The sequence below is a fragment of the Streptomyces sp. NPDC107575 genome (assembly GCF_055657265.1).
This window is the reverse complement of sequence record NZ_JBVKBG010000007.1, coordinates 112,507-167,687: the sequence shown is the minus strand read 5'-3', so window position 1 is coordinate 167,687 and position 55,181 is coordinate 112,507. Positions and strand designations below refer to the sequence as shown.

Annotated in this window: 53 protein-coding genes and 1 tRNA gene (2 of these 54 only partly in view); 26 read left to right on the top strand and 28 right to left on the bottom strand. The window is 71.6% G+C overall.

Going from position 1 to position 55,181, the window contains the following annotated elements:
* Nucleotides 1-518, top strand: partial view of a helix-hairpin-helix domain-containing protein gene (locus ACZ7L4_RS33175; RefSeq protein WP_472108411.1) — the end only. It extends 1,858 nt beyond the left edge of the window; 518 of the gene's 2,376 nt are visible here — the last part of the coding sequence; its start codon lies beyond the left edge, outside the window; its stop codon occupies nt 516-518.
* Nucleotides 519-882: 364 nt separating this feature from the next.
* On the opposite strand, the gene ACZ7L4_RS33170 is transcribed toward ACZ7L4_RS33175, so the two are convergent.
* The gene (locus tag ACZ7L4_RS33170; RefSeq protein WP_472108409.1) at nt 883-1,551 is read right to left on the bottom strand and encodes a hypothetical protein; all 669 of its coding nucleotides are present in this window, start codon (nt 1,549-1,551) and stop codon (nt 883-885) included.
* Between the two features lie 47 nt (nt 1,552-1,598).
* Here ACZ7L4_RS33170 and ACZ7L4_RS33165 point away from each other — a divergent pair, with 47 nt between their 5' ends.
* Nucleotides 1,599-1,787, top strand: a complete 189-nt coding sequence (locus ACZ7L4_RS33165) for a DUF5703 family protein (protein WP_018535088.1) — start codon at nt 1,599-1,601, stop codon at nt 1,785-1,787.
* A 72-nt stretch (nt 1,788-1,859) separates the two neighbouring features.
* Here the strand turns inward: ACZ7L4_RS33165 and ACZ7L4_RS33160 are convergent, their stop codons facing one another.
* From ACZ7L4_RS33160 to ACZ7L4_RS33150, 3 genes are all read right to left on the bottom strand, one after another.
* Entirely contained in the window at nt 1,860-2,582 is a 723-nt protein-coding gene (locus tag ACZ7L4_RS33160) for a chaplin family protein (RefSeq protein WP_472108407.1), read from the bottom strand.
* A gap of 124 nt (nt 2,583-2,706) precedes the next feature.
* Entirely contained in the window at nt 2,707-2,940 is a 234-nt protein-coding gene (gene chpH, locus ACZ7L4_RS33155; RefSeq protein ID WP_472108405.1) for a chaplin ChpH, read from the bottom strand.
* Between the two features lie 151 nt (nt 2,941-3,091).
* Nucleotides 3,092-4,417: a M20/M25/M40 family metallo-hydrolase gene (locus tag ACZ7L4_RS33150; RefSeq protein WP_472108403.1), complete on the bottom strand. Its 1,326-nt coding sequence runs from the start codon at nt 4,415-4,417 to the stop codon at nt 3,092-3,094.
* 196 nt (nt 4,418-4,613) lie between these two features.
* Between ACZ7L4_RS33150 and ACZ7L4_RS33145 the strand changes: the two genes are divergently transcribed.
* Nucleotides 4,614-4,698: transfer RNA gene (locus ACZ7L4_RS33145), tRNA-Leu, on the top strand.
* A gap of 118 nt (nt 4,699-4,816) precedes the next feature.
* Nucleotides 4,817-6,637, top strand: coding sequence for a serine/threonine protein kinase (locus ACZ7L4_RS33140; RefSeq protein ID WP_472108401.1), 1,821 nt, complete (start codon nt 4,817-4,819; stop codon nt 6,635-6,637).
* A gap of 54 nt (nt 6,638-6,691) precedes the next feature.
* Here ACZ7L4_RS33140 and gnd read toward each other — a convergent pair whose 3' ends face one another.
* The 6 genes from gnd to tkt are packed head-to-tail and all read right to left on the bottom strand — an operon-like array spanning nt 6,692 to nt 14,999.
* Nucleotides 6,692-7,567 (bottom strand): phosphogluconate dehydrogenase (NAD(+)-dependent, decarboxylating), encoded by an 876-nt coding sequence (gene gnd, locus ACZ7L4_RS33135; protein WP_472108399.1) that lies wholly within the window; start codon nt 7,565-7,567, stop codon nt 6,692-6,694.
* Nucleotides 7,568-7,607: 40 nt separating this feature from the next.
* Complete coding sequence (pgi, locus tag ACZ7L4_RS33130; RefSeq protein WP_472108397.1) at nt 7,608-9,272, bottom strand: glucose-6-phosphate isomerase; 1,665 nt, start codon at nt 9,270-9,272, stop codon at nt 7,608-7,610.
* A complete protein-coding gene (gene opcA / locus ACZ7L4_RS33125) occupies nt 9,265-10,212 on the bottom strand; it encodes a glucose-6-phosphate dehydrogenase assembly protein OpcA (RefSeq protein ID WP_472108395.1) in 948 nt (315 codons plus the stop codon). The genes pgi and opcA overlap by 8 nt, the downstream gene beginning before the upstream one ends.
* On the bottom strand, nt 10,209-11,741 hold the full coding sequence (gene zwf, locus ACZ7L4_RS33120; protein ID WP_472108393.1) for a glucose-6-phosphate dehydrogenase: 1,533 nt from the start codon (nt 11,739-11,741) through the stop codon (nt 10,209-10,211). The genes opcA and zwf overlap by 4 nt, the downstream gene beginning before the upstream one ends.
* The gene (tal, locus tag ACZ7L4_RS33115; RefSeq protein ID WP_472108392.1) at nt 11,738-12,859 is read right to left on the bottom strand and encodes a transaldolase; all 1,122 of its coding nucleotides are present in this window, start codon (nt 12,857-12,859) and stop codon (nt 11,738-11,740) included. The genes zwf and tal overlap by 4 nt, the downstream gene beginning before the upstream one ends.
* Before the next feature lie 43 nt (nt 12,860-12,902).
* Nucleotides 12,903-14,999, bottom strand: a complete 2,097-nt coding sequence (tkt, locus tag ACZ7L4_RS33110; protein ID WP_472108390.1) for a transketolase — start codon at nt 14,997-14,999, stop codon at nt 12,903-12,905.
* 184 nt (nt 15,000-15,183) lie between these two features.
* On the opposite strand from tkt, the gene ACZ7L4_RS33105 reads away from it, so the two are divergent.
* The gene (locus ACZ7L4_RS33105; RefSeq protein ID WP_472108388.1) at nt 15,184-16,110 is read left to right on the top strand and encodes a helix-turn-helix domain-containing protein; all 927 of its coding nucleotides are present in this window, start codon (nt 15,184-15,186) and stop codon (nt 16,108-16,110) included.
* Nucleotides 16,111-16,172: 62 nt separating this feature from the next.
* Entirely contained in the window at nt 16,173-16,553 is a 381-nt protein-coding gene (locus tag ACZ7L4_RS33100; protein WP_472108386.1) for a YchJ family protein, read from the top strand.
* Nucleotides 16,554-16,575: 22 nt separating this feature from the next.
* Here ACZ7L4_RS33100 and ACZ7L4_RS33095 read toward each other — a convergent pair whose 3' ends face one another.
* Nucleotides 16,576-17,277: a FadR/GntR family transcriptional regulator gene (locus ACZ7L4_RS33095; protein ID WP_450814345.1), complete on the bottom strand. Its 702-nt coding sequence runs from the start codon at nt 17,275-17,277 to the stop codon at nt 16,576-16,578.
* 130 nt (nt 17,278-17,407) lie between these two features.
* Between ACZ7L4_RS33095 and ACZ7L4_RS33090 the strand changes: the two genes are divergently transcribed.
* Nucleotides 17,408-17,932: a gluconokinase gene (locus tag ACZ7L4_RS33090; protein ID WP_472108385.1), complete on the top strand. Its 525-nt coding sequence runs from the start codon at nt 17,408-17,410 to the stop codon at nt 17,930-17,932.
* Nucleotides 17,933-17,991: 59 nt separating this feature from the next.
* Complete coding sequence (locus ACZ7L4_RS33085) at nt 17,992-19,398, top strand: GntT/GntP/DsdX family permease (protein ID WP_472108383.1); 1,407 nt, start codon at nt 17,992-17,994, stop codon at nt 19,396-19,398.
* A 76-nt stretch (nt 19,399-19,474) separates the two neighbouring features.
* On the opposite strand, the gene ACZ7L4_RS33080 is transcribed toward ACZ7L4_RS33085, so the two are convergent.
* The 4 genes from ACZ7L4_RS33080 to ACZ7L4_RS33065 form a co-directional block, all read right to left on the bottom strand.
* On the bottom strand, nt 19,475-20,092 hold the full coding sequence (locus ACZ7L4_RS33080) for a cytochrome b/b6 domain-containing protein (protein WP_472108381.1): 618 nt from the start codon (nt 20,090-20,092) through the stop codon (nt 19,475-19,477).
* Nucleotides 20,076-20,729, bottom strand: coding sequence for a molybdopterin-dependent oxidoreductase (locus ACZ7L4_RS33075; protein WP_472108818.1), 654 nt, complete (start codon nt 20,727-20,729; stop codon nt 20,076-20,078). The genes ACZ7L4_RS33080 and ACZ7L4_RS33075 overlap by 17 nt, the downstream gene beginning before the upstream one ends.
* A gap of 161 nt (nt 20,730-20,890) precedes the next feature.
* A complete protein-coding gene (locus tag ACZ7L4_RS33070; protein WP_472108379.1) occupies nt 20,891-22,432 on the bottom strand; it encodes an APC family permease in 1,542 nt (513 codons plus the stop codon).
* Between the two features lie 50 nt (nt 22,433-22,482).
* Nucleotides 22,483-23,460 (bottom strand): hypothetical protein, encoded by a 978-nt coding sequence (locus tag ACZ7L4_RS33065; RefSeq protein WP_472108377.1) that lies wholly within the window; start codon nt 23,458-23,460, stop codon nt 22,483-22,485.
* Between the two features lie 224 nt (nt 23,461-23,684).
* Here ACZ7L4_RS33065 and ACZ7L4_RS33060 point away from each other — a divergent pair, with 224 nt between their 5' ends.
* The 4 genes from ACZ7L4_RS33060 to ACZ7L4_RS33045 are packed head-to-tail and all read left to right on the top strand — an operon-like array spanning nt 23,685 to nt 25,874.
* Nucleotides 23,685-24,575, top strand: coding sequence for a DMT family transporter (locus ACZ7L4_RS33060; RefSeq protein WP_472108375.1), 891 nt, complete (start codon nt 23,685-23,687; stop codon nt 24,573-24,575).
* A 22-nt stretch (nt 24,576-24,597) separates the two neighbouring features.
* The gene (locus ACZ7L4_RS33055; protein WP_472108373.1) at nt 24,598-25,119 is read left to right on the top strand and encodes an NUDIX hydrolase; all 522 of its coding nucleotides are present in this window, start codon (nt 24,598-24,600) and stop codon (nt 25,117-25,119) included.
* Nucleotides 25,120-25,158: 39 nt separating this feature from the next.
* On the top strand, nt 25,159-25,551 hold the full coding sequence (locus ACZ7L4_RS33050) for a YidH family protein (RefSeq protein WP_399231407.1): 393 nt from the start codon (nt 25,159-25,161) through the stop codon (nt 25,549-25,551).
* On the top strand, nt 25,548-25,874 hold the full coding sequence (locus ACZ7L4_RS33045; protein ID WP_472108371.1) for a DUF202 domain-containing protein: 327 nt from the start codon (nt 25,548-25,550) through the stop codon (nt 25,872-25,874). The genes ACZ7L4_RS33050 and ACZ7L4_RS33045 overlap by 4 nt, the downstream gene beginning before the upstream one ends.
* Nucleotides 25,875-25,945: 71 nt before the next feature.
* Here ACZ7L4_RS33045 and ACZ7L4_RS33040 read toward each other — a convergent pair whose 3' ends face one another.
* The gene (locus tag ACZ7L4_RS33040; RefSeq protein ID WP_472108369.1) at nt 25,946-26,881 is read right to left on the bottom strand and encodes an NADP-dependent oxidoreductase; all 936 of its coding nucleotides are present in this window, start codon (nt 26,879-26,881) and stop codon (nt 25,946-25,948) included.
* A gap of 113 nt (nt 26,882-26,994) precedes the next feature.
* Here ACZ7L4_RS33040 and ACZ7L4_RS33035 point away from each other — a divergent pair, with 113 nt between their 5' ends.
* On the top strand, nt 26,995-27,291 hold the full coding sequence (locus ACZ7L4_RS33035; RefSeq protein ID WP_450814358.1) for a hypothetical protein: 297 nt from the start codon (nt 26,995-26,997) through the stop codon (nt 27,289-27,291).
* Between the two features lie 194 nt (nt 27,292-27,485).
* Complete coding sequence (locus ACZ7L4_RS33030) at nt 27,486-28,511, top strand: phosphotransferase family protein (RefSeq protein ID WP_472108367.1); 1,026 nt, start codon at nt 27,486-27,488, stop codon at nt 28,509-28,511.
* A gap of 354 nt (nt 28,512-28,865) precedes the next feature.
* Here the strand turns inward: ACZ7L4_RS33030 and ACZ7L4_RS33025 are convergent, their stop codons facing one another.
* Nucleotides 28,866-29,459 (bottom strand): TetR/AcrR family transcriptional regulator, encoded by a 594-nt coding sequence (locus tag ACZ7L4_RS33025; protein ID WP_450814361.1) that lies wholly within the window; start codon nt 29,457-29,459, stop codon nt 28,866-28,868.
* 26 nt (nt 29,460-29,485) lie between these two features.
* Nucleotides 29,486-31,174, bottom strand: a complete 1,689-nt coding sequence (locus ACZ7L4_RS33020; RefSeq protein WP_472108365.1) for a class I adenylate-forming enzyme family protein — start codon at nt 31,172-31,174, stop codon at nt 29,486-29,488.
* 163 nt (nt 31,175-31,337) lie between these two features.
* Here ACZ7L4_RS33020 and ACZ7L4_RS33015 point away from each other — a divergent pair, with 163 nt between their 5' ends.
* From ACZ7L4_RS33015 to ACZ7L4_RS33005, 3 genes are all read left to right on the top strand, one after another.
* Nucleotides 31,338-32,588, top strand: coding sequence for an exo-beta-N-acetylmuramidase NamZ family protein (locus ACZ7L4_RS33015; protein ID WP_472108363.1), 1,251 nt, complete (start codon nt 31,338-31,340; stop codon nt 32,586-32,588).
* 156 nt (nt 32,589-32,744) lie between these two features.
* Nucleotides 32,745-33,998, top strand: a complete 1,254-nt coding sequence (locus ACZ7L4_RS33010; protein ID WP_472108816.1) for an MFS transporter — start codon at nt 32,745-32,747, stop codon at nt 33,996-33,998.
* A gap of 101 nt (nt 33,999-34,099) precedes the next feature.
* Complete coding sequence (locus ACZ7L4_RS33005; protein ID WP_472108362.1) at nt 34,100-35,386, top strand: alpha/beta hydrolase family protein; 1,287 nt, start codon at nt 34,100-34,102, stop codon at nt 35,384-35,386.
* Nucleotides 35,387-35,415: 29 nt separating this feature from the next.
* On the opposite strand, the gene ACZ7L4_RS33000 is transcribed toward ACZ7L4_RS33005, so the two are convergent.
* Complete coding sequence (locus ACZ7L4_RS33000; protein WP_472108361.1) at nt 35,416-38,289, bottom strand: penicillin acylase family protein; 2,874 nt, start codon at nt 38,287-38,289, stop codon at nt 35,416-35,418.
* Between the two features lie 267 nt (nt 38,290-38,556).
* Between ACZ7L4_RS33000 and ACZ7L4_RS32995 the strand changes: the two genes are divergently transcribed.
* Nucleotides 38,557-39,159: a hypothetical protein gene (locus tag ACZ7L4_RS32995; protein WP_472108360.1), complete on the top strand. Its 603-nt coding sequence runs from the start codon at nt 38,557-38,559 to the stop codon at nt 39,157-39,159.
* Between the two features lie 71 nt (nt 39,160-39,230).
* Here the strand turns inward: ACZ7L4_RS32995 and ACZ7L4_RS32990 are convergent, their stop codons facing one another.
* From ACZ7L4_RS32990 to ACZ7L4_RS32980, 3 genes are all read right to left on the bottom strand, one after another.
* Complete coding sequence (locus ACZ7L4_RS32990; RefSeq protein WP_472108359.1) at nt 39,231-40,892, bottom strand: immunity 49 family protein; 1,662 nt, start codon at nt 40,890-40,892, stop codon at nt 39,231-39,233.
* Between the two features lie 83 nt (nt 40,893-40,975).
* Nucleotides 40,976-41,488 carry a hypothetical protein gene (locus tag ACZ7L4_RS32985; protein ID WP_472108357.1) on the bottom strand — a complete coding sequence of 171 codons (513 nt, stop codon included), beginning with the start codon at nt 41,486-41,488 and terminating at the stop codon, nt 40,976-40,978.
* A 77-nt stretch (nt 41,489-41,565) separates the two neighbouring features.
* Entirely contained in the window at nt 41,566-42,078 is a 513-nt protein-coding gene (locus ACZ7L4_RS32980) for a helix-turn-helix domain-containing protein (RefSeq protein ID WP_385759396.1), read from the bottom strand.
* A 127-nt stretch (nt 42,079-42,205) separates the two neighbouring features.
* Between ACZ7L4_RS32980 and ACZ7L4_RS32975 the strand changes: the two genes are divergently transcribed.
* Nucleotides 42,206-43,324, top strand: coding sequence for an arylsulfotransferase family protein (locus tag ACZ7L4_RS32975; protein WP_472108356.1), 1,119 nt, complete (start codon nt 42,206-42,208; stop codon nt 43,322-43,324).
* Nucleotides 43,309-44,652 (top strand): uracil-xanthine permease family protein, encoded by a 1,344-nt coding sequence (locus ACZ7L4_RS32970; protein WP_472108354.1) that lies wholly within the window; start codon nt 43,309-43,311, stop codon nt 44,650-44,652. Before ACZ7L4_RS32975 ends, ACZ7L4_RS32970 begins: the two co-directional genes overlap by 16 nt.
* Here ACZ7L4_RS32970 and soxR read toward each other — a convergent pair.
* Nucleotides 44,603-45,076 carry a redox-sensitive transcriptional activator SoxR gene (soxR, locus tag ACZ7L4_RS32965; RefSeq protein WP_472108353.1) on the bottom strand — a complete coding sequence of 158 codons (474 nt, stop codon included), beginning with the start codon at nt 45,074-45,076 and terminating at the stop codon, nt 44,603-44,605. The genes ACZ7L4_RS32970 and soxR overlap by 50 nt on opposite strands.
* Before the next feature lie 102 nt (nt 45,077-45,178).
* Here soxR and ACZ7L4_RS32960 point away from each other — a divergent pair, with 102 nt between their 5' ends.
* Nucleotides 45,179-45,640 carry a MaoC family dehydratase gene (locus tag ACZ7L4_RS32960; RefSeq protein WP_472108351.1) on the top strand — a complete coding sequence of 154 codons (462 nt, stop codon included), beginning with the start codon at nt 45,179-45,181 and terminating at the stop codon, nt 45,638-45,640.
* A gap of 15 nt (nt 45,641-45,655) precedes the next feature.
* Here the strand turns inward: ACZ7L4_RS32960 and ACZ7L4_RS32955 are convergent, their stop codons facing one another.
* From ACZ7L4_RS32955 to ACZ7L4_RS32945, 3 genes are all read right to left on the bottom strand, one after another.
* Entirely contained in the window at nt 45,656-46,291 is a 636-nt protein-coding gene (locus tag ACZ7L4_RS32955) for a TetR/AcrR family transcriptional regulator (RefSeq protein ID WP_472108349.1), read from the bottom strand.
* Nucleotides 46,292-46,386: 95 nt separating this feature from the next.
* Nucleotides 46,387-47,745 (bottom strand): pyridoxal phosphate-dependent decarboxylase family protein, encoded by a 1,359-nt coding sequence (locus ACZ7L4_RS32950; RefSeq protein WP_472108347.1) that lies wholly within the window; start codon nt 47,743-47,745, stop codon nt 46,387-46,389.
* Nucleotides 47,746-47,899: 154 nt separating this feature from the next.
* Nucleotides 47,900-48,703: a FadR/GntR family transcriptional regulator gene (locus tag ACZ7L4_RS32945; RefSeq protein WP_472108345.1), complete on the bottom strand. Its 804-nt coding sequence runs from the start codon at nt 48,701-48,703 to the stop codon at nt 47,900-47,902.
* 266 nt (nt 48,704-48,969) lie between these two features.
* Between ACZ7L4_RS32945 and ACZ7L4_RS32940 the strand changes: the two genes are divergently transcribed.
* A complete protein-coding gene (locus tag ACZ7L4_RS32940; RefSeq protein WP_472108343.1) occupies nt 48,970-50,346 on the top strand; it encodes an MFS transporter in 1,377 nt (458 codons plus the stop codon).
* Nucleotides 50,343-51,713 carry a M20 family metallopeptidase gene (locus ACZ7L4_RS32935; RefSeq protein WP_472108341.1) on the top strand — a complete coding sequence of 457 codons (1,371 nt, stop codon included), beginning with the start codon at nt 50,343-50,345 and terminating at the stop codon, nt 51,711-51,713. The genes ACZ7L4_RS32940 and ACZ7L4_RS32935 overlap by 4 nt, the downstream gene beginning before the upstream one ends.
* Here ACZ7L4_RS32935 and ACZ7L4_RS32930 read toward each other — a convergent pair.
* Together ACZ7L4_RS32930 and ACZ7L4_RS32925 are read right to left on the bottom strand one after the other, a co-directional pair.
* A complete protein-coding gene (locus ACZ7L4_RS32930; protein WP_385759380.1) occupies nt 51,697-51,990 on the bottom strand; it encodes a YiaA/YiaB family inner membrane protein in 294 nt (97 codons plus the stop codon). The two genes, ACZ7L4_RS32935 and ACZ7L4_RS32930, sit on opposite strands and share 17 nt — an antisense overlap.
* A 61-nt stretch (nt 51,991-52,051) precedes the next feature.
* On the bottom strand, nt 52,052-53,212 hold the full coding sequence (locus tag ACZ7L4_RS32925; RefSeq protein WP_472108339.1) for an acyl-CoA dehydrogenase family protein: 1,161 nt from the start codon (nt 53,210-53,212) through the stop codon (nt 52,052-52,054).
* 80 nt (nt 53,213-53,292) lie between these two features.
* Here ACZ7L4_RS32925 and ACZ7L4_RS32920 point away from each other — a divergent pair, with 80 nt between their 5' ends.
* From ACZ7L4_RS32920 to ACZ7L4_RS32910, 3 genes are all read left to right on the top strand, one after another.
* Nucleotides 53,293-53,943: a TetR/AcrR family transcriptional regulator gene (locus ACZ7L4_RS32920; RefSeq protein ID WP_472108337.1), complete on the top strand. Its 651-nt coding sequence runs from the start codon at nt 53,293-53,295 to the stop codon at nt 53,941-53,943.
* A 43-nt stretch (nt 53,944-53,986) separates the two neighbouring features.
* Nucleotides 53,987-54,703: an ArsR/SmtB family transcription factor gene (locus ACZ7L4_RS32915; RefSeq protein WP_472108335.1), complete on the top strand. Its 717-nt coding sequence runs from the start codon at nt 53,987-53,989 to the stop codon at nt 54,701-54,703.
* Between the two features lie 106 nt (nt 54,704-54,809).
* Nucleotides 54,810-55,181: the beginning of an urea transporter gene (locus ACZ7L4_RS32910; protein ID WP_472108334.1), read on the top strand. It continues 627 nt past the right edge of the window; only the first 372 of its 999 coding nucleotides appear in the window; the start codon lies at nt 54,810-54,812; its stop codon lies off the right edge, out of view.

Genomic DNA, 55,181 nt, shown 5'->3' with positions numbered 1-55,181 from the left:
CGGCCGAGCAGACGCAGGTCATCACGCCGGGGCACGGGGGTGCGGCGGGGACGCGGGCGTTGAACGTGGCGCTGAAGGAGCGGCTCAACCCGGGGCCCGGGCGGTTCGGCGGCTTCGATCCCGGGGACCGGGTGGTGTACGTGACCGGGCGCGGGCGGATCCGGCCCGGCGTGGTCGTCGGGGCGGATGCGGAGGGCCTGCGCCTCGAGTGCGACGGCGCCCCCGTCCTCGTGCCGAAGGAGCAGGTGGAGCAGGGTGCGGTGCGGCACGGGTGGGCCGTGACCGGGCATCAGGCCGTGGGGGTCCGGTGGCCCGCGGCGGTGGTGGTGCTGCCAGGCGACGCGGCGCAGGCCCTGAACCGTCCCTGGGTCTACACGGCCTTCGGCCGCGGCGAGCGCCACCTCTCGGTGGTCCACGGCGCGGATTCGGCCCTGCCACGCGCCGTCTCAGACCTCCCGGCAAAGCCCCGCACGACGCGGTTGCGGGGCCTGGTCCGGGCCCAGGTCCCGACCACGTAGCCGCGGCACCGCTTCTCGCCGCCGCGCCGGGGTCGGCCCCACCGTCCCCGTTGCGCGGCACCGGGGGCCGCCTTGCCCACCCTGCCGCCCAAGGCGGCAGATTGCCCAAGTCGGCGACGGCCCTGGTAGGGGGCAACGCCGGTGGCGGTATTTCAAGCCCCTGCGGCGATTGAGCAGCGGGGTCCGGGGCAGAGCCCCGAGGCCGCAACGCCGGTGCCGCAAAACCAGCCCCGCCCTGGGACGGGGGCAGAGCCCCGACATCCTCAAGCCTCGCCGGCGATTGAGGCGCGGGGTCCGGGGCGGAGCCCCGAGGCTGCAACGCCGGTGCGGCGGAACAGCCCCCGGCCCCCGCGGCAGCGGGGTGTCAGTGGTCCGCCTCCTCCAACGCCCCATCCCCCTCGGCGGAGCCGTCGTCGTCGAACTCGTCGTCGTCGAACACCGCGCTCACATCGAACCGGCACACCACCCGCTGCGGATCGACCTGCTCGAAGGGCGCCTCCAGCCACTCCCCGGCCTCCGTCGGCTCGTCCGACGCCGTGACCCAGAGCGTGGAGTCGCCCTCCTCCAGGCCGAACTCCTTGTGCCGGGACGCGATTTCGTCGGGCTCGAACTCCCCGAAGAGGACACCGAGCGCGGCATGCACACTGTTGCCCGCCCCGTTCGCCGCCTCCGCCACGTCCTCGTCCAGATCGGCCACCCGCCCGGCCTGCGCGAGCAGCCGCTGCGGCTCCACCACCGCGTAGTCGCGCCGGATCAGCACGCTCAGCGCGTTCGGCTCCTCCGGTCCCGCGTACGGCGGTAGCGAGTCCTCGCCGCCGGGGATCTCGAAGGGGGTGACCTCGTCGTAGCGGTCGTAGAGGAGTTCGTCGTACTCCTCGGCCGCGGCGGCCAGTTCGTTGAACGCTTCGTAGACGGCCGGATCGTCTTCTCCCGACCGGCGCTCGACCGCCGCCAAGTGGGCGTCGAGCGCAGCCTTGACCGCCTCGGCGGCGGCGCGTACCTCGGCAGCGGTGGGCTGCGCAGCATCAGACATAGTGCAGACGCTATCCGTACCGGGCCTCTGCCCGCACAATAGATGCGATGCCGGAATACGAATTTGTCGACGTGTACGTACCGCGCGGGGTCTCCCGCAAGGAGGCGACGCGTCTGCTGACGGACCATGCCGAGTACGGACACTGGGAGTTGGACCGCTTGAGCCTGCGCCGCGACGGCAGTCGCCGCGTGCGTCTGCGCCGACGGATCATCCGCCAGGTGCGGGCCACATGGTGACCTGAGGGCAAGGCGAGACAACGGAGCGGGCCCCGTCCGTGCGGGGCCCGCTCCGTTGTGTACCGCCTGATGTCACGCCGCCGCGTTCGCCCGCCGGTAGAGCAGCGCGCCCGCGAGCAGCGCTCCTCCGGCCAGCGGGACGGCCGCACCGAGCGGAACCGAGCTGCCGGTCTCCGCGAGGGTGCCGCCCGCCCGCGCCTCGGGGCTGCCGGTCTGCCCGAGCTGGGACTCGCCCTTGGGCATGTCGACGGTCTGTGTCCCCGGTGTGTTGGGGGTGTCGGAGCCGGTGCCGGGGTCACCGCCGCGCGAGGGCGGGGTGTTCGAGTCCGCCGGCGGCGTCGTGGTGCTGCTGCCGCCGCCGTCGTCGGAGCAGCCGTTGCCGGTCGTCCCGTTGCCGATCGAGCCGGCGCCGACGGAGTTCCCGCAGGCGTTGACCGGCACGTGCACCGGAACCGACACATGGTTGCCGGAGCCGACACCGGGTGAGTCGCTGGTATTGCCGCCGGCCTGCGCGCCGCTGTCCGAGGACTGGTCGCCGCCCTTGTCGCCGCCGCCCGAGCTGTCGCAGCCGTTGCCCGACGCCGGGTTGAGCAGTCCGACGACGTTGATCGTGTTGCCGCAGGCGTTCACGGGCACGTCCACGGGCGCCTCGACGGAGTTGCCGGACAAGACGCCCGGCGAGTCCGAGGAGCTTCCGTTCGCACCCGAGTCCGCGTGCGCGTAGCCACCTGTGACGGCGAGCACGCCGCCCGCGGCGGCCACGGTGATCAGGCCCTTCCGCATGACCTGTCGCATAGGTTTCCCTGCCTTGCCTTATCAGTCTTGCCCTGGAACCTTGTCCAACCCGTCGGCCCCGGAGTGCATGGCTCGCACTCCGGGGCCGTGGGCTCAAACCCTCAAAGGGTGAGGCACAACAACGTCAGTCGTTGGCGCAGGTGTTACCGAAGGCAGGGTTCAGCAGCCCGATCACGGAGATCGTGTTGCCGCACACGTTCACCGGCACGTGGATCGGGGCCTGGACGACGTTGCCCGAGAGAACTCCCGGGGACTTCACAGCAGCACCCTGAGCGCCGGAGTCGGCGACGGCCATGCCCGCACCCGCGAGAACCAGACCACCAGTGGCAGCCGCAGCGGCGACGACCTTCTTGAGCATTATTCCTCCTTGTTGGCAATGCAGTCCCAGCCGCGGACTGCACTCCCTGTAACGAGGAAGAACCGATGGGGCTACGAGCGCACGGCCCGTTTCACTCTTTCCGGTCCATTGCGCACGCGCGAACGATTTCCGACCCGGCGCCGGGTTGACGTCAGGACGCGTCGATGAAGCGGTCCAGGACCCGCACGCCGAACTTGAGGCCGTCCACCGGCACCCGCTCGTCGACGCCGTGGAACATCCCGGCGAAGTCCAGCTCGGGCGGGAGCTGCAGCGGAGCGAAGCCGAAGTTGCGGATGCCGAGCTCCACGAAGGACTTGGCGTCGGTGCCGCCGGAGAGCATGTACGGGATGGCCTTGCCGATCGGGTCCTCGGCCTCGATCGAGGTCTTCATGGCCTCGACGAGCGCCCCGTCGAAGGTGGTCTCGACGGCCTTGTCCGCGTGCACGTCCTCGCGCCTGACCTTCGGGCCGAGGATGCGGTCGAGGTCGGCGAGGAACTCGTCCTCGTGCCCGGGCAGGAAGCGCCCGTCGACGTTGGCGGTGGCCTCGCCGGGGATCACGTTGACCTTGTAACCGGCGCCCAGCTGCGTGGGGTTGGCGGTGTTGGAGAGCGTGGCGCCGATCAGCTTGGCGATGCCGCCGAGCTTGGCGATGGTCTCCTCCATGTTCTCCGGGTCGAGCTCGGTGCCGAGGGCGTCGCCCAGCTCGTCGAGGAAGGCGCGCGTCGTCTTGGTGACACGGACCGGGAACTCGTGGCGGCCGAGCCGGGCGACGGCCTCGGACAGCTCGGTGATCGCGTTGTCCCGGTGGATCATGGAGCCGTGCCCGGCGGTGCCGGCCACGGACAGCTTCATCCAGTGCATGCCCTTCTCGGCGGTCTGCACGAGGTAGAGCCTGCGCTGCTCGTTCACGGTGAAGGAGAAGCCGCCGACCTCGCTGATCGCCTCGGTGACGCCCTCGAACAGGTCGGGGTGGTTGCGCACCAGGTGGCGGGCGCCGAACACGCCGCCGGCCTCCTCGTCGGCGAGGAAGGCGAGGACGATGTCGCGCGGGGGCTTGCGCCCGGTGCGCAGCCGGTCGCGGACGACCGCGAGGGTCATCGCGTCCATGTCCTTCATGTCGACGGCGCCGCGGCCCCAGACACAGCCGTCGGCGACCTCGCCGGAGAACGGGTGGTGGGTCCAGTCCGCCGCGTTCGCCGGGACGACGTCGGTGTGGCCGTGGATGAGGAGGGCGGGCCGCGAGGGGTCCTCGCCCTCGATGCGGGCGACCGTGGAGGCGCGGCCGGGGTGGGACTCGAAGATCTTCGGCTCGAGGCCGACCTCGGCGAGCTTCTCCGCCGTCCACTCGGCGGCCTTGCGCTCGCCCGGGCCCGAGTGGTCGCCGTAGTTGCTGGTGTCGATCTGGATCAGTTCGCGGCAGAGGTCGACGACCTCGTCCTGCCCGGAGACCGCCCTGCCCGTGCTCGGCTCGCTCACGCTGCTTCCTCTCTTGCCGTGGATGCCTCTCATCCTCTCTCTCCCGGCCTCGGGACCCAAGGCCGGGCGCGTCTCGTCACGTGCCGTTCACAGGCGGGGCCGCCCGACCGGGGGGCTGATCGAGGCACTCCGAAACCCTGGTAATGTTCTCTGTGTCGCCGCGGGAAACGCCTCGCACACAGGCGGCAGACACCTTGTCCGGGTGGCGGAATGGCAGACGCGCTAGCTTGAGGTGCTAGTGCCCTTTATCGGGCGTGGGGGTTCAAGTCCCCCCTCGGACACAGAGAAAGACCCCAGATGACTCTGGGGTCTTTTGCGTTGTCGCGGCACCGACGGCGGGGTGCGTTACGTCACGTGATGCAATGGTCGGCCACGAGACGAACAGGGGTGGAGTGCGGCGTGTTGGCGAACGGTGGGCCCGATGCGGAGAATTTCCGGCCGCTGGACGACCGCGATCCACGGACGGCGGGCGGATACCGCCTGGTCGCGGGGCTCGGCTCCGGCGGCATGGGGCGCGTCTACCTGTCGCACACGCCGGGCGGCCGGGCCGTCGCGGTCAAGGTGATCAGACCCGAGCTGGCCGAGGACCCGGAGTTCCGGCGCAGGTTCCGCACGGAGGTCGCCGCCGCGAGCAAGGTGCACGGGCTCTACACGGCGCCGGTCGTCGACAGCGACACGGAGAGCGCGGTGCCGTGGTGCGCGACGGCGTACGTGCCGGGACCCTCGCTCGCCGAGGCGGTGCGCGAGCACGGGCCGCTGCCGGTGGACACGGTGCTGCGGATGACCGCCGGGATCGCGGAGGCGCTGCAGGCGGTGCACGACGCGGGGATCGTGCACCGCGACCTGAAGCCCTCGAACGTGCTGCTGGCCTCCGACGGCCCCCGCGTCATCGACTTCGGTGTGGCGCGGGCGGCGGACGCGACGTCCGTGACGCGCAGCGGGGCGGCCGTGGGCACGGTCGCGTACATGGCTCCTGAGCAGGTGCTCGGCGGCTCCGCGAGCGGTTCCGCCGATGTGTTCGCGCTCGGTCAGACCGCGGTGTTCGCCGCCACCGGGAGCACGGCGTACGGGGAGGGCGAGCCGCACGCGGTGCTCTACCGGGTCGTGCACGAGGAGCCGGATCTGTCCAAGGTCCCCGAGGCGCTGCGGGAGTTGATATCCGGGTGTCTCAGCAAGGAGGCGGAGGACCGGCCGACGGTGACGGAGGTCATCGAGACGGTCCAGACGATTCGTGAGGCGCAGCCCGGTGGTGCCGGGCCCGCGACGGACGCCTGGCTTCCCGGTGAGGTCGCGGAGGGGATCGCGGCGCGGGCGGAGGGCGCCCGGGTGACGGGGGCGGAGCCGACCGGGCTCGCGACGCCGCCGCGTGGTGCCACGAGTGAACCGGGTACGCCCGGGAGCCCCGCCCCCGCCGGGGAGTTCGGGCCGCCCGTCGCGTTCGCCCAGGAGCCGCCCGGCTCCCCCGCCGCACCCTCGGGTGCCGAGACCGCCGCTGTGAGCACCGGTCCCGAGCGGGGGCGCTCGCGTGCCTGGCTGCTGGCGGCCGCCGGGGTCGCGCTGGTCGCGTGCGGTGCGGCGGCGGCGCTGTACTTCGTGCCGGGCAACGGGCCCCGGGACGACCGGGCAGGTGGGCAGGCGGCCACGAGCGCGCCCGGGGCCACGGGGTCCGCGTCGAAGTCGGCCTCGCCCTCGAAGTCCGCCTCGCCGAGCGCGTCCGCGTCGCCGCGGAAGTCCGGGGGCGCCGCGCAGCCCGCGCCGTCGGGGGCGCCGGACGACGGTGCGACGGCCGCTTCCCCGTCCCCCGGCACGAGCGGGCCGGAGACCTCGGAGCCGCCGGCCCCGTCGACGTACAACGGCATCGTGATGACGGACGGCCAGGATCTGTTCCTCGCGGACGAGCCGGTGGCGGCCAAGGCGGACGACGGGCAGCCGAGCGAGGATCTGACCTACGACGTCTACGAGAACGGCGCCAAGCTGTCGCCCGGCACCGGCTCGGGAAGCACGCTCGCGGCGCTCCCCGCGGACCAGCCGGCCACTCCCGACGCGTGCCGCGCGGCGCAGGGCGCGCAGGAGTTCTTCTGGGTCTACAACCTGTCCGTGGGGCAGCGGCTCTGCCTGGTCAGCGGGTCTGGGGATGTCGGCCTTCTGACGCTCCAGGGCAAGACGGAGGGCAAGAACGTGACGCTGGACGCGAAGGTGTGGCGGGCCGCCGGCCAGTAGAGGCAGCAGAAAGCCCGCCGGACCGTGCGGTCCGGCGGGCTTCGTGTGTGGCGCTTACTTGGACTCGACGGCGTGGCCGCCGAACTGGTTGCGCAGCGCCGCGATCATCTTCATCTGCGGCGAGTCCTCCTGGCGCGAGGAGAAACGCGCGAACAGCGACGCGGTGATCGCGGGCAGCGGCACCGAGTTGTCGATCGCGGCCTCCACGGTCCAGCGGCCCTCGCCGGAGTCGGCGGCGTAACCGCGGAGCTTGTCGAGGTGGGTGTCCTCGTCGAGGGCGTTGACGGCGAGGTCGAGGAGCCAGGAGCGGATGACCGTGCCCTCCTGCCAGGAGCGGAAGACCTCGCGGACGTTGTCGACGGAGTCGACCTTCTCCAGGAGCTCCCAGCCCTCGGCGTAGGCCTGCATCATGGCGTACTCGATGCCGTTGTGGACCATCTTCGAGAAGTGCCCGGCGCCGACCTTGCCCGCGTGCACGTAGCCGAAGTCGCCCTCCGGCTTGAGCGCGTCGAAGACCGGCTTGACCTTCGCGACGTTCTCCTCGGAACCGCCGACCATCAGCGCGTAGCCGTTCTCCAGGCCCCACACGCCACCGGAGACGCCCGCGTCGACGAAGCCGATGCCCTTGGCGGCGAGCTCCTCCGCGTGCTTCTCGTCGTCCGTCCAGCGCGAATTGCCGCCGTCGACCACGATGTCGCCCTCGGAGAGCAGGCCGCCGAGCTCGTCGACGGTCGACTGGGTGGCGGCGCCGGCCGGCACCATCACCCAGACCACGCGCGGGCCTTCGAGCTTCTCGACGAGTTCGGCGAGGGAGGCGACGTCCGAGACCTCGGGGTTGCGGTCGTAGCCGATGACCTCGTGGCCGGCGCGGCGGATGCGCTCGCGCATGTTGCCGCCCATCTTGCCGAGACCGATGAGACCGAGCTGCATGTCAGTTCACTTACTTTCTGATCTGAAGGGTGCGGGTACGTCAGGAGGTGCGGCCGCGCAGGGCGCGGTACGTGCTGACCAGGGACTGCGTCGACGCGTCGAGGCCTGCGACCTCCGCGCCTTCGGTGAGGGCGGGTTCCACGCGCTTGGCGAGGACCTTGCCCAGCTCGACGCCCCACTGGTCGAAGGAGTCGATGTTCCAGACGGCGCCCTGGACGAAGACCTTCTGCTCGTAGAGGGCGATGAGCTGGCCGAGGACGGACGGGGTCAGCTCGCGCGCGAGGATCGTCGTCGTCGGGTGGTTGCCCTTGAAGGTCTTGTGCGGGACCAGGTCCTCCGCCACGCCCTCGGCGCGCACCTCGTCCGGCGTCTTGCCGAAGGCGAGCGCCTGGCCCTGCGCGAACAGGTTGGCCATCAGCAGGTCGTGCTGGCCCGCGAGGGTGTCGGACAGCTCGTCGACCGGCTTCGCGAAGCCGATGAGGTCCGCCGGGATCAGCTTCGTGCCCTGGTGGATGAGCTGGTAGTAGGCGTGCTGGCCGTTGGTGCCGGGGGTGCCCCAGACGACCGGGCCCGTCTGCCACTCGACGCCGCGGCCCTGGCGGTCCACGGACTTGCCGTTGGACTCCATGTCGAGCTGCTGGAGGTACGCCGTGAACTTGGAGAGGTAGTGGCTGTACGGGAGCACCGCGTGCGACTGCGCGCCGTGGAAGTTGCCGTACCAGATGCCGAGGAGGCCGAGCAGCAGCGGCGCGTTGGCCTCCGCGGGGGCCGTGCGGAAGTGGTCGTCGACCAGGCGGAAGCCGTCGAGCAGCTCGCGGAAGTGGTCCGGGCCGATCGCGATCATCAGCGAGAGGCCGATGGCCGAGTCGAAGGAGTAGCGGCCGCCGACCCAGTCCCAGAACGCGAACATGTTGGCGGTGTCGATGCCGAACTCGGCAACCTTCTCGCCGTTGGTCGACAAAGCGACGAAGTGCTTGGCGACGGCCTTGTCGTCGCCGCCGAGCCCGTCGAGGAGCCAGGAGCGGGCGGCCTTCGCGTTGGTGATCGTCTCGATCGTCGTGAAGGTCTTGGACGCGATGATGAACAGCGTCTCGGCCGGGTCGAGGTCGCGGACGGCCTCGTGCAGGTCGGCGCCGTCGACGTTCGACACGAAGCGGAACGTCAGGTCGCGGGCGGTGAACGGGCGCAGCGCCTCGTAGGCCATGGCCGGGCCGAGGTCCGAGCCGCCGATGCCGACGTTGACGACGTTCTTGATCCGCTTGCCGGTGTGTCCTGTCCACTCGCCCGTACGGATCCTGTCGGCGAAGACGGCCATCTGGTCGAGGACCTCGTGCACCTTCGGCACGACGTTCTCGCCGTCGACCTCGATCACGGCGTCGGCCGGGGCGCGCAGGGCCGTGTGCAGCACGGCGCGGTCCTCGGTCGTGTTGATCTTCTCGCCGCGGAACATGGCGTCGCGCTGCCCGAACACGTCGGTGGCGGTGGCCAGTTCCTGGAGGAGGGCGAGCGTCTCGTCCGTGATCAGGTGCTTGGAGTAGTCGATGTGCAGGTCACCGACGGCCACGGTGTAGCGCTCGGCGCGGGCCGGGTCCTTCGCGAACAGGTCGCGCAGGTGCGTGCCGTTGAACTTCGCGCGGTGGTCCTCCAGGGCCGTCCACTGCGGGCGGCGCGTGAGGAAGGGGCCTTGAGAGGCGGTGTCAGGCATGTTGAACGGACTCCTTGGTGACTTTGCCGTGGGGGGCTGCCTGCAGGGCCACGGCGTACATCTCGTCGGCGTCGAGGCGGCGGAGTTCCTCCGCGATCAGCTCGGCGGTGGAGCGGACCTTGAGGGCGAGGGTGCGCTCGGGCTGTCCTGGCAGGCTCAGCTTGGCGAGCGGCCCTTCGGGGCGGTCGATGCGGATCTCGCCGCTCGGGGTGCCGAGGCGGACCGCGGTGACGACCGGGCCCGCCGTCGTGACCCGCTCGACCGGGACGCCGAGCCGGGCGCCGAGCCAGCGCGCGAGCAGTTCGGCGCTGGGGTTGCCGGCCTCGGACTCGACGGCCGCGGAGACGACGTCGCTGCGGGCCTGGTCGAGCGCGGCGGCCAGCATGGAGCGCCACGGGGTGAGCCGGGTCCAGGCCAGGTCGGTGTCGCCCGGGGCGTAGTGCGCGGCGCGCCGGTCGAGGGCGGCGAGCGCCTCCTCGTCGGCGTACAGGTCGGTGATGCGGCGGGCGGCGAGCGCGCCGAGCGGGTCCTTGGAGGGCTCGTCGGGGGCGTCGACCGGCCACCACACGACGACCGGGGCGTCGGGCAGCAGCAGCGGCAGGACGACGGAGTCGGCGTGCTGTCCTGTCTCGCCGTACAGGCGCAGGATCACCGTCTCGCCGGTGCCGGCCTCGGAGCCGAGGCGGACCTCGGCGTCGAGCCGGTTGCCGTGCCGGTCGCGGGGCAGGCGCTTGGTGCGCCGGATGACGACGAGGGTGCGCGAGGGGTGCTCGCGGGACGCCTCCTGGGCGGCCTTCGTCGCGTCGTACGCGTTCTCCTCGTCCGTGACGATGACCATCGTCAGGACCATGCCCACGGCGGGCGTCCCGATGGCCCGGCGTCCTTCGACGAGCGCCTTGTTGACCTTGCTTGCCGTGGTGTCGGTCAGGTCGATCCTCATGGCCTTCGCCAGCTCCGTCCGTCTCGTGCGAGCATCTCGTCCGCTTCCTTCGGGCCCCAGCTGCCCGAGGCGTACTGGGCGGGCCTGCCGACCTTGTCCCAGTGCTCCTCGATGGGGTCCAGGATGCGCCAGGACTCCTCGACCTCCTCCGTGCGCGGGAAGAGGTTCGCGTCGCCCAGCAACACGTCCAGGATCAGCCGCTCGTACGCTTCCGGGCTGGACTCGGTGAACGACTCGCCGTAGGCGAAGTCCATGGACACGTCGCGGATCTCCATCGACGTACCCGGCACCTTGGATCCGAAGCGCACCGTCATGCCCTCGTCCGGCTGAACGCGGATGACGATCGCGTTCTGGCCGAGTTCCTCGGTGGCGGTGTGGTCGAACGGGGAGTGCGGGGCGCGCTGGAAGACGACCGCGATCTCGGTGACGCGGCGGCCGAGCCGCTTGCCGGTGCGCAGGTAGAACGGGACGCCCGCCCAGCGGCGGTTGTCGATGCCCAGCTTGACCGCGGCATACGTGTCCGTCTTCGACTTGCGGTCGATGCCGTCTTCCTGGAGGTAGCCGGGGACCTTCTCGCCGCCCTGCCAGCCGCCGGCGTACTGCGCGCGGACCGTGGACCCGTCCAGGTCGGCGGGGAGCCGCACGGACTTCAGGACCTTGAGCTTCTCGTTGACCAGCGACTCGGCGTCGAACGCGGCCGGCTCCTCCATCGCCGTGAGGGCGAGCAGCTGGAGCAGGTGGTTCTGGATGACGTCGCGGGCGGCACCGATGCCGTCGTAGTAGCCGGCGCGGCCGCCGATGCCGATGTCCTCGGCCATCGTGATCTGCACGTGATCGACGTACGACCGGTTCCAGATGGGTTCGTACATCTGGTTGGCGAAGCGGAGCGCCAGGATGTTCTGGACGGTCTCCTTGCCGAGGTAGTGGTCGATGCGGAAGACCTGGTCCGGCGAGAACACGTCGTGCACGATCGCGTTCAGCTCGCGCGCCGACTCCATGTCGTGGCCGAACGGCTTCTCGATGACGGCGCGCCGCCAGGAGCCCTCGGGGGCGTCCGCGAGGCCGTGCTTCTTGAGCTGCTGGACGACCTTGGGGAAGAACTTCGGCGGTACGGAGAGGTAGAACGCGTAGTTGCCGCTGGTGCCGCGCTTCTCGTCCAGCTCGTCGACGGCGCTGCGCAGTTGCGAGAACGCGGTGTCGTCGTCGAAGTCGCCGGGGATGAAGCGCATGCCCTCGGCGAGCTGCTGCCAGACCTCCTCGCGGAAGGGGGTGCGGGCGTGCTCCTTGACCGAGTCGTGGACGACCTGCGCGAAGTCCTGGTCCTCCCACTCGCGGCGGGCGAAGCCGAGGAGCGAGAAGCCCGGCGGCAGCAGGCCGCGGTTGGCGAGGTCGTAGACGGCCGGCATCAGCTTCTTGCGGGACAGGTCGCCCGTGACGCCGAAGATGACGAGCCCGGAGGGGCCCGCGACGCGCGGCAGACGGCGGTCGCGGGGGTCCCTCAGCGGGTTCTGCCAAGCGGTGGAGCTCACTTGGACTCAGCCTCCGTCAGGCGGGAGGAGACGGTGGAGAGCAGGTCGTTCCAGGCGATCTCGAACTTGGCGACGGCCTCGTCCTCGAGCTGCTGGGTGACCTCGTCGAGCGAGATGCCGAGCGCGTCGACGGCGGCGAGCTCGGCGCGGGCCTGCTCGTAGCGGCCGGTGATGGTGTCGCCGGTGATCTCGCCGTGGTCGGCGGTCGCCTTCAGGGTGCCCTCGGGCATGGTGTTGACGGTGCCGGGCGCGACCAGCTCGTCGACGTACAGGGTGTCCTTGTACGCGGGGTCCTTGACGCCGGTGGAGGCCCACAGCGGGCGCTGCTTGTTGGCGCCTGCGGCCTCCAGCTTGGTGGCGCGCTCGACGGCGAAGGCCTGCTCGAAGGCCTCGTAGGCGAGACGGGCGTTGGCGAGGGCGGCCTTGCCCTTCGCCGCGGCGGCCTCGTCCGTGCCGATCTTGTCGAGGCGCTTGTCGATCTCGGCGTCCACGCGGGACACGAAGAAGGAGGCGACCGAGTGGATCGAGGAGAGGTCGATGCCGCGCTCGTGGGCCTTCTCCAGGCCGGCCAGGTAGGCGTCCATGACGGCCTTGTAGCGGTCGAGGGAGAAGATCAGCGTGACGTTGACCGAGATGCCGAGGCCGATGACCTCGGTGATCGCCGGGAGGCCCGCGAGGGTCGCCGGGATCTTGATCATCACGTTGGGGCGGTCCACGAGCCAGGCCAGCTGCTTGGCCTCGGCGATGGTGGCCTCGGTGTTGTGGGCCAGGCGCGGGTCGACCTCGATGGAGACGCGGCCGTCACGGCCGTTCGTGGCGTCGTACACCGGGCGCAGGATGTCGGCGGCGGCGCGCACGTCCTGCGTGGTCATCATGCGGACGGCCTCGTCGACGGTGACCTTGCGGACGGCCAGGTCGGCGAGCTGCTCCTCGTAGCCCTCGCCCTTGCCGATGGCGGCCTGGAAGATCGAGGGGTTCGTGGTGACACCCACGACGTGCTGGTCCGCGATGAGCTCGGCGAGGTTGCCGGACTCGATGCGGGTGCGGGACAGGTCGTCCAGCCAGATGGAAACGCCTTCGTCGGAGAGCGACTTGAGGGGTGCGACGGCGTTGCTCATGTTCTGCGTCATCTTCTTTCGTACGTACTTGCTTACGTGGTGGTCAGGCGCGGGCGGCGGCGAGGGACTCGCGGGCCTTGTCGGCGACGTTCTCGGCGGTGAAGCCGAACTCGGCGAACAGCGTGCCCGCGTCGGCGGAGGCGCCGAAGTGCTCCAGGGAGACGATGCGTCCCGCGTCACCGACGTAGCGGTACCAGGTCAGGCCGATGCCGGCCTCGACCGCCACGCGGGCCTTCACCGACGGCGGCAGGACGGCGTCCTTGTACGCCTGCTCCTGCTCCTCGAACCACTCGACGGACGGCATCGAGACGACGCGGGTGGCGACGCCCTCGGCCTCCAACTGCTCGCGGGCGGCGACCGCGAGCTGGACCTCGGAGCCGGTCGCGATCAGGACGACGTCCGGGGTGGCCTTCGACGCCTCGACCAGGACGTAACCGCCCTTGGCCGCGTCGTCGTTGGCCTCGTACGTCGGCAGGCCCTGCCGGGAGAGCGCCAGGCCGTGCGGGGCCGGCTTCTCCGTGCCGCGCTTGAGGATCTCGCGCCAGGCGATGGCCGTCTCGTTGGCGTCTGCCGGGCGGACGATGTTCAGGCCGGGGATGGCGCGCAGCGCGGCGAGGTGCTCGACGGGCTGGTGGGTCGGGCCGTCCTCGCCGAGGCCGATGGAGTCGTGGGTCCACACGTAGGTGACCGGGAGCTGCATCAGGGCCGACATGCGGACGGCGTTGCGCATGTAGTCGGAGAACACGAGGAACGTGCCGCCGTAGATGCGGGTGTTGCCGTGCAGCGCGATGCCGTTCATCTCGGCGGCCATCGAGAACTCGCGGATGCCGAAGTGCACGGTGCGGCCGTACGGGTCGGCCTCCGGGAGCGGGTTGCCCTTCGGGAGGAAGGAGCTGGTCTTGTCGATCGTCGTGTTGTTCGAGCCGGCGAGGTCGGCGGAGCCGCCCCACAGCTCGGGGATGACACCGCCGAGCGCCTGGAGGGTCTTGCCGGACGCGGCGCGCGTGGCGACCTTGGTGCCGGTCTCGAAGGACGGCAGGGCGTCCTCCCAGCCCTCGGGGAGGCGGCCCGCGAGCACGCGGTCGAGGGTCGCGGAGCGCTCCGGGTTGGCGTTCCGCCACTCGGCGAGCTTCTTGTCCCAGGCGGCGTGCGCCTCGGCGCCGCGGTCGAGGGCGCCGCGGGTGTGGGCGATGACCTCGTCCTCGACGATGAAGGACTGCTCGGGGTCGAAGCCGAGGACCTTCTTCGTGGCGGCGATCTCCTCGGCGCCGAGCGCCGAGCCGTGGGAGGCCTCGGTGTTCTGCGCGGTCGGGGCCGGCCAGGCGATGATCGTGCGCATCGCGATGATCGAGGGCTTGTCGGTGACGGCCTTGGCGGCGGCCAGCGCCTCGTACAGGGCCTTCGGGTCGACGTCGCCGGTGGCGGTCGGCTCGATGCGCTGCACGTGCCAGCCGTACGACTCGTAGCGCTTCAGCACGTCCTCGGAGAACGCGGTCGCGGTGTCGCCCTCGATCGAGATGTGGTTGTCGTCGTAGACGAAGACGAGGTTGCCGAGCTTCTGGTGGCCCGCCAGCGAGCTGGCCTCGGCGGAGACACCCTCCTCCAGGTCGCCGTCGGAGACGATCGCCCAGATGGTGTGGTCGAAGGGGCTGGCGCCCTCGGCGGCCTCCGGGTCGAACAGGCCGCGCTCGTAGCGGGCCGCCATCGCCATGCCCACGGCGTTGGCGACGCCCTGGCCGAGCGGACCGGTCGTGGTCTCGACACCGGCGGTGTGGCCGTACTCGGGGTGGCCCGGCGTCTTCGATCCCTGCGTGCGGAACGCCTTCAGGTCGTCGAGCTCCAGCTCGTAGCCGGAGAGGAAGAGCTGGGTGTAGAGGGTGAGGCTGGTGTGGCCGGGCGACAGGACGAAGCGGTCGCGACCGGTCCACTCCGGGTCGGCCGGGTCGTGCCGCATGGCCTTCTGGAAGATCGTGTACGCGGCCGGGGCGAGGCTCATGGCGGTGCCGGGGTGACCGTTGCCGACCTTCTGCACGGCGTCCGCCGCGAGCAGGCGCGCGGTGTCGACGGCACGCTGGTCGCTTTCGGTCCACTCGAAGGGGGCCTCGAAGGGGTCGAGTCCGTCCGGTGTCTGCGTGCTCATCTGTACAGCTTCCTTCGCATCCGTTGTCCTGCCGAGGTGCCGAAAGGCACCGTCCGGCCGGGACCAAAGTCCCAGGTCGAACCACCTACGAATGTAAAGGTCATACTTTTGGCTCGACAGGTGCCCCCGTGCCAGCGTTCGGTGAAAATGGGACACGCACAGCGGCCCGAGCCAAGGACAGTGGATGACGGAGCAGGACCCCTCACAGACGAGCGCACATCTGGGACCGGGGGCGCACATCCGCACGTATCCGTTCGACCCGAGCGCGAGCCTCTCCGGCGTCGGGATCCAGGTCGGGCCGATGGGTTCGGAGGGTCCGTGGGCGGGCGGCGTCGGCCTCTCGCGGCGCGTGCACCGCATCGACTTCCACGTCCTGCTGTTCTTCCGCGAGGGCCCGGTCCGCCACATGATCGACTTCACCGAGTACGAGGTGGGGGCCGGGGACATCCTGTGGATCCGGCCGGGCCAGGTGCACGGGTTCTCGACGGACGACGCGTACGTCGGCACCGCGCTCACCATGCAGCCGGGGTTCCTGCCGCGGGCCATCGTCGAGGCGACCGGGCTCTACCGCTACGACCGGCCGCCGCTGCTGCACCCCGACCCGGACCAACTCGCCGCGATCGACGCCTCCTTGACCCAGCTGCGGCGCGAGTACCTCGACACGACGACGCTGCCGCTGAGCCTGCACACCTCGGTGCTGCGGCACGCGCTGACGGCGCTGATGCTGCGGGTGGCCCATGTGTCGGCGCAGGCCGCGGCGGAGGACGACGGGACGCCGCAGCAGGACACGACGTTCACCCGGTTCCGTACGGCGGTCGAGCAGGGCTTCACGTCCAACCACAGCGTGAGCGCGTACGCGGACGAGTTGGGGTACTCGCGGCGGACGCTCGTCCGGGCGGTGCGGGCCGCGACGGGGCTCACCCCGAAGGCGTTCATCGATCGGCGGGTGGTCCTGGAGGCGAAACGGATGCTGGCGCACACGGAGTTGCCCGTCGGGCGGATCGGGGTGGCGGTCGGATTCGCGGACTCGGCCAACTTCTCGAAGTTCTTCCAGCAACACGTGGGGGCTACGCCGGCCGGGTTTCGTGAGGGTGCGGTCGACCGTGGTTGACGACTCGGGGCTCCGCCCCGGACCTCGCCGCTCAATCGCCGCAGGGGCTTAAAGTACGCCCCATGTCACGCACCTCCCCCGCCTGCCCCTGCGGGCTGCCCTCCTCGTACGAAGACTGTTGCGGGCGCTATCACTCCGGCAGCGCCGCCGCTCCCTCCGCCGAAGCCCTGATGCGCTCCCGGTACGCCGCGTTCGTGCGGCGGGACGGGGCATATCTGATGCGGACCTGGCACCCGGACACCCGGCCGCCCGGCATCGACTTCGACGACGCCCCGCAGTGGACCGGCCTCGAGATCGTGGAGGCGGTCGACGGCTCCGCGTTCCATCAGCGCGGCACCGTCACCTTCCGCGCCCGCTACAAGGGCGGCGAGCTGCACGAGCGCAGCAGGTTCTCCCGGGTCGACGGCGCGTGGGTGTACGTCGACGGGGACTTCATCGAGTAACTCCCGGGCAGGACACGGGAGTTCAGGGCGCCAGGATGTCCAGCTCGTGGAGCGCGCCCACCGCGATCTCGCGCGTGAGCTCCTCCGCGCGCTGCGCGTTCCGCTCCCGTACCGCCTCGGCGACCTTGACGTGCAGGCTCACCGCGGCCGGGTCCGGGTCCTCGAACATGACCTGGTGGTGGGTGCGGCCCGCGAGGACCTCCGCCACCAGGTCACCCAGGTGGGCGAACATCTCGTTGCCCGATGCGTTGAGGACGATCCGGTGGAACTCGATGTCGTGGCCGAGGTACGCCTCCAGCTGCTGGCCGCGTGACGTCGCCACCATGCCGAGCGCGCACTCGGTCAGCGCCGCGCACTGCTCCGCGCTCGCGCTGCGCGCGGCCAGACCCGCGGCGACCGGCTCGACGGCCGAACGGAGCACCGTGAGCGAGCGCAGCTGGCGCGGGCGGTCGGCGCCCGCGAGGCGCCAGCGGATGACCTGCGGGTCGTAGACGTTCCACTCCTCGGCGGGCCGCACCGTGACGCCGACCCGCCGCCGCGAGGCCACGAGGTGCATCGACTCCAGGACGCGCACCGCCTCCCGCATGACCGAGCGGGACACCTCGAAGCGCTGGGCAAGTTCATCCGTGCGCAGCACGCTGCCGGCGGGGTACTCGCCCGCCGTGATCGCGGGACCGAGGCTTTCCAGTACGCGGGCATGCAGGCCCCGGCCCATGGTGGTCATGGGACAACCCTAGCCGTGACCTCAATGGTCTGACTTATATGTCACACCCTCTTGAATTCATCAGACCTATTGGGTTTCAGTGTGGTGTCACAGCGATGTCGACGAAGACAGCGAAACGAGGCAGTACCCGATGAGCACCCCCCACGTCGTCGTGGTCATGGGCGTCGCAGGAACCGGCAAGACAACGATCGGTCCCCTGCTCGCCGAACGGCTCGGCGTTCCGTACGCCGAGGGCGACGACTTCCACCCCGAGGCCAACATCGAGAAGATGTCGGCCGGCACGCCCCTGACGGACGAGGACCGCTGGCCCTGGCTCGATGCCATCGGCCGCTGGGCGCACGGCCGCGCGGGCCTTGGCGGGGTGGTCTCCAGCTCCGCCCTCAAGCGCAGCTACCGCGACCGCTTGCGGGCCGAGGCCCCCGACGCCGTCTTCGTCCACCTCACCGGCTCGCGCGAGCTGATCGAGGACCGCATGGGGCACCGGGAGGGGCACTTCATGCCCACCTCGCTGCTCGACTCGCAGTTCGCCACGCTCCAGCCGCTCGCGGCGGACGAGGCGGGCGTGGCCGTCGATGTCGCGGGATCGCCGGAGGAGATCGCGGACCGGGCCGTCGCGGCCCTGGCCGAGCTCGACTCCCCCGCCGCGACCGCGTAACCCCCCACACACCGGCAAGTTCTCTCCCCCGTCCCCCCACTCGTTCTAGGGATTAGACCGTGACCAGACTCAGCGTCGAGATGCTGGCAGCGGACACCGTCGAGCCGATCACGTCCGCGGGCCATGCCCAGCTCGGGATCGCCGTGCTCGCGGGCATCGCCGTCATCGTCCTGCTCATCACCAAGTTCAAGATGCACGCCTTCCTGGCGCTGACCATCGGCTCGCTCGCGCTCGGCGCGTTCGCCGGTGCGCCGCTGGACAAGGTGATCGAAAGCTTCAGCGGCGGGCTCGGCGACACCGTCGCCGGGGTCGGCGTGCTGATCGCGCTCGGCGCGATCCTCGGCAAGCTGCTCGCCGACTCCGGCGGCGCCGACCAGATCGTCGACACGATCCTCGCCAAGGCCGGCAAGTCCGGCGGCAGGGCCATGCCGTGGGCCATGGTGCTCATCGCGGCCGTGATCGGTCTGCCGCTCTTCTTCGAGGTCGGCATCGTCCTGCTGATCCCCGTCGTCCTGATGGTCGCCAAGCGCGGCAACTACTCGCTGATGCGGATCGGCATCCCGGCCCTCGCGGGTCTGTCCGTCATGCACGGCCTGATCCCGCCGCACCCCGGCCCGCTCGTCGCGATCGACGCGGTCGACGCCAACCTCGGCCTCACGCTCGCGCTCGGCATCCTCGTCGCCATCCCGACCGTGATCATCGCGGGCCCCGTCTTCTCGAAGTACGCGGCCAAGTGGGTCGACGTCCCGGCCCCCGAGAAGATGATCCCGTCGCGCGCCTCCGACGAGCTGGAGAAGCGTCCGAGCTTCGGCGCCGCCGTCTCGACCATCCTGCTGCCGGTCGTGATGATGCTGTCGAAGGCCCTCGTCGACGTCATCGTGGACAACCCGGACGCCACCGTCCAGCGCGTCTTCGACGTGGTCGGCAACCCGATGATCGCGCTGCTCGTCTCCGTCGTCGTCGGCATGTTCACCCTCGGCCGCCCGGCCGGCTTCACCAGGGGCAGGATCCTCTCCACCACCGAGAAGTCGCTCGGCCCGATCGCGGGCGTGCTGCTCATCGTGGGCGCGGGCGGTGGCTTCAAGGGCACCCTGGTCGACTCCGGCGTCGGCGAGATGATCATGGAGATCTCCAAGGACTGGGGGCTCCCGACGCTGCTGCTCGCCTGGCTCATCGCGGTCGTCATCCGCGTCGCCACGGGTTCGGCGACGGTCGCCACGGTCTCCGCCGCCGGTCTGGTCGCGCCCCTCGCGGCCAACATGAGCGACACGCACACGGCGCTGCTCGTCCTGGTCATCGGCGCGGGTTCGCTGTTCTTCAGCCACGTCAACGACGCCGGTTTCTGGCTGGTCAAGGAGTACTTCGGGCTCAGCGTCGGCCAGACCGTGAAGACCTGGTCGCTCATGGAGACGATCATCTCCGTGGTCGCCGGTGCGCTGGTGCTGCTGCTGTCCTTGGTGATCTAGCCGAGGTCCGACCGCCAGGCACGAGGAGGGCGCCCCGCCGATCGGCGGGGCGCCCTCCTCGTGTGTTCGCAGGCTCTCAGGGTGCGTCGAGCCACTCGCCGTGCTCGCGCGCGGCCCAGTCCCGGTCCACGAATCCCGTGCGCAGGCCGCGGCGCGCCTCCGGATCGCCGACCGCCATGCCGATGTGCCCGGCGAGCACGATGCCGAGGGCGAGCGCCAGCCAGTCGTGCACGAAGGTGCTGCCGGTGCGCACGGCGAGCGGGGCGAGGTGCGTGAACCACATGAGCAGGCCCGTGCCGAGCATCACCAGGACGGCGCCGGCGAGCCAGGCCGCCCACAGCTTCTGCCCGGCGTTGAACTTGCCCGCCGGGCGGTGGCCCGGGCGCCGTTGCAGGACGGCGCGCAGCCATTCCTTGTCGTGCGGGTCGAACCGGTTGAGGCGCCCCAGGTCCGCGCGGAAGGCACGGGAGACGAGGCCCAGCAGAAAGGGCACCGGCAGCAGCAGGCCCGACCATTCGTGGAGCGTGACCACGAGGGCGCGGCGGCCGACGAGTTCGGCGAGCTGCGGTACGTAGAGGCAGGCGGCCGTCGCGACGCAGGCGCCCATCAGGGCGGCGGTGGCGCGGTGCACCCAGCGTTCGGCTCGCGTGAAACGGCGGACGGCGGCCGTGAGTTGCTCAGTTCGTGGGCTCATCGTCGCGTCCGTTCGAGCGGCCGACCCAGGCGTCGATGTCGTAGCCGCGCTCCTCCCAGTACCCGGGCCGCACCTCGTCGGTGACGGTGATGCCGGAGAGCCACTTGGCCGACTTGTAGAAGTACATGGGGGCCGCGTAGAGGCGCACCGGGCCGCCGTGCGCGTGCGTGAGGTCCTTGTCCTGCATGCGCAGCGCCACCAGGACGTCGGCGCGGCGGGCCTGTTCGAGCGTGAGGCTCTCGCTGTACGTGCCGTCGAAGCAGGTCAGGCGTACGGCCCTGGCGGTGGGGCGCACCCCCGCAGCGTCCAGGATCCGCGAGAGCCGTACGCCTTCGAAGGGCGTGTGCGGGACCCGCCAGCCCGTGACGCACTGGACGTCACGGACGAGGCGGGTCTGCGGAAACGCCCTCAGTTCGGGGAGCGTGTACGTCGACGGGTGCGCGACCAGTCCGTCGACGGTGAGGCGGTAGGTCTCCGCGCTCTTGTGGGGAACGGAGGCGGCGACCGAGTAGTAGCGGAAGCCGCCGCCGTTCGGCAGCACGCCCGTGAGGCCGGTGGGGTCCTTCTGGGCGAGGCCTTCCAGGGCGTGCTGGAGGGTGGGGGCCGCGGCGACGGTCAGGGCGCCGGCGCCCAGCATTCCGAGGACCAGGCGGCGGCCCACCGGGGGGCCTTGGTTCGGTGTCACGTTTCTGATTGCAGCACCACGGGGGGCCGGGTTCCAGGGGTTCCGGCCCGCCGTCAGGGTTTCGTCACTTGTGGTTGCGGGCCTCAATCGCCGGCGGGACTTGATTTGCCCACCTAGCGTGCGTCGCCCGATTTTTGGTCCAGCTGGAAGGCCTCGTTGCCCAGGCCGATGCGGGCGTGGGACTGGGGGTCCCTGCGGTGGAGGAGTTGGCCGTGGACCGCGCCCGCCAGCGCGGCCAGGACGATGATGCCCGGGAGGATCCAGTTGAGCGCGGAGTCCGGGCCCGAGCCGACCAGGACGTCGAAGTCCTTGACCGTGTAGACGGCGATCACGAGGAGGGCGAGGCCCGCCACGCCGGACGCCACGAGCCGCCAGGCCTGCGCCGCCGCGGCCCCGCGGCGCGCGAAGAACACGATGACCGCGAGGGACGCCGTGGCCATGAGGACGATGACGCCGAGCGCGCCCACGTTGCCGCCCCAGGTGAACAGGTGCAGGACCGGCGCCGTCGGGTCGCCGAAGGGGCCGTCGTCGGCGATCGCGAAGCCGACGACCGCGATCAGCGCGATCACCGACTGCAGCACCGAGCCCTTGCCGGGCGCGCCGGTCGCCGTGTTCGTCCGTCCGAACCCGGCGGGCAGCAGCCCCTCGCGCCCCATCGCGAAGGCGTACCGCGCCACCACGTTGTGGAAGCTGAGCAGCGCCGCGAACATGCCCGTCACGAACAGCACATGGACGACATCGGTGAACGCGCCGCCGAGGCGGTCCTCCGTCAACCCGAAGAGGAGTCCCGCCGACTGCTTGCGGGCCGCGCCGACGATGCCGGAGGGCCCCGTCGCCACCGTCATCGCCCACGAGCTGAACGCGAAGAACAGGGCGACGCCGCCGACCGCGAGGAACATCACGCGCGGCACCAGGACGTGCGGCCTGCTGGTCTCCTCCGCGTACACCGGCGCCTGCTCGAAGCCGGTGAACGCCGCGATGCAGAAGCACAGCGCCGTGCCGAGCCCGACGCCCGAGAGGGTCTCCGGGTTGAAGGCGTGCAGGGACAGGCCCTGGGCGCCGGGGTCGCCGATGGCCGCGATGTCGAAGACGACCACGACGGCGACCTCGATGAGCAGCAGCACACCGAGGACCTTCGCGTTCACGTCGATCTTCAGCAGGCCGAGCGCGCCGACGGCGAGGACGGCCGCCAACGCCGGTATCCACCAGGCGAGTTCGAGGCTCAGATACTGCTCGGCGAGACCCGCCACCTCGTAGCCGAACAGGCCGAAGATGCCGACCTGCAGCGAGCTGTAGGCGACGAGCGCGACGAGGGCCGCCGCCGCGCCGGCCGTCGGACCGAGGCCCCGGGCGATGTACGCGTAGAAGGCACCCGCGTTGTGCACGTGCCGGCTCAACTCCGCGTAGCCGACGCTGAAGAGGGCGAGCACGACGCCGAGCACGAGGAAGAGCAGCGGCTGGCCGACCACCCCCATCACCGCGAACGTCGTCGGCATGACACCCGCGACGACGAGCAGCGGCCCGGTCGCGGCGAGCACGGAGAGCAGCAGCCCCGCCGTACCGAGCCGCCCTGCACGCAGCGCGCTCGTCTCGCCCAGGTACGTGTGAATCGCCGGATCCGCCGCGGCCTCGGGCGGCCGCTCGCTCGCGCTCATGAGGGGTGTCCCTTCCTTCGTGAAGAGTGGAGTGTGCTCTGCGCCGTGCCCTACACCGAGCCGAGCGCGGCGCCGCGCGCGACCCGGAACGCCTCGTACGGGTCCCGGTCCGGATACGACCAGGGGTACGGCGTGCTGTGCCGGCCGATCCGGTGGAACAGTGCGGCCGCCTCGGCGGGGCGGCCCTCGCAGTACTTCGCGTGTGCCAGGTAGTTGAGGTCGATGCGGCCGCGCGGGTGCGGCCTGCCGGGGCGCTCGCGCGCGGCGCCCCACTCCAGCCACCAGTCGAACGCGGCCTTCAGGACGAGCCGGGCGCGCCGCCCGGTCCAGTGCCCGGACGCCTTCGGGTCGTCGGCCAGCACGCCCGCGCGCGCGAGCACCCGGTAGCGCTCGGCGTGCGCGACGACCGGGAGCACCGCCAACGGCGAGTCGGGGGTGGCCTGTTCGCACGCCCAGGACGCGAAGTCGTACACCTCGTGCAGCGGGTCCTGCCCGACGTCGGCGCGCCGCTCGGCGAGCCGCGCGACCATCAGGTGGTGCGCGTGGTGGTGGCCCGGATGCCGCAGGCGCACCTCGTCGAAGAGCCGGACGACGTCCTCCTCGCTGCCCAACTCCCGTTCCAGGAGCAGCAGTGCGAGCAGCGGCGTCGGGTCCTCGGGCACGAGTTCCGCCGCCTGCGCGCAGGCGGCGCGCGCCTTCTCGGGGCGGCCGCGGCCCTCGACGGCGCGCAGTACGCCCGCGCAGGCGAGCAGCACGACGGCGTCGGTGGAGTCGGGTTCGGCGAGCAGCCAGTCGCGGGCCCAGACCTTGGCGGTGGGTTCGCCCGCGAGGCCGAGGACGCGGTGGCCGCGCAGGTCCCAGTCGGAGCCGGTGGCGCGAAGCAGGGATCTGACCTCGGTCCAGCGGCCGCGGGCGAGGGCGGAGCGCGCCGCGACGAGTTCGGTGTCGTCGAGCGCGGGGTCGCCGAAGGGAGTGGCGTGCGCGGGCTTCTTGCGGGAGCGCCCGAGCGGAGGCGGGGGTGGGGGCACCGCGGCGGGGGTCCTTACGACTGTTCAGATGTGGGTGAGATGGACGGCAAGACGATGATCAAGCACAGCAAACCGGTACGGAGGTGTCCGCGTCAAGGGTCGCCGGTGACGCACCTCACCAACTCGCCGAATCAGCAGGTGAGTTCGGGCCGGGATCGGCCAAGTGGAAGACGGCGCCCGTCGCTCGCGGGCGGGTGGCCGCGCGGGCCGCTATCGTCGACAGCGTGTCGGTTCTCGTCCTCGTCCTCGCCGTGAGCGCGGCGTTCTGTCTGGGCATCGGTTTCGTCCTCCAGCAGAACGCGGCGGTGAAGGCCCCGCTCGGCGACTTCCTCTCCCCGCGGCTGCTGCTCGACCTGATGCGCGTACCGCGCTGGCTCGGCGGGATCGGCCTGATGGTGTGCGGGATGGTGCTCGGCGCGCTGGCCCTCGGCCAGGGCGAGGTGACCCTCGTCGAGCCGCTGCTCGCCACGAACCTCCTCTTCGCGCTGCTGCTCTCCCGCCGCCAGACGAGACAGCCGCTCGGCCGGCAGGGCTGGGCGGGGCTGCTGCTGCTCGCGGGCGGCGTCACGGCGTTCATCGTCGCCGGGCAGCCGCGGGGCGGCAGCGCGGTCACCGATCCGCTGCGGCACTGGCTGATCGTCGGCGTGATGGTCGGCGGGGCGCTGGCGCTCGCGGCCCTCGCCAAGCGCTCCCGGCTGACCGCGGGACCCGCGCTGCTCGCGGTGGCGGCGGGGCTGCTGTACGGGGTGCAGGACGCGTTGACGCGGGTGAGCGGTCAGCGGTTCTCGGCGGGCGGCTGGGCGGAGCTGTTCACCGGCTGGCAGCCGTACGCCGTGCTCGTCCTCGGGGTCACGGGGCTCGTCCTGGTGCAGAGCGCGTTCGAGACGGCGCCGCTGCGGATGTCGCTGCCCGCGCTCACGGCGGCGCAGCCGCTGGCCGGGATCGCGTGCGGCGTGGGCTTCCTCGGCGACCGGCTGCGGATGGACACGGGGGCGCTCGCGTGGGAGGCGGTGGGCCTGGCGGGGATCGTGCTGGGCGTCGTCCTGCTCGGGCTGCACCCCGCGATGCCGGGCGCCGCCGCGACCGGCCGTGACCGGGTGGAGGCCCCGCTGTAGGCACGCGCCTAGCCTGCCGTTCATGAACCCCGCTGAAGTGAACCCCGCCGAGGAAATCCTCGACATCGTCGACGAACACGACCACGTCGTCCGCCAGGCGCCGCGCGGCGAGGCCTATGCCCAGCACCTGCGCCACCGCTGCGCCTTCATCCTCGCCAGGAACCCGGCCGGCGAGATCTTCGTGCACCGCCGCACCCCCACCAAGCTCGTCTTCCCCGCCCACTACGACATGTTCGTCGGCGGGGTCGTCGGCGCCGGCGAGACGTACGACGAGGCGGCGCTCCGCGAGGCGGAGGAGGAGCTGGGGGTGAGCGGACTGCCGCGGCCCACCCCGCTGTTCAAGTTCCTGTACGAGGGCGATGCCGGGCAGTCCTGGTGGTCGTACGTCTACGAGGTCATCTTCGACCTGCCCGTGGACCCGCAGGCCGAGGAGATCGACTGGCACGCGTTCCTGGGCCCCGACGAGCTGGAGCGGCGGATCGGCGAGTGGGACTGGACGCCCGACGGGCTCGCGGCGTACGAGCGGTGGAAGGCGCACAGGTGACCCGCGGGTCGCGGGAGACCCGCGGGTAATGTGCCGCGGGTGATCGAATTTGCACGCAGTATCCGGCTCTGGTTCGCCCCCGAGCGGATCAGGGACGAGGGCGACACTCCCGACTACCGCTTCTCGCTCGCCAACGAGCGCACCTTCCTGGCGTGGGTGCGCACGGCGCTCGCGCTGATCGGTGGCGGTTTCGCCGTGGACCAGTTCCTGCCGGACCTGCGCTGGGGCTGGCGCGTCGGGCTCGCGCTCGCGCTGCTCGGGGCGGGCGCGCTGTGTTCGCTGCGGGCCGTGGGGCACTGGGTGCGCTGCGAGCTGGCGATGCGGCGCGGCGAGGACCTGCCGGTGTCGAAGTTCCCCGCGGTGCTCGGCGTGGTCGTGGCGCTGGTCTCGGTGGCCATGGTCGTCATCGTGTTCGTCGGGTGGGAGGGGTGAGCGGGGCGGACGCGCCCGCGCGCGACCCCGGGCTCCAGCCCGCCCGGACGCGGCTCGCGTGGCGGCGCACGACGCTGTCGGGCACGGTCGCCGCGGTGCTCGCGGTGAAGGCGACGCTGAACAGCGGTGTCGGGCCCGTGCGGTTCGTGGCCACGGCGCTGTGCCTGCTGCTGTGGCTGGGCTTCGTGGCGGTCGCCCACCAGCGGATCACCGGGCTCGCCCGGAACGAGGCCGCGCCGCCCGTGATGACGCGGCGGCAGGCGGCGGCCGCCGCACTGTGCACGGTGGCGATCACGCTGTGCGCGGCGGTGCTCATCGCGTGAGGCGTGTGAGGCGTGTGAGGCGTGTGAGGCGTGTGAGGCGTACGAGAAACGCGGGGGCGTGAGGGCGCGGGTCACTCGTCCCAGTCGACCGTGACCACGATCTTCCCGCGCGTACGGCCCGTCTCGATCAGCTCGTGGGCGCGCGCCGCCTCCTGGAGCGGGAGCACCTCGTCGACGTTCACCGTCACCACGTCGGCCTCGGCGAGTTCGGTGAGGCGGGCGAGGTCGGCGGCGTCGGGGCGCACCCAGCAGTAGCGGCCGCCGAGCCCGACCACGTCGCCGTCGGCGATGGAGGCGAGCCGGCCGCCGGGGGCAAGCAGTTCCGCCGAGACCCGCAGCGTCTCGCCGCCCACCGTGTCGAACGCCGCGTCGACGCCCTCGGGGGCCAGGGCCCGGACCCGTTCGGCGAGGCCGTCCCCGTAGGTGACCGGCTCCCCGCCGAGTTCCCGCACGTAGTCGTGATTGCGCTCGCTCGCGGTGCCGATGACGCGGGCGCCGAAGTGCCGGGCGAGCTGCACGGCGAACGAGCCGACGCCACCGGCGGCAGCGTGCACCAGGACCACGTCGCCGTCCTGCACCTCGAGGCCGCGCGTCAGCACCTGGTACGCGGTGAGCCCGGCGAGCGGAAGGCCCGCCGCCTCCTCGAACGTGAGGTTGCGGGGCTTGCGGGCGAGGGTGCGCACGGGCGCGGCGACGTACTCGGCGAAGGTGCCGCGCGACAGGAAGTCCTCGCGTACGTAGCCGATGACCTCGTCGCCCGGCGCGAACTCGGTGACGGCGACGCCGGGCTGCACCACCACGCCGGACACGTCCCAGCCGGGGATCACCGGGAAGACGGGGTCGAGCAGCCCGTCCAGGTGCCCGGCGCGGCAGTGCCGGTCCACAGGGTTCACGGCGGCGGCGCGCACCTTCACCAGGACCGAGTCGGGGCCCACCTTGGGGTCGCGGACCTCGCCGTATTCGAGGACTTCGGGGCCGCCGTACGAGCGGTAGCTGATCGCCTTCATGGCCGGAGGCTCCCATAACCAAAGATAGGGGGCATTCCGGACTAGCCTGTGAGGGTCAGCCCAGGACGACCAGGGCGACCAGGACGCCAGTCACGTCACCGAAGGTGAGCGCCATGACCACCCTCCATCAGGAACACCCCGCCCACGAGCACACGCACGGCCCGTCCTGCGGTCACCAGGAGGTGCCGCACGGGGACCACGTCGACTACGCGCACGACGGGCATCTGCACGCCCAGCACGGTGGGCACTGGGACGAGTGCGAGCCGGCGGGGCACGTCGCGCACGAGGGGCACGAGCACCGGCACGGCGCGGACTGCGGCCACGAGTCGGTCGCGCACGGCGACCACGTCGACTATCTCCACGACGGGCACCGGCACGCCGAGCACGAGGGGCACTGGGACGACCACTGATCCCGCGCACCACCCAAAGGGCCCGGCGGTTCGCGCCGGGCCCTTTCCCCTGCCTTCGGGGCCCGGCACTGTCCGCCGTAAGAACGATCACGTTTCCGGGAGGCTCTGGACGCCATACCGACTGGTCGGCATGATGGCAGCCACTGTTGCCAGGACACGGCCCACATACTGCCCCGGATTCTCGGAGGACCGCGATGAGTCACCCCCAAGGCCTCGACCTCGACCGGTTGCGCGCCCACCTCGACCGGGAGCGCCCCGGCCTGGTCGCGGGTCCGCTGACCGGGCGGCTCATCGAGGGCGGGCGCTCGAACCTGACGTACCAGGTGAGCGACGGCACCACGAAGTGGGTGGTGCGCAGGCCGCCGCTGGGGCACGTGCTCGCGACCGCGCACGACATGAAGCGCGAGCACCGGGTGATCGCGGGGCTGCACCCGACGAACGTGCCGGTGCCGGAGCCGGTGCTGCTGTGCGAGGACGAGGAGGTGATCGGGGCGCCGTTCTACGTCATGGAGTTCGTCGACGGGACGCCGTACCGGACCTCCGACCAGCTCGCGCCGCTCGGCCCGGAGCGGACCCGCGCCGCCGTGCTGGGGCTCGTGGACACGCTGGTCGACCTGCACGCGGTGGACCCCGCGGCGGTCGGGCTCGGTGACTTCGGGCGGCCCGAGGGCTTCCTCGAGCGGCAGCTGCGGCGCTGGGGCAAGCAGCTGGACGCGTCCCGCAACCGGGACCTCGCGGGGATCGACGAGCTCCAGACGGCGCTCGGACGCGAACTGCCGACCTCGCCAGCGCCGACGATCGTGCACGGCGACTACCGGCTCGACAACGTCCTCGTACGCCAGGACCCGGACGGGGTCGACCGGATCAAGGCGATCCTCGACTGGGAGATGTCGACGCTCGGCGACCCGCTCACGGACGTCGGCCTGCTGGCCATGTACAGCGCCCGGCTCGACATGCCCGACTCCCCCATCTCGACGACGGCCTCGGCGCCCGGCCACCCGTCGCCGGCCGAGCTGATCGAGCGCTACGCCGAGCGCTCGGGCCGCGACGTCTCGGCGATCTCCTGGTACACGGCGTTCGCCTGGTTCAAGCTGGCCGTGATCCTGGAGGGCATCCACTACCGCTACACCCTCGGCCAAACCGTCGGCGCGGGCTTCGACCGCATCGGCGAACTGGTCCCGGTCTTCATCGACCACGGGCTGCGCACGCTGAAGGGGTGAGGTCGTTGCGGGGGCCGGGGCCCTGCCGGGGCGGCGCCGAGGGTGACGCTCCGGCGAGCCGGGGTCGACGCCCGACGCGCTCGGCACACCGGGAACGCTGCCGCGGCCCACACCGCCCCGGCCAGGCGCAGCCACCCCTGACCTGGCACCCCTTCGAGCCGAGGCCCCCGGAGGGGGCGGGTGGTGGGAGATGGGCGAGGCAACGGGAAAGGCGGACGTGGGCGCGTCCCGTACCGATGGCCGACCCCGTCGAACCACGGTCCCCTGGCCTCGGCCTTCCTCAGCCCTCCACCCGAGGCCCCGGGCGCCCCGCCCACCCGACGGACACTCTGAAGGACACCCTGAAGCCAGCCCCTACGGCCTGAGCGCCCGCAGCAGCAGGTCCGCCAGTTGGTCCGCCAGTTGCTGCGGCGTCAGTGGGCCGTCGGGGCGGTACCACGTGGACAGGTGGTGGATCGAGCCGAAGTGGTAGTCGACCACCAGGTCGGCCGGTGTCTCGGTGGTGAAGACGCCGGCCTTCTGGCCCTCTTCGATCAGCGCGCGGAAGCGCTCGTGGTAGCGGCGCCGCTCGGCCCGTACCTGCTTGTTCTTCTCGGGGCTGAGGTGGTGCATCGAGCGGAAGAAGATCGACGCGTCGTCGAGGTTGTCGATCGTCGTGACCACCACGTCCGCCGCGGCCTCCCGCAGCCGCTTCTCGACCGGCTCGTCCCGGTCGGCGAACGCGTCGAGCCGCTCCTGCTGGAGCCGCAGCACGCGCGCGTACACCTCGTGCAGCAGATCGTCCTTCGAACCGAAGTAGTGGTAGAGGGCGCCCTTCGTGACGCCCGCCGCCTCCACGATCTCCTGCACCGACGTGCGGTCGTAGCCACGGTCGGCGAACAGCCGGGTGGCGGCCGCGAGGAGTCGTTGCGGGACGGGCGCGCCGTCTCCGTCGGTCGTCCTGGGCACTGCCGCCACCTGCCTTTCCGTAGTTCTCAGCGCTGTCCTGACGGGGAACGCAGTTCCCGCCGGAGGATCTTCCCACTTGCCGTCTTCGGCAGCTCGGAAAGGACCTCCACCTCGCGCGGGTACTTGTAGGCCGCGAGGCGTTCCTTGCAGTACGCCGACAGGTCGTCGGGGCTCGCCTCCGCCCCCGGGCGCAGGCTCACATAGGCCTTCACGCTCTCACCGCGGTACGCGTCGGGGATCCCGACGACCGCCGCCTCGCGCACGGCGGGGTGGCCGTAGAGGACGTCCTCGACCTCGCGCGGCCACACCTTGAACCCGGACGCGTTGATCATGTCCTTCTTGCGGTCGACGACGTACAGCCAGCCGTCCGCGTCCATGAAGCCGATGTCGCCGGTGCGCAGCTCGCCGTCCGGGAAACCCTCGGCCGTGGCCTCGGGGCGGCGCCAGTACCCGGGCACGACCTGCGGGCCGCGCACCGCGATCTCGCCCTGCTCCCCGAAGGGGACGTCCGCGCCGTGGTCGTCGACGATCCGGACCACCGAGTCGGGCCCCGGCACGCCCACCGCGAGCGTCCCGGACGCCGGGTCGACCGGCGCCTCGACGCCCGGCGGCACGGACGCGCAGGGCGCCGTGCACTCGGTGAGCCCGTAGCCGTTGTGGATGTACGGGCCGAAGGACGCGCGGAACTTCTCCACTAGGGCCGGCGGCACCGGCGCGCCGCCCGAGGAGATCGAGTGGAACGACGCGAAGTGCTCGCGCGTCGCCTGCGGCTGCGCGCCGAGCGCCATGAAGGCGGTCGAGGGACCGACCGTGTACGCCGGCCGGTGCTCGGTGAACGCGTCGAGGACGACGCCCGGCTCGAACCGGTAGGCGAGCGCGAGCGTGCCCGCGTTGGCGAAGGACGCGACGAGTTCGCACACCATGCCGGTGATGTGGAAGAGCGGCGCGAGCGCGAAGTACACCGCGCCTTCGGGCAGGCCGAGGCCCGTACGCTGGCGTTCCGCGTTGAAGGTGATGTTGCGGTGCAGGTTGGTGGCGCCCTTCGGGGTGCCGCTGGTGCCCGACGTATAGCTGATCAACGCGATGTCGTCGCCGGTGAGTTCGCGTCCGGGCGGTGCCTTGTGGCCCGCGTGCGCGACCGTGACGAGGTTGTCCGCGTCTGTCGCCACCGGTTCGACCCGCTCGAAGTTCAGCACCCGCTCGTCGCCGCGTGTCTGGAGGTCCAGCTCGCAGGCGGTCAGCGCGATCCGTACGGGTGAGTCCGCCGCCGTCTCGCGCAGATACGACTCCCAGGCCCGGTCCGAGCAGACGATCCCGGTCACCTCGGCGTCGTGCAGCACGTGCCGCACCTCCCCCGCCTTGTACATCGGGTTCACCGGGACCACGACCGCGCCCGCCTTGAACGCGCCGAGCAGCGCGAGCACGAAGTGCGGCGAGTTCTGCAGCATGATCGCGACGCGCTCGCCGCGCTCCAGGCCGCGGGCGGCGAGGTGACCGGCCACGGAGTCGGAGAGCGCGTCCACGTCGGCGTACGAGAGACGGCCGTCGAAGTAGGCGAGGGCCGTGCGGTCCGGGGCGCGGCGCACGGCGTCGGCGAAGGCGTGCACGACGGTGGCGGCCGGGGTGATCGGGGCCTTCTGCGCCTCGTTGAGGACGCCGAGCCAGGGCCTGGCCGCGTAGATCGAACCGGTCTGTCCCTGCGAATCGTGCACCATCGGTCTCCTTCGAAAGCTCCCCGAAAGCTCCGGCCTGCCGGGCAGACTAACCAGTCGGTATGTCGCGGCGAAAGAGCTTCGTGGTGTCGGTTCGTTCCGCGGGGCGGATTCCGCGACTAGCGTGCGTGACCACGCCAGTCCCCAAGATCACGGAGGTTCACCCATGAACGTGTCGAGACGAGGGCTGCTCGCGGCGAGTGCGGGCGTCGCGGGTGGCCTGGGCGTCGGCGGCGGGGCGGCGAGCGCCGCACCCGGCATCGGCGGTCCCCGCCTTCGCACCGGCTTCGAGCGCCTGGTGGACAGCGGCTACGCGGTCCTCGCGGGCCAGAAGGTCGGCATGGTCACCAACCCGACCGGTGTCACCCGCGACGTACGGCACATCGTCGACGTGATGCACGCCGACGAACAGGTCGACCTGCGGGCGGTGTTCGGGCCCGAGCACGGCTTCCGCGGCACCGCGCAGGCCGGCGGATCGGAGGGCAAGACCGAGGACCCGGCGACCAAACTCCCGGTCTACGACACGTACTTGAAGAGCGGTCAGGCGCTCGCGGACATCTTCACGGAGTCCGGCGTCGACACGATCGTCTTCGACATCCAGGACGTGGGCGCCCGCTTCTACACGTACATCTGGACGCTCTACGACTGCATGGAGGCGGCCCAGCTCGCCGGGAAGCGGTTCGTGGTCCTCGACCGCCCGAACCCGGTCACCGGCCGGAACGCCTACGGGCCCATCCTGGACCGGAAGTTCGCGAGCTTCGTGGGCCGCCGCGAGATCGCGCAGGCGCACGGCATGACGGTCACGGAGCTGGCCCGCCTGTTCAACGGCGAGTACCTGGAGCACCCCGTCGAGCTGGAGACGGTGACCATGACGGGCTGGAAGCGTCGCGACTTCTACGACGCGTCCGGGCTGCCGTGGGTGCCGCCGAGCCCCAACATGCCGACGCCCGACACGGCCCTCGTCTACTCCGGCACCTGCATGTTCGAGGGCACGCTGCTCTCCGAGGGCCGCGGCACCACCCGCCCCTTCGAACTGCTCGGCGCGGAGGGCATCGACGCGCGGTGGGCGTCGGCCGCCAATGAACTCGGTCTGCCCGGCGTGCACTTCAGGGAGGCGTACTTCGCTCCGACGTTCTCCAAGTTCCAGGGCAAGACGATCGGCGGCGTGCAGATCCACGTCGACGACCGCGAGGCCTTCGAGCCCGTGCGCACCGGCATCGGCCTGCTGGTGACGGCGAAGAAGTCCTGGAAGGACTTCGGCTGGCGGCCCGACAACGCGATCGACCGGCTCACCGGCTCCACGCGCGTGCGCACGATGGTCGACGCGGGCGCCTCCACGGACGAGATCGTCGGGGCGTGGCAGGAGGAACTCGCCGCGTTCCGGGGCGTTCGGCGCAAGTACCTCGCCTATAAGTGACCGTCAAGTAGCCGTCGTCTCGGAATCCGGGACGGGCATTCCAGGATATTGACTGGACCGTACACGGACAACGACAGTCTGCTCGTGCTCAAAGACGAATCGACCAGGGAAGAGTCCGCCGAGGCGGAACCGGCGCAGGCCCCCGAACCGGAGAGCCTGCGCCGCGTGGCCGTGGCCAGCTTCATCGGCACGGCCATCGAGTTCTACGACTTCTACGTCTACGGAACGGCCGCCGCGCTCGTCCTCAACGCCGCGTTCTTCCCGAACCTCACCCCGATCAACGCCACCCTCGCCTCGTTCTCGACGTACGCCGTCGCGTTCGCGGCCCGCCCGATCGGCTCGCTGATCTTCGGTCACTTCGGCGACCGGATCGGCCGCAAGTCGGTCCTGGTGGCCTCGCTGCTCCTGATGGGCCTGTCGACGGCCTTCGTCGGCCTGCTGCCCGGGTACAGCACGCTCGGCCTGTGGGCGCCGATCCTGCTCGTACTGCTGCGCTTCCTCCAGGGCGTGGGCCTCGGCGGCGAGTGGGGCGGGGCCGCGCTGCTCGCGGTGGAGCACGCGCCGAAGGGCAAGCGCGGGCTGTTCGCCGCGTTCCCCCAACTCGGCCCGTCCGTCGGCTTCTTCGCCGCGACCGGCATCTTCTGGCTGCTCTCCGAGTCCCTCTCGGACGAGGCGTTCAAGTCGTGGGGCTGGCGCATCCCGTTCTTGTTGTCGTTCCTGCTCGTGGCGGTCGGCCTGTTCGTCCGGCTGAAGATCAGCGAGACGCCGGTCTTCGCGAAGGTGATGGCGGAGCAGGAGGCCAGCAGGGCACCGGCCCTTGAGGTCTTCAAGCGCCACCCGAAGGAGATCCTGCTCGGCGCCGGCGGCATGATCATCGCGTACGGGCTCTTCTACACGGCCACGACGTACTGCCTCGCCTACGGCACCACGACGCTCGGCGTCCCGCGCTCCACGATGCTCGCCGTGTCGCTCGTGGCCTGCCTGTTCCTCGCGGCCGGCACCTGGCTCGCGGCGACGCGCTCCGACGCGGGCGGCCGCCGCAAGATGGTGCTCATCGGGTCGAGCCTCGCGATCGTGTGGGGCCTGGCCCTGTTCCCGCTGATGGACACCGAGAAGCCGGTGCTCATCGCGCTCGCGCTCGGCGGCGCCCTGTTCTGCATGGGCGTGGTGTACGGGCCGATGGGCGCGTATCTGCCGGAGCTGTTCGGGGCGAAGGTGCGCTACTCCGGTGCGTCCTTCGCGTACAACCTGGGCGGCGTCCTCGGCGGCGCGGTCTCCCCGCTCATCGCGACGCGGCTGCAGAGCTCACTCGGTTCTTCGTCGGTGGGCTGGTACGTCAGCGCGATGGCGGTCGTGTCACTGCTGTGCGTGCTGGCCCTTCCGGAGACGCGGGATCGTCAACTCGCCTGAGCCGACCGTCAATTGACGGCGGAACATCTGGCCAACCCCCGGGTACGGCGGGACGATGCGCGGCACGCGTTGCCGCACGACGCCTACCACGGGGGTTCGCCATGTCCGCACCCAAGGCACGTCAAGCACCAGAAGTCCACGTACGGCCCTACTGGGAGCTGAGGTTCGACGCCGACGGCGATCCGGACCCGGGGCAGCTCGCCACGCTCCTGCGCCAGGCGCACCAAGTGCGCGATCTGGTGGTCTTCGCGCACGGCTGGAACAACGACCGCTCCATCGCGACCCGTCTGTACGACCGCTTCTTCGCGCCGTTCCCCGCCCTGGCGCCCCGAGCCTCGCTCGGCTACGTGGGGGTGTTGTGGCCGTCGATGCGTTTCACGGACGAGCAGATCCCGGATTTCGACCGCCCCGTGACGTCCGCGGCCCCGCGGACCACGCTCGACAAGGCCACCCGGCAGGGCCTCGTCGACGCCTTCCCGCGCAGCGAGCCCGTCGTGGACCTGCTGGCGCGGCGCCTGGAGGAGCAGGCCGAGAAGACGTCCGCGTTCGACGAGTTCGGCGGTCTGGTACGGCAGTTGGTCGGGGTCGGGCCCGCGGTGTCCGGCGCCGACACCTCGGAGGACGGAGGGCCGCACAGCACGCCCGCGATGCTCCACGAGGACACCAGGGCCATGTGCCTGGAGTTCGCGGCGGCCCTGGAGACGGCGGCGGGGCCTGCCGCCGCGGCGTCCTTCAAGCTGCCCGGCGGGCTCGCGAAGGCATGGAAGGGTGCGCACGAACTGCTGCGTCAGGCAACGTACTTCGCGATGAAGCGACGGGCAGGAAAGGTCGGCCAGGCAGGTCTCGGCCCGGCACTCGGACGCCTCGCGGAAGAGGCGCCCGGGGTGCGGGTGCACCTGGTGGGGCACAGCTTCGGCGCGCGCCTCGTCTCCTTCGCGCTCGCCGGCATGCCGAAATCGGCCCGCAACGTCAAGTCCGTGACGCTCCTTCAGGGCGCCTTCTCGCACTACGCGTTCGCCGGCCGGGGCGCGCTGAAGGGACGCCAGGCACGGGTGGACGGGCCGATGGTGGCGTGCTTCTCGCGGCACGACACCGCGCTGAGCGTGATGTACCCGCTGGCCTCGCGCCTCGCGGGCGACGACAGGTCACTGGTCGACCTCGGCGAACGCTGGGGCGCCCTCGGCCACGACGGCTTCCAGGACGTCGACGGCGCGGTCCGCTTCACCCTGGCGGACGTGCTGCGGGCCGGGGTGCCGGGCGCGGGCTGCGTGAGCGTGGACGCGGCCCAGGTGGTGCGCAACGGGCCCCCGCCCTCGGGGGCCCACAGCGACATCTGCCACGCGGAGCTGGCGCGGGTGGTGCTGGGTGCGGGGCGGGTCACCACGTAGGCGACCCGCCCCTGAGCCCTACCTGTGCCCTACCTGTGCGCCGGGAACTCCACGACCTGCTGGTACGTGGGGCGGTTCTGCCACTGGATGGTGCGGTGGGTGATGCCGCCGACGGCGCGGTGGCCGATGCTGTCGGCGCACCACTGGTCGCCCGCCTTGCAGGTGTCGTCGCCGGGGTACACCTCGGTGGCGGGCTTGGCGGCCGCCTCGGCCAGGGTGGCGAGGAGGACGTCCCGGCAGGCCGAGAGGTCGCCGGAGCCGCAGTAGGTGGCGCCGAGCTTCCCCTTCACCGGTTCGCCGAGCACGGAGCGCAGGTCCTTGTCGGCGTAGCCCCACCAGCCGTACTGGAAGGCCGATCCGGCGTGCGAGCCGGTCGGCCCGTGGCCTGCGGACGGCGCTTCGTCGACGGTCAGTTGTGAGGTCAGGGACTTGTAGAGGTCCTCGCCGAGGCCCGGCTTGAACTCGGCCTCGACCATCAGCGGCCACCAGGCGTCCATGATCCGTACGGCGTCGGGGTGGGCGTAGGTCTTGGACCCGGCGGACGTCTGGTTGCGCTGGGCGCCCGCCTTCTCCCAGGCCTCCAGCTGCTGCACGGCCTTGGTCAGTTGCGGGTTGTCGAGGTCGCCCAGCGGTTCGCTGCGGATGACCTTGAGCATCTCCGGCAGCACCTGCTCGCCGCGCAGGTCGGTGACGGCGGCCTCCTCCATGGCCCGGGTGAGCGAGGCGCGGGTGACGCCGCCGCGCTCGGTGAGCTTCTTCACCCGGTCGTTCAGCAGGTCGGCCCGGTGGACCGCGCCCATGCTGAAGTTGGGGGCCGAGAAGCCCTTGGCCTGCTTGTTGTTCCAGGAGACGTAGTAGTCCTGGTCGACCGAGTTCGGGTGCTGGGAAGGCGGCGTCTCGGCGGACGTGTTGTCGGCCGGGTCGAAGTCCTTCCACTCATAGGCCTGTTCGCCCCGCACCGGCAGCGACATGTCGACGTCCTTGGCGCGCACCGGGTTGGTGCCGCTGTTGTAGTACGCGATGTCGCGCGAGTCGGCGTAGAACCAGTTGAACGCGTAGTTGATGTGCTGCGCGGCCTTCTGGAACGTCGCGGCGTCCTTGACGTACGTCGGGTCGTTCAGCATCTGGAAGCCGAGGATCGAGTCGGCCTCGTGGCGGTACGTGGAGCGAAGTGCCGTGTAGGCGACGGGTTTTCCGTCGACGGTGGCGCGGTGGCTGACGACGCCGTACTTCGTCCGGAAGACCTGCATCCGGTAGGAGCCGGCGGCCGTGGAGTCCGCGATCGTCGGCTTCCAGGCGTTCTTCTTCTCCAGCTTGTCCATGGGCGTGCAGGTGCCCCGGTACATGTACGAGGTCGACTGCCTGGTCGGCTTGGAGCCGTCGGCCTCGCACAGCGGGACCGCGTACGTGTCGGTGATGTCCTGGGTCGCGGAGGTCGCGGACCAAGCGTAGTCCTGGCCGCGGCCGAGCTGGACGTACATGCCGACGCCCGCGAAGGAGACGCCGCGCGCGCTGATGCCGGGCCCCTGGAGCTCCTGCATCATCAGCAGCTGTGGCGCGAAGTAGCCGGTCTGCGGGCCGAACACGGCGACCGGGTTGCCGGAAGCGGTGTGCTTGCCGGAGACGAGAAGGGCGTTGGACATGCCCTTCTTGGACGCCGAGCGCGTGAACAGGTCGGAGGGCAGCACCCCGTCGTCGTTCATGCCCTGGAGCGGCTTGAGCTTGTCGGGCGCCTTGACGGGGTCTTTCTTGACCTCCGTCGACTTCGTCGCGGCCGAGCCCTCCCGGTCGTAGACGAGGGGCTCCTTCTCGACCGATCCCTTGTCGGGGAGCGCCTGCCCGCGCGCGTTCTCGGGCTTCTCGCCGTACGGGAAGCGGGTGCCGTCGTGGATCGTGGTGACGGTCTCCGGGTCGTCCCGGCCGCGGAAGGACTCCCAGACCTCGGTACCCTTCTCGACGCCGTACTTCTCCTGCGACTTGAGCAGCGAGAGGGCCGCGTCGACCTCTCCGCCGCCGCCGTTGCCGAAGAGCCCGCCGACCACGGAGGCCAGCGCGATCATGTCGGTCACCTTGAACGGCTGGATCTCGCCCACGTTCGTGATCGCGTCGACCTTGCCGGTGAGCACGTACTCGCCGGGGAAGTAGCGGCCCTTCTTCGACTTCTCGCGATAGGCGTTGAGGCCGTCGATATAGGCCTGCGCGTCGTCCATGGCCTGCTTGCCGCGGGCTCCGCCGGTCCTCTTGATGGAGTCGACCTGCTGTTCGAGGTCCTTTTCGGTGTACGGGGCCTGCGGCCAGAACTCCTGCTCGAGTCCCTGGTTCGCGAGGGCGCCGCCCGCGAACGAGGTCAATTCGCCGCGGCCTATGTGCCGGAACAGGTCGATCAGCCAGAGGCGGTCCTGACCTGCGGCGAAGCCGGCCCCGAATTCTGTTCCGTAGCGCGAGGAACCTTTGATGTGGGGTACGCCGTTCTTCTTGTCACGGGTGATCGTGACGTCCTCGCGGGGGCGGGTGACCGAACCGACCTGATCATCCTTGACGCCGAAGGAGGAATCGTTGAAGAAGTTCGTGAGTGTGTCGTCGGTGAGAGACGGATACCCGGACGACAGCGCGTCATAAGGACCGAGTTGATCGTCGGCGTGCGGAGGCTGGGTGCCCAGCAATTTGTTGCCGAGGATCTGGGCGAGTGTGGCGCTGCCGTTCGCACCGGGCGGCAGGATGTCCGCGCACTGGCCCTTGCAGTAGTCGGCGGCCGGGGTCGGTTCCTCGGCGGCGGTCGCGGTCGAGGCGCCCGCGGTCGAGACGGGAGAGAGCAGTCCGGCGGTGAGCACGAGCGCCGCGACGGCCGTAACTCTCTTCGTAAGGCTTCTGTACAGGGTGGTGCGTGGAATGCGTCGTCGCATGCCTGATCCTCCCGACGATGGTGAGCCGGAGGTTACCGACGGTTAGCCGCGGACAGAAGATGAACATGCGTCACGTTTTCGGAATCAGCACAGGGATCACTCAGGTACTCCCCGGCCTCAGAAGGTGACGGTGATGGGGCCCATCGGAAATCGGATGGGACTCGGTGGCCTTCGAGGGGATCCGAATCGCGTGTCGATACGTCTACTCGGCGACGTCGCTTCATGGCTGCGGCGACGCCGACGTACGTGTGACGGAGGTGCAGGGCGATGGCCGGATTCCGAAGTCTGGCGAGACAGGTGCGCGATCCGCTGAGCGATCTGGCACTGCGGCGCTATTCACTGCGCAAGTGCCTTGAGAGATTTGCCCCTTACGGGCACCGAGCGACCTGGGACCACCTCTGCTCCCGGGCGGGGTTCGACCCCGAGGACCGCTCCCCCGACCCGGCCCGACTGGTCGCGGCGCTGGAGGAGCTGGAGGAGGCGCGGGCCGTCTGGCTCGCGTACGAAGTCGCCTTCGCGGAGCGCAGGCGCAAGGAGAAGCACGACGGGCTGCGCCGCCCGGGCAGCGTGGACGACTGGCACCGGCTGACCTGGGGCGGCTTCGGAGTCGCCTGGTGCGACGACCCGTCCGTGCATCCCGCGGAGCCGCTGGCCGAAGTGCTGCGCAGACTCATCACCGCACTTGAGCGCGACCCCGGCGCGTGCTGCCCCGTGTGCACGGGCACCCGCCTGGTCTGGCAGCACGATCTGGCGCACGAACCCTCGTCGGGTCCCGTGTGCACCAGCTGCGGCATCGTCGTGCCGCGGCCCGTCCTCACACCCATGGCACTGGCGGAGGCCAGGCTGGCGCGGCTGCTTGTCTCCGCGTAGGCCGGCCCCTCGGCACCAGGTGACGTACAGCGCGACGGGGGTGCGGCCCCGACTCCGGCGCACCCCCTGATCTAGCTCGACGTGCCTTCCAGGCGCTGCCGGTTGAGCAGGTACCTGGGCAGGTACGGCAGGTCGGTGCGGACCGGGAAGTCCATGTCGTACGCGAGGCACGCGAGCGCGAGCGGGCCGAGCGCCACACGGGCGCGCGGCGCGGCCGACTCGCCCCAGTAACCGGCGTGCTGCACAAGGGATTCCGCGAGCGCCTCGCCGAAGGCCTCGTGGTCGTGCGTGAGCAGCCGGTGGAACAGCGCGACGGGCTGGTAGTCGACGAGGTTGAGGAAGTCCTTCGGCGCGAGGGTCGCCGTGTCGGGGTGCGAGGCCTTGATGGTGGTGACGAGCAGGTCCACGACGTCGTCGACGGGGCGGCGCAGCCAGTGGCTCTGCAGGACGTCGATCCAGTGCAGCACGTAGTCGTCGACGGGCGCGCCGCCGCGCAGCGAGTCGAGCGGCACCTGACACAGGCGTGTGGTGCGCTCTCTGTCCCGGGTCACGAGGGTGAGGTAGAAGGCGTCGAGCCAGGCGCGGGCGGCATCGTCCGCCGACGCCAACTCCCCTTCCTCGACCGGCGGTTCGCCGTCCTTGCCGTCGGCGAACAGGGCGCAGCCGTGCCGCTGCGCCGCGAGCCAGGCGTCCCACGTCTCGACGCGGGCGGCGTCGGGGTCGGTCTCCGCGTGCGCGAAGGCGTCGGCGAGCGCGGCGGCGAAGGGCTCCCGCCCGGCTTCGGGCTCGGCCGAAGCGGCGGAGGCGGCCGAAGCCGCGGAGGCGAGCCGGCCCGCCCGGTCGAGCGCGCCCAGCGCCCGCATCACGTCGACGAGTTCGCGCGGCGGCCGCTGTTCGAGGGTGCGGGCCTCGTCGTCGATGTCGGTGAGCGAGGTGAGGCGCCCGTCGTGCCACCAGTAGACGCGCGGCGAGAGCGGTCCCGGGCCTTCGTCGTGGGCCCGGACGGCGTACGTGGCAAGGTCGTCCAGCGCGTCGGCCGCGCCCGCGTCGACGATCGGGTGGAAGGCGAGCAGGTGCCGGGTGGGCACGGCCACGAGGGCGCCCGCGTCCGGCATCCGCCGCCCGGTGACCTCCGCGACCACCTCGGGCAGCACGACCGCCTTGGTCGCCACCGAGTGCGCGTCGCCGTACACGGAGTAGAGGACGGGGTGCCCGTCGAGCCGCACCTCCTCGTGCCGCATCGGCGCCCGGGTCAGGGCGCGCCGCGCGGCGGCCCACAGCTCGTCGGCCCCGGCCCGCACCACGTCCTCGTCGGTCAACAGGCGTACGGAGTCGGGCCCTTCGAGCGCGAGCGCGAGCCGCAACCCCTCGGCGACCTCGCGCGCGTGCACGGGCGTCGCCGGGCCGGCGGCGTCCGCGGGCACGAGCCGCAGACACGTCCCCGCCAGCAGCTCCTCGGCGTCCTCGCCGCCCTGCGAGGCGCCCGCGAGCGCCGCGAAGTGCGCGTCGACGAGCGCGGGCCAGTCGCCCTCGGGCGCGGTTTCGCACCGCCGCGCGAGGTTCGCCAGCGGGAAGAGCTGCCCCTCGCGCTTGACCGCGTCGCCGACCAGCGCGAAGCCCGAACCGGCCCCGTATCGCTCCCGCACACACGCTGCGACGAGCGCCCGGAGCCGCTCGGCCTGCGGCGTCGCGAGCATGGGCAGGTGCGAATCCGGAGCCTCGTTCTCAATCACGGTGGCGACTCTACGAGGCGTGGGGCGCCCGGAGCGGGCCAATCCGGAAGACGGACCCGAACCGGGGTGACGGCCCGCGGGCGTCAGGGGCTGAGGACGTCCGTCTGGATCGCCAGCTTGAACTCGGCCAGCGTGATCGGCACCTTCAGCGGGGTGTCGGCGGAGCGGGCGGAGACCTTGAAGCCCACGGGGGTGCCGGGGTGCACGAACATCTGCCAGGTGTACGAGCGGAACTGCCCGCCGCCCGTGGGCGAGATGTCGGTGGTGGCGGTGGAGTCGTAGCCGGTGCCGAGGCCCAGCGGGTCGCGCACGAAGCGGGCCCGGTACTCGCTCGCGCGGGCGTCCGCGCCCCAGAACACCAGCGCGGACAGCGTGCCCCAGCCGTCGTGGCTGGGCCAGATAAGACCTGAGCGGGCGTCCGGGTATCTCGACGTACCGCCGCCGCCCGCCGGATCGTGCATGCCCCACGGGTCGTAGGACTCCTCGGCGTCCTCGTACGGGAAGCGCACCAGGTGATAGCCGTCGTCGTCGTAGACCAGCGATTGCGGGCCCGAGCGGGCGGACTCGTACTTGAGTGAAGTGATCGCCACTGCCATGCCGTTCGGCCTCCCCGTCGTGACTGGTGCGACGCATGGTCGCGCCAAGCCAGGCAGTCGACAAGGGGTGCGGCGCACTACTGTGCGGCGACGCCCACGACGAGGACCCGCGTGCCGGGCTCCAACGGGCGCCAGCGGTGGGCGAGTCCGGCGGCGCAGTACAGCGTGTCGCCGCGCTCCAGGACGTAGTGGGTGTCGTCCACCTCGGTCTCGATCGAGCCGTCGGCGACGTACATGACCTCGTCCCCCGCGTGCCGGAAGACCCGGTCCCAGTCGTGGTCCCCGGTGAACTCCAGGGCGTGCAGCCGCTGTTCGCCGCGGACGAGCGGGCGCGCGCCGTCGGCCATCGCGGGCTTCTCGGCCGCGCGCACCACGTCGACCGGGCGGGGCGGCTCGGCGGAGGCGAGGAGTTCGACGGCGGTGGTGTCGAGGGCGTCGGCGATGCGCTGCAGCGATCCCATGCTGGGGCGCGAGCGGCCGTTCTCCACCTGGCTCAGGAACGGGACGGAGACCCCGGCGCGGCGGGCCACCTCGGCGAGCGTCAGCTCCAGGCCGCGGCGCCTGCGTCGAATGCCCGGTCCCACGTTCATGAACTTGTAACGCCCTTTCGCCTCGACCCCTGTTCCCCGCAGCCTACCGCCGTGGTTAACTACTTAACCAGTACTTAAAAAAATTAACCACTCACTGAGTGGCGTCACCACTGGATGGAGGGCCTCCATGGCTCGTGTGGACCAGAACCAGCGCCGCCGCCGCGGCACCGGACTCCTCGCCCTCGACGAGGACGCGGCGTTCGGCGGCTACACGCTCTTCGCCCCGCTGACCGGCACCGGCGAGGTGTACCTGATCGACCTGCACGGCGAGGTCGTCCACCAGTGGAACCTGCCGAACCGCCCGGGACGGCACGCGCGGATCCTGGAGAACGGGAACCTCGCGTACAACGGCGTGCTGCCCGACGAGCCGGCCCTCTTCCCCATGTGGCACAAGTACCGCGGCGGCCTCATGCAGGAGATCACGCCGGACGGCACGGTCGTGCGCGAGCACCGCGACCCGCTCCAGCACCACGACGCCCACCACTACGGCGACGGCCGGATCCTCTACACGGCCCTGGAGCCGCTGACCGGGGACGCGGCTGCCGCTGTGCGCGGCGGCGTACCGGGCTCGGAGGCCGTCGACGGCAGGATCTGGGCGGACACGATCGTCGAGGTCGACGCCGAGGGGAACACGACCTGGGAGTGGAAGGTCTCCGAGCGCCTCGGCCGCGAGGACTTCCCGCTCCACCCGGACTACGCCCGCGAGCACTACCCGCTGATCAACAGCGTCCTTCCGCTCGCCGACGGGAACATCCTCGCGAGCTTCCGCTCCGTGTCGGCGGTCGTCGTCATCGAGCGCGCGACGGGTGACATCATCTGGCGCTCCGAGCCGGGCGTCGTCTCGCAGCAGCACTGCCCGACCGAGTTGGAGAACGGGAACTTCCTCGTCTTCGACAACGGCGTCTTCCGGCCGCACTGGGACGTGCCGTTCAGCCGCGTCATCGAGATCGAGCGCTCCAGCGGCAAGATCGCGTGGGAGTACCACGACCCGGCGCGCGAGTCCTTCTTCGCGCCGTTCATGGGCAGCGCCCAGCGCCTCCCGAACGGCAACACGCTGATCACCGACTCCCCGGCGGGCCGCCTCTTCGAGGTGACCGAGGACGGCTATCTGTGCTGGGAGTACATCGTGCCGTTCTTCGGCGGCTACTCCGAGGAAGAGGTCCGCAAGCTCTTCCCGTCGGAGCCCAACGCCGTGTTCCGCGCCTACCGCTACGCCGCGGCCGAGCTGCCGTGGCTGAACCGGTGACCGCGACGGCCGCACCACACGTGGCACCCGTCGACGAGCGGCTTCCGCTGAAGCGGCTCGTCCCCCTCGCCTGCCAGCACGTCCTTGCGGGCGTGGCGGCCCCCGTCTCCTCCGTCATCCTCATCGCGACGACGCTGAAGCTGTCGACGACGCAGACGGCCTCGCTGCTCAGCGCGACCCTCGTGCTGTGCGGCGTGGGCGCGCTGCTGCAGTCGCTCGGCGTCGCGGCGCTGCGGGTGGGCGCCCGGCTGCCGTTCCTGATGCTGCCGGGCGGCGCCGCGGTGGCGATCTTCCTGCAGATCGCGCAGGAGTACGGCCCGGCGACGGCCTCCGGCTCCGTCCTGGTCGCGGCCGCGTTCCTGCTCTGCGTGCTGCCCTTCTACGGCCGCCTGGTCCGACTGTTCCCGCCCCTGGTCATGGGCACGACGGTCGTCCTCATCGGCATCAACATGATCAAGGTGACCGCGCCGATGGTCGCCTCGGGACCCGGCCTCGGCTTCGCGACGCTCGGCGTGATCGCGGTGTTCTTCCTCGTCCTGCGGGGCGTGTGGCGGCAGATGGCGGTGCTGCTCGGCCTCGTCTGCGGCACGGTGATCGCCGCGCTCATGGGCACCGACATCGAGGTCGCGCACGGCGGCACCTTCGCGCTGCCCGACCCCTTCCCGTACGGCGCCCCGCACTTCGATCTGCTGGCCGCCGTCCCGCTGCTCGTCTTCGCCCTCGCCTCGCTCGCCGAGGCCACCGGGCAGACGGTCCTCAACAGCGAGGCCGTGGGCCGCACCCCCGATGCGGGGCGCGACGTGCCGCGCATCGCCCGCGCCGACGCGCTCGTCTCGCTGTTCTCCGGCGTTTTCGGCACGTCGCTGATGGTGACCAGCGCCGAGAACATCGGCATCGTCCAACTCACGCGCGTCCGCAGCCGGTTCGTGACGGCGGCGGCCGGTGTGCTGCTGATCGTGTGCGGCCTCATCACGCCGCTGACCCGTGTCCTGGCGGCGATCCCGGAGCCGGTGGTGGGCGCGGCGGGCCTCGTCATCTACGCCGTCATCGCGGTGATGGGCTTCGGCATGCTCTCCCGTACGGACCTCTCGCACGGCACCGACAGCGTCGTCATCGCGCTCGCCCTCGTGATCGGCATGCTGCCGATCGTGTCGCCCGAGATGTACGCGGAGCTGCCGACGTGGGCCCGCACGTTGTTCGGCAGCGGCGTCGCGGCAGGCGCGATCGCCGCAGTCGTACTGAGCGCGGTGTTCCGGGCTCTCGGACCGAGGCTCGCGGCTACGAAGCCGGACGCTCCCGGCGCTCCCCCATCAGACGGGAGCCCGTGAGGCGCTCGCCGAAGACGTCGTCCGGGTTGGACAGGACGCAGGTCTCCAGGGACAGGCATCCGCACCCGATGCAGTCGGTCAGATGGTCCCGCAGCCGGCCCAACTGCTTGATCCGCTCGTCCAGTTCGGAGCGCCAGACCTCCGAGAGGCGCGCCCAGTCGTCCCGGTTCGGGGTGCGCTCCTCGGGGAGCTCGGCGAGGGCGTCCCGGATCGTGGCGAGCGGGATGCCGACGCGCTGGGCGGCCCGGATGAAGGCGACGCGGCGCAGCGTGTCGCGGCCGTAGCGGCGCTGGTTGCCGGAGGTGCGGCGGCTGGTGATCAGGCCCTTGGACTCGTAGAAGTGCAGGGCGGAGACGGCGGCGCCGCTGCGCGCCGACACCTGGCCGACGGTGAGCTCATGGATCTTCTCCGGAATCTGTGGCACCCGCCCGAGCGTAGACGACCCTAGTGCGGGCGCGGCCGCGTTGTTAGCATGCCCAGTGGTCTGAGCAAGCGCTTAGACAAGTCTTCTGGGAGGTCACTGAACATGGCGGAGCCGCGCGTTTTCAAGGACGTCGACGACCTGAAGGGCGCCGTGGGCGAGCAGCTCGGGTACAGCGACTGGGTCGAGATCGAGCAGAGCCGCATCGACAAGTTCGCCGACGCCACGGGCGACCACCAGTGGATCCACGTCGACCCGGAGCGCGCGAAGGAGGGGCCGTTCAAGACGACCATCGCGCACGGCTACCTCACCCTGTCGCTGCTCCCCCTCTTCGGCCCGCAGCTGATGAAGGTCGAGGGCATGAAGATGGGCGTCAACTACGGCACGAACAAGGTGCGCTTCCCCGCCCCCGTCCCGGTCGGCTCGCGCCTGCGCGCCACCGCGAAGGTCACGAACGTCGAGGACGTGGCCGGCGGCGTACAGGTGACCGTGGCGTTCAGCGTGGAGCGCGAGGGCGGCGACAAGCCGGTGTGCGTCGCGGAGTCGGTGTCGCGGTACTACCTGTAAATCCCGTAGCTCCCGCTACTGCCTCTGGGCACCCACCATGCGCAGCACGAGGTCGGCGTAGAGCGCGCCGACCTCGTCGGGCGTCCGCTTCCCCTCGGCGTTGAACCAGCGGGCCACGTCGATGCAGAGCGAGAGCACCGCGACCGTGGTGCCCGGCACGTCGGGGACGTCGAACTCGCCCGCCTTCACGCCGTCGTTGATGATCTCCCGCACCGAGGCGTCGCTCCGCCGGCGCAGCGCCACGATCTCCGGCCGGTTCTCCTCGCCCAGCGAGTCCAGCTCGTACTGGACGACGCGCGCGGTCATGTGGTGCCCCGCGTGCCACCGGACGAAGGAGCGGACGGCCTCCGCGAGCCGCTCGGCGGCCGTGCCGTCGCTCTCGACCGCGCGGCGCAGGATCGCCAGGGCCTTGTCGTGGCCGATCCGGCTGATCTTGAGGAGCAGCTCTTCCTTGGTCTTGTAGTGGATGTAGAGCGCGGCCGGGCTCATGCCGGCGCGGCTCGCGATGTCGCGGGTCGTGGTCGCGTGGTAGCCGCGCTCGGCGAACGCCTGCACCGCCGCGACGAGCAGCCGCCGGGCCGCGTCGGGCGTGACGTCGGCCCACGGCATCTCGTCCGCGGCCTCGTCGATACCGCGCTCGTCCTGCGTCATCGCTGCACTCACATCCTCCCGTGGGGCTGGTGCCACACCCTACCCTCCGGGGTGAGCGAGCGCTTAGAGCCCGGTTTCCGGGAACGCGCCGCGCGTCACGCGGAGTCCGCCATCATGTCGGCCAGGATCGTACGCACCGTGTCCAGGGCGAGGTCCGGATGGAGGAAGGCGAGGCGGGCCACCGTCTCGCCCTCCCACACCGTCGGCACCACGAAGGCGATCTGCCGCTCCAGGAGCCGCCGCGACCAGGCGTCGTAGTCGGCGGGGCCCCAGCCGGTGCGGCGCAGCAGCACCACCGAGAGTTCGGGCTCGCGCAGCAGTTCCAGGCCGTCGGTGGCGCGGATCAGCTCGGCACTCTCCACCGCGAGCCGGTGCCCGGCCTCGACGGCCTCCCGGTACGCCTCCGTCCCGTGCACCGCGAGCGAGAACCAGAGCGGAAGGCCGCGGGGGCGGCGCGTGAGGTGGTACGCGTAGTCGCTGGGGTTCCACTCCTGCGGGGCGTCGGTGTGGATGCAGTCCAGGTAGGACGCGTCCTGGGTGTGGACGGCGCGGGCCAGGGCGGGGTTCCGGTACAGAACGGCGCCGCAGTCGAACGGCGTGAACAGCCACTTGTGCGGGTCGATGACGAGGGAGTCGGCGTGCTCGATGCCGGCGAACCGCTCGCGCAGCCGGGGCGAGAACAGGGCGCCGCCGCCGTAGGCCGCGTCGACGTGGAACCACAGGCCGTGGTCGCGGGCCGCGTCGGCGATGCCCGCGAGGTCGTCGACGATGCCGGCGTTGGTGGTGCCCGCGGTCGCGACGACCGCGACGACGCTCCCGGGGTCGCCGTCGGCCGCCAGCGCGGCGCGCACCGCGTCCCCGGTCAGCCGGTGGTCCTCGGTGGGCACCACGAGCGCGCCGACGCCCATGATCCGCAGCGTGCTGCCGATCGACGAATGGGCCTGGTCGCTGACCGCGACGCGAGGCCGCTCCACGGGGCGGCCTTCGGAGGTACGGGCGGTGTCCCTGGCCACCAGGAGTCCGGACAGATTGCCCGCGGACCCGCCGCTGACGAAGCAGCCGCCCGCGCCGCCGGGCAGGCCCGCGAGATCGGCGAGCAGCCGCAGCACCTGGTTCTCGGCGGCGACGGCGCCCGACGCCTCCAGCCAGGAGACGCCGTGCAGCGAGGAGGCGGACAGCACCATGTCGAAGAGGGCGGCGGCCTTGGTCGGGGCGCCGGGGATGAACGAGAGGAAGCCCGGGCTGTCGCAGGAGACGACGGTCGGCTCTATGTGCTCGGTGAACAGCCGCAGCACGTCGCCGGGCGCCGACGGGCCGCTGCCCAGGGCGCCCTTGAGGGCGACGTCGAGCTCGGCCGCGTCACCGAGCCTGCCGAGCGGCGCCGGGTCGAGGCGCAGCCGGTCCTCCACGTGGTCGAGGACCGTGCGGGCGAGGGCTTCGTCGTGGCTGTGCAAGGTGCCGTACCTCCAGGGACGGGGCGGGGGCCGGGGGTTCCCGATGGGCACGGTTCTCATTTGGATTCGTCCGGACCCATTTCGGAGGCTAACCACAACCCACGTCACTGGTCAACGAGTTCGGCCCGGGGCCCGAAGCCCGCGCCCCGCCCCGTCAGCCCGTGCCGCTCTCCTCGAAGTGGTCGAGCAGCGCCAGGAACTGCCGGCCCGAGTCCTCCAGGTGCTCGCGCATCCGGGCCTCGGCGGTCTCCGCGTCACCGGCCAGGACGGCGAGCGCGATGGCCCGGTGCTCCTCGCAGAACACCCGCGAGAGGTCCCGGTCCGGCGGGTAGACGAGCGTCCAGTCGCAGTCCAGCCAGAGCGCGTTGCCGCGCACGAACAGCTCGGCGCGGGCCCGCTCCACCGCCTCGCCGAGCACCTCGTTGCCGGCCGCGGCGGCCACCGCCAGATGGAAGCGCGAGTCGACCTGGTGGTAGGCGGCGAGGTCGGCGACCTCCTCGTCGAGCATCCGCACCAGGGCCCGCCGGTCGGCGGTGGAGCCGCGGCGCGCCGCGAGCCCGGCCGCGAACGGCTCGACGGCCGAGCGGTACTCCATGTAGTCCCGGATGGTGGCCCTGAAGTCGGCGGCCACCGCGGCCCGTTCGCCCTCGACCGGCGGGGCGGGGCGCACCCGGGTCCCGCCGGAGCGGCCGAGCGTCGTGACTACGAGGCCCTCCTCGGCGAGCCTGCGGACCGCCTGCCGGACCGTGTTGCGCCCGACGCCGAGGGACGCGGCGAGCTCCCGTTCGGCGGGCAGCCTGCTGCCCGGGGCGAAGCCGCCCAGGGCGATGCGCTTGCGCAGGATCTCGGTGACCATGTCGCGCGAGGGCCTGCGCTGCCCCGGCCGCTCCAGCGGATCGGTCCCGCGCGCTGCCGCGCCCGCGCCACCGGCCCCGCTCCCGGCTCCCGCCTTCACCACGCGTCCTCCCGGTCGTCTCGTCGCCATCGGCTGGCCTCCGGACGCGAACTCGCCCGCGCCGAAACCCTATTGGATTCGCTGCGGATCCTATTGACAGGGCTTCTCCCCCGCTCGTAGCGTCCCGATACCACTTTATGGGTCCACTCGAACCCATACTCCTCGGCCCTTGCCCCCGGTCGGCCGTCCCCGCTCCCGCTCTCCCCCGCGGGCCCGCCGTCCTGCCCTCCTGCCCTCCCTTCCTCCTGTCCTCAGAAGGAGCCCGGTCCATGACGACTCCCCCAGCCCGGCCGGCCACGGACGCGGACGCCCCACCCGCGACCGCCGCCCGTCGCAGCCCGCTGAGCATCGCCACCGCGACACTGATCGGCACCAGTGTCGAGTGGTACGACTTCGGCATCTACAGCACCGCGGCCGCCCTCGTCTTCCCCAAGCTGTTCTTCCCCGAGATGAGCCCCGCGCTCGGCCTGCTCAGCTCGTTCGCCACCCTGGCCGTGGGCTCCCTCGGCCGGCCGCTCGGCGCGATCCTCTTCGGCCACATCGGCGACCGCTACGGCCGCAAGCACGCCCTCATCGGCTCGCTGCTCCTCATGGGCGTGTCCACGTTCCTGATCGGCGTGCTGCCCAGTTACGCGGTGGCCGGCGCGCTCGCCCCGGCCCTGCTCCTGGTCATCCGCGTCCTGCAGTCGCTCGCGGTCGGCGGCGAGTGGGGCGGGGCCGTCCTGTACGCGGTGGAGAACGCGCCCCCGCACCGCAAGGCCCTGTACGGCTCGTTCCCGCAGATCGGCGACGGGATCGGCTTCTTCCTCGCCACCGGTGTCTTCACGCTGGCCTCGATGCCGGGCCACGACGCGCTGCTCGCGTGGACCTGGCGGATCCCCTTCCTGCTGTCGAGCGTGCTCGTGCTCACCGGGCTGATCATCCGCAGCCGCCTCGAGGAGTCGCCCGAGATCAAGGAGGCGCTGCGCGAGGAGCGGGCGGAGGGCGGGGTCGCCGCCAAGCTGCCGCTGCTCGACGTGGCGCGCGGCTCCTGGCGCACCTGGCTGCTCGCCACAGGCGCCTTCCTCGTCACCATCGGCGGCTTCTACGTGATCGTCACGTTCATGTCCGCCTACGCCGTGTCCCACCTGGGCTTCACCGATGCCCAGACCTCGGCGGCGGGCATGTTCGCCTCGGTCGTGGTGATCGTCTTCACCCCGCTCACCGCCCTGCTCGGCGACCGGTTCGGGGTCCGGCGCGTCACCCTCGTCGGGATGGCGGCCCATCTGGTCGTCGCGTTCCCGATGTTCTGGCTCGCCGGCTCGCACAGCGTCGTGGGCCTGTGGGCGGGCATGGGGCTCGGGATGCTCGCCAGCACCATCGCGTACGCGACCGTCGGCACGATGATCACCGAGTGGTTCCCGCCGCGCGTGCGCTACACGGGGCTCTCGCTCGGGTACCAGATCGCCGGCCTGATCGGCGGCGGCGCGATCCCGCCGCTGGCGCAGTGGCTGGCCGGTTCCTCGGGCGCCTCCTGGACCCCCGTCGCGGTCCTGTTCATCGTGATGGCGCTGGTCAGTATCGGCTGCGTCGCCCTCCACGGGCGCATGACCGCGCCGCGATCCGCCCCGTCCGCCGCCGACGCCGTGCCGCAGGAGAACCGATGACCGACGCCACCGCCCCGCACGCCACGAGCGCCGCAGGGCGCGCTCACCTGGAGCAGGTCGCCCGGCGGGCGGCCGACGCCGCTGCCACGGCCCCCGGCTGGTCCTCCCCGTACGAGGGCGCGGACCCCGAGGTGCACGCACGGATCGACGCCGCGGTCGAGGACCTCGGCGGGGAGCTGCTCGGGCTCGCTCATGCCCTTCACGCGGATCCCGAGCCCGGCTTCGAGGAGCATCGCGCCGTCGCCCGCGTCGCCGACCTGCTGCTGGCCCACGGCGTCACGGCACGGACCGGGGTGCACGGACTGCCCACGGCGCTGCGGGCGTCGGCAGGTCCTGGCGGCGGGCCGACCGTGGCGGTGCTGGCCGAGTACGACGCGCTGCCCGGCATCGGGCACGGCTGCGGCCACCACCTCATCTGCGCGGCGGCCGTCGGCGCCTTCCTCGCGCTGGTGCCCGTCCTGGAACGGACCGGCGGCACGGTGGTGCTGCTCGGTACCCCGGCCGAGGAGAACGGCACCGGCAAGGAACTCCTGGCCCGCGCCGGGGCGTTCGACGGGATCGACGCCGCCGTGATGATCCACCCGTCGTCGGGGCCCGACCTGTCCGACGCGCCCTTCCTGGGGCTGCGCGAGGTGGTCGTCGAGTACACGGGGCTCGCCGCCCACGCCTCCGCCGCGCCGTTCATGGGCCGCAACGCCCTGGACGCGGTGGTCGCCGCCTACCAGGGGGTCGCCGCCCTGCGCCAGCACATGCTCCCGGACGACCGGGTGCACGGCGTGATCACCGACGGCGGCTCGCGCCCCAACGTCGTGCCCGAGCACGCGGCGGCCCACTTCTATCTGCGGGCCGCCACCGTGGAAGGTCTTGCGGAGCTGTCCGACCGGGTCCAGCGGATCTTCGAGGGCGCCGCGGCGATGACCGGCACGACCGTGACCGCCCGCTGGGACGACTGCCCGCCCTGCGTGCCCGTCCGGCACAACGGCGTCCTCGCGACACGGTTCGCCCAGCACCTCACGGCCCGGGGCCGCACGGTGCTGCCCGGCAGCGCCGCACCGGACTCCGCGCTCGGCTCCACGGACCTCGGCAATGTCAGCGTCCGCCTCCCGGCCATCCATCCCATGCTGTCCGTCGCCCCGGCCGGAACGGCCCTGCACACCGCCGACTTCGCGGCGCACGCGCGGGGCCCGGAGGCCGACCGGGCGGTCCTCGACGGGGCGGCGGCACTGGCCCGTACGGCCGCGGACCATCTGTCGGACGGCGCCCTGCGGGCAGCGGTGGACAGGGAGTTCGCGGCGGCGGGCGGCGCGCTGGACGTACCGAAGCTGCTGTCCGCCCCGACGGCGGCCGCCGTCACACCACCGGCTTGAACGGGTCGTGGTCCGCCAGGATCTTCTCCAGGCGGGCCTGGTCGACCCTGCTCACGATCTGGCCCGCCTCCTGGCGGTCCCGGATCACCTTGGCCAGCGTGAAGGCCGAGGTCGTGAGGTACAGGACGGCGATCGCCAGGAACGCGCGGATCCAGCCGCTGACGTCGAGGCTGTAGATGCCGATGGCGGTCGCGGCGAGAGCGACGACGAAGGATGCGACGGCCTGTCCGTAGAAGGCGACCGTGTTCTGCTGCTTGACCGGAGTCTCACTGCTCATGCCGTACAGCATCGGGCGGACGGGGCCGAAGCCCCATCCGCCCGCGTACTCAAGTACGTACTCAGAACGCCGAGACGCCGGTCAGCGCGCGCCCGATGATCAGCTTCTGGATCTGGCTCGTGCCCTCGTAGAGGGTCATGACGCGGGCGTCGCGCAGCAGCTTGCCGACCGGGTACTCGTCGATGTAGCCGTAGCCGCCGAAGACCTGGAGCGCGTTGTTCGCCGCGCGGACCGCCGCCTCGGACGCGAAGAGCTTCGCCTTGGACGCCGCCGTCGCGAAGTCCTCGCCGCGGTCGATGAGATCGGCGACGCGCCAGGTGAGCAGGCGGGCCGCGTCCACGTCGACGGAGATGTCCGAGATCAGCTCCTGCACCAGCTGGTACGAGGCGATGGGCTTGCCGAACTGCTCGCGCTCGCCCGCGTATCCGACGGCCGCGTCGAGGGCGGCCTGGGCGATGCCCACGCATCCGGCGGCCACCGACATCCGGCCCTTGGCGAGCGCGGACATGGCGATCGAGAAGCCCTTGCCCTCCGGGCCCATCAGCGCGGAGGCGGGGACGCGGACGTCCTCCAGGACCAGCTCGGCGGTGGTCTGGCCGCGCAGGCCGAGCTTGCCGTGGATGGTGTTGCGGGTCAGGCCCGGGGTGTCGGTGGGGACCAGGAAGGCGGAGATGCCCTTGTGGCCCGGGGTGTCGTTGGTGCGGGCGAAGAGGAGGACGACGTCGGCCCAGGTGCCGTTCGTGATGAAGATCTTCGTGCCGTTGATCACCCAATCTCCGTCGGCACCGCCGTCGCGGACCGCGCGGGTCTGCAGGTCGGCCGGGTTCGAGCCGTGCCCCGGCTCGGTGAGGCCGAAGCAGCCGAGCGCCTCACCGGCGGTGAGCCTCGGTATCCACTGCCGCTTCTGCTCCTCGCTCGCCCACTGCTGGATCGGCTTGGTGACCAGGCCGAGCGAGACGGAGACGATGCCCCGCACCGACGAGTCGCCGCGCCCCAGCTCCTCCGTGACCAGCGTGTACGCGAGGTGGTCGCCGCCCGAGCCGCCGTACTCCTCGTCGATGGTCAGGCCGAGGAAGCCGACCTCTCCGAGCTTCTTGACGATGCCCCGGTCGACCTCCTCGGCCCGGTCCCACGCCACCACGTTCGGTGCGATCTCCCGGTCCACGAAGTCCTTCGCGAGCCGGCGCACCGCCGTCTGTTCCTCGCTCAGCTCCAGGTTCATGGCCACTCCCGCACGCATCGAATCGTCAAGCAGTTAATTAGCACTGCTAGTTTTTGGCTTGCAGCCCTACTATGTGCCGCATGGCCCGACCGCGCAAGCCCCTCCTGAGCAGAGATCGCATCGTCGACGCGGCCCGCACCCTCGTCGACACCGAGGGCCTGGCGGCCGTCTCGACGCGTCGGCTCGCCGCCGAGCTCGGCGTGAGCGGGCCCTCGCTCTACAACCACTTCCGCACGAAGGACCAGATCCTGGAGGCGGTCGCGGACTCGGTGAGCGCCCAGGTCGACCTGTCGATGTTCGACGCGGACGACGAGCGGGACTGGCGCACCGCCCTGCACGACTGGGGAGTCTCCTACCGGGCGGCGCTGCGCGCGCATCCGAACATCGTCCCGGTGCTCGCGCGGGGCCCCGGGCACCGCCCGGCCGGACTGCGGCTCGCCGACGCGGTGTTCGGCGCGATGGTCGACGCCGGGTGGCCGCCGCCGCAGGCCACGTCCATCGGCGCGCTCATGCGGTACTTCGTGACGGGTTCCGCGCTCGGCTCGTTCGCGGGCGGCTTCCCCGACGACGAGGCGGCGTACGACCCCGCCGACTATCCGCACCTCGGACAGGCGCATCTACTCGCCGAGCGGCAGGAGATCGTCGACGACCGCGCCTTCGAGACGGGGCTCACGGCGCTGCTCGACGGGCTCGCAGTGCAGTACGCGCAGGTGACGGCGGAGGCGCACTGACGTTTCGGCGGCGGCCGAAGCATGCCGGGGCCATCCTTGACCCATGGCCGCCTCGAAGGAACCCGGCGCTCCGCGCCTCGCCGCCCTCGCCTCGCTGATCGCCGACGAGACGCGGGCCGCCTGTCTGCTCGCGCTGCTCGACGGGCGGGCCTGGACGGCGGGCGAGCTGGCGCGGCACGCGGGGGTCGCGGCGTCGACCGCGAGCGAGCATCTCGGCAAGCTCGTCGCGGGCGGGCTGCTCGCCGAGGAGCGGCAGGGCCGCCACCGCTATCTGCGGCTCGCCGACGCGCGGGCCGCGCAGCTCCTGGAGGGCCTCGCCGGGTACGCGGTGCCGGACGGCGGCGAGCGGCCTCCCACGCTGCGGGCGGCGTCGGCGCGGACCGCGATGGCCCGCGGGCGGACCTGCTACGACCACCTCGCGGGCCGGCTCGGGATCACGGTCACCGACGCGATGGTCGAGCGCGGGCTGCTGCGGGCCGAAGTCGACTCGTCGACCTTTGCGCTCACCGACGCGGGCCACGGCTGGTTCCGGGCGCTCGGGGCGCCGCTGGAGCCCGGCCCGCGCAGGCCGCTGGCGCGCGGCTGCCTCGACTGGACTGAGCGTCGGCTCCACCTGGCCGGACGGGCGGGCGCAGCGTTGTGCGCCCACGCCTTCGCGGCGGGCTGGGTCGAGCGGATCGGCTCCGAGCGGGCGGTGCGGGTGACCGGGGCCGGGGAGCGGGCGCTGCGGGCCGAGCTGGGGGTCGCGGCGCCGCGCTGAGCGGTCGCCGTGGCGCGTTTCCGCCCCCGGCCAGGGGCTTTCCCGGAAGTAGCTGTAACGTACATTCGCCGGTCGGGGAAACATCTTCGTTACACGGGAGCGGCGCATGGCGCAGTCGGCGGATGCCGCGATTCACCAGGAAATCGGGCAGAGCTGGACGACCGATTGCAGACAGTTCGCGCTGCGCGTGCTGCGCGGGATCGGGCAGGTGACGTTCCTGCCGCGGGCACTCACCGGCGTCCTGTTCGCCGCCGCCCTGTTCTCCGCGGGGTGGGAGTACGGGCTCTACGGGATCGGGGGCGCGGCCGTCGGCACGCTGGTCGCGGCGCTGCTCGGCGTGGACAAGGAGCGGCTCACGGTCGGCATGGAGGGCTTCAACGCCTGCCTCGTGGGCGTGAGCTGCGCCGTCTTCCTCAACCCCGACCGACTGTCCTCGGTGCTCGTGGCCCTGCTCGGGTGCGCCGCCGCGACCGTGGCC

Bases quoted from the DNA above. Each gene is read 5' to 3' on its own strand.
- ACZ7L4_RS32930 (WP_385759380.1), bottom strand. From the start codon at position 51,990: ATGAGCAGTGAGACTCCGGTCAAGCAGCAGAACACGGTCGCCTTCTAC.
- ACZ7L4_RS32920 (WP_472108337.1), top strand. From the start codon at position 53,293: ATGGCCCGACCGCGCAAGCCCCTCCTGAGCAGAGATCGCATCGTCGAC.
- ACZ7L4_RS33095 (WP_450814345.1), bottom strand. From the start codon at position 17,277: ATGACCACCATGGGCCGGGGCCTGCATGCCCGCGTACTGGAAAGCCTC.
- ACZ7L4_RS33170 (WP_472108409.1), bottom strand. From the start codon at position 1,551: ATGTCTGATGCTGCGCAGCCCACCGCTGCCGAGGTACGCGCCGCCGCC.
- ACZ7L4_RS33160 (WP_472108407.1), bottom strand. From the start codon at position 2,582: ATGCGACAGGTCATGCGGAAGGGCCTGATCACCGTGGCCGCCGCGGGC.
- ACZ7L4_RS33035 (WP_450814358.1), top strand. From the start codon at position 26,995: ATGACCACCCTCCATCAGGAACACCCCGCCCACGAGCACACGCACGGC.
- ACZ7L4_RS33040 (WP_472108369.1), bottom strand. From the start codon at position 26,881: ATGAAGGCGATCAGCTACCGCTCGTACGGCGGCCCCGAAGTCCTCGAA.
- ACZ7L4_RS33070 (WP_472108379.1), bottom strand. From the start codon at position 22,432: ATGAGCGCGAGCGAGCGGCCGCCCGAGGCCGCGGCGGATCCGGCGATT.
- ACZ7L4_RS33030 (WP_472108367.1), top strand. From the start codon at position 27,486: ATGAGTCACCCCCAAGGCCTCGACCTCGACCGGTTGCGCGCCCACCTC.
- tal (WP_472108392.1), bottom strand. From the start codon at position 12,859: ATGAGCAACGCCGTCGCACCCCTCAAGTCGCTCTCCGACGAAGGCGTT.
- ACZ7L4_RS33105 (WP_472108388.1), top strand. From the start codon at position 15,184: ATGACGGAGCAGGACCCCTCACAGACGAGCGCACATCTGGGACCGGGG.
- ACZ7L4_RS32935 (WP_472108341.1), top strand. From the start codon at position 50,343: ATGACCGACGCCACCGCCCCGCACGCCACGAGCGCCGCAGGGCGCGCT.
- ACZ7L4_RS33020 (WP_472108365.1), bottom strand. From the start codon at position 31,174: ATGGTGCACGATTCGCAGGGACAGACCGGTTCGATCTACGCGGCCAGG.
- gnd (WP_472108399.1), bottom strand. From the start codon at position 7,567: ATGCAGCTCGGTCTCATCGGTCTCGGCAAGATGGGCGGCAACATGCGC.
- ACZ7L4_RS33005 (WP_472108362.1), top strand. From the start codon at position 34,100: ATGTCCGCACCCAAGGCACGTCAAGCACCAGAAGTCCACGTACGGCCC.
- ACZ7L4_RS32995 (WP_472108360.1), top strand. From the start codon at position 38,557: ATGGCCGGATTCCGAAGTCTGGCGAGACAGGTGCGCGATCCGCTGAGC.
- ACZ7L4_RS32975 (WP_472108356.1), top strand. From the start codon at position 42,206: ATGGCTCGTGTGGACCAGAACCAGCGCCGCCGCCGCGGCACCGGACTC.
- ACZ7L4_RS33000 (WP_472108361.1), bottom strand. From the start codon at position 38,289: ATGCGACGACGCATTCCACGCACCACCCTGTACAGAAGCCTTACGAAG.
- ACZ7L4_RS33165 (WP_018535088.1), top strand. From the start codon at position 1,599: ATGCCGGAATACGAATTTGTCGACGTGTACGTACCGCGCGGGGTCTCC.
- opcA (WP_472108395.1), bottom strand. From the start codon at position 10,212: ATGAGGATCGACCTGACCGACACCACGGCAAGCAAGGTCAACAAGGCG.
- ACZ7L4_RS33090 (WP_472108385.1), top strand. From the start codon at position 17,408: ATGAGCACCCCCCACGTCGTCGTGGTCATGGGCGTCGCAGGAACCGGC.
- pgi (WP_472108397.1), bottom strand. From the start codon at position 9,272: ATGCCTGACACCGCCTCTCAAGGCCCCTTCCTCACGCGCCGCCCGCAG.
- ACZ7L4_RS33055 (WP_472108373.1), top strand. From the start codon at position 24,598: ATGAACCCCGCTGAAGTGAACCCCGCCGAGGAAATCCTCGACATCGTC.
- chpH (WP_472108405.1), bottom strand. From the start codon at position 2,940: ATGCTCAAGAAGGTCGTCGCCGCTGCGGCTGCCACTGGTGGTCTGGTT.
- ACZ7L4_RS32925 (WP_472108339.1), bottom strand. From the start codon at position 53,212: ATGAACCTGGAGCTGAGCGAGGAACAGACGGCGGTGCGCCGGCTCGCG.
- ACZ7L4_RS33015 (WP_472108363.1), top strand. From the start codon at position 31,338: ATGAACGTGTCGAGACGAGGGCTGCTCGCGGCGAGTGCGGGCGTCGCG.
- ACZ7L4_RS33100 (WP_472108386.1), top strand. From the start codon at position 16,173: ATGTCACGCACCTCCCCCGCCTGCCCCTGCGGGCTGCCCTCCTCGTAC.
- ACZ7L4_RS32940 (WP_472108343.1), top strand. From the start codon at position 48,970: ATGACGACTCCCCCAGCCCGGCCGGCCACGGACGCGGACGCCCCACCC.
- ACZ7L4_RS33075 (WP_472108818.1), bottom strand. From the start codon at position 20,729: ATGCTGGGCGCCGGCGCCCTGACCGTCGCCGCGGCCCCCACCCTCCAG.
- ACZ7L4_RS32955 (WP_472108349.1), bottom strand. From the start codon at position 46,291: ATGACGCAGGACGAGCGCGGTATCGACGAGGCCGCGGACGAGATGCCG.
- ACZ7L4_RS32960 (WP_472108351.1), top strand. From the start codon at position 45,179: ATGGCGGAGCCGCGCGTTTTCAAGGACGTCGACGACCTGAAGGGCGCC.
- tkt (WP_472108390.1), bottom strand. From the start codon at position 14,999: ATGAGCACGCAGACACCGGACGGACTCGACCCCTTCGAGGCCCCCTTC.
- ACZ7L4_RS33080 (WP_472108381.1), bottom strand. From the start codon at position 20,092: ATGAGCCCACGAACTGAGCAACTCACGGCCGCCGTCCGCCGTTTCACG.
- ACZ7L4_RS32980 (WP_385759396.1), bottom strand. From the start codon at position 42,078: ATGAACGTGGGACCGGGCATTCGACGCAGGCGCCGCGGCCTGGAGCTG.
- ACZ7L4_RS32985 (WP_472108357.1), bottom strand. From the start codon at position 41,488: ATGGCAGTGGCGATCACTTCACTCAAGTACGAGTCCGCCCGCTCGGGC.
- ACZ7L4_RS32915 (WP_472108335.1), top strand. From the start codon at position 53,987: ATGGCCGCCTCGAAGGAACCCGGCGCTCCGCGCCTCGCCGCCCTCGCC.